Source organism: Sphaerisporangium album, from assembly GCF_003323745.1.
GTDB classification, from domain to species: Bacteria; Actinomycetota; Actinomycetes; order Streptosporangiales; family Streptosporangiaceae; genus Sphaerisporangium; species Sphaerisporangium album.
This window is the reverse complement of record NZ_QOIL01000026.1, coordinates 1-57,671: the sequence shown is the minus strand read 5'-3', so window position 1 is coordinate 57,671 and position 57,671 is coordinate 1. Positions and strand designations below refer to the sequence as shown.

Sequence of the window (57,671 nt, the reverse complement as noted above, 5' to 3'; positions counted from 1 at the left end):
GGCGACCGTCATCGCGACCACCTGGCCGGGGGTCGCGCCGGCGAGACGCAGCGCCGCGAGGCGCTGGTCCCGGCGGGCGACCGTCAGCCGTGCCGCCGCGCCCCCGAAAACGAGCAGCGGCACGATCATGAGGACGCCGGCGAGGGCCGCGAGCACGCGGTATCCGACGGCCATGTTGTCCTGGGCGCCCGCGAAGCCCGAGACCTTCGTCGCCGAGACGCCGAGCCGGTGGTCACCGCGCCACGTCGCGGTCATCACCGCGTCGCCGGGCGCGTGGCCGGCGACGGCGACCAGCTCGCCCGGGTGGACGAGGGCGTCGTCGCCGACGGTCCCCACCACCTTCCCGGGGAAGCGGCGCGCGGCCGAGGGGTCGCGGGCCAGCGCGGGCGACAGGACGAACTCCCCCGGGCCGGGCAGGGGGGACACTCCGCGCGGCGGCCGGACGCCGAGGCCGAGCACGGCCACGTGCACCACGGTGATCACGCGGTCGCCGGCGAACTCGACGCGCACCGCCTCCAGCGCGCGCGGGGTGCCCGTGGCGGTGACCGGGTTGCGCCACGCCGCGCGCTCGGCCCGTCCGGCGAAGGCGACGTTGACGGCCACGGCGAACAGCAGCAGCGCGGTGGAGACGGCGACGGCCACGACCGTCAGCGAGGACCCGAGCAGCCCTCGGCTCCCGCCGCCCCTGATCAGACGCCAGGTCAGGTCCAGAAGGCGTGTCACGACCGCACCGCCCCTCGTGCGCGCGTCCTCGTCGTACGGCTCATCGGTCGCGCACCTCCCCCCGCGCGGGGCGGAAGGGGAGGATCGCGCCGTCGCGGACCTCGGCGACGCGGTCGCACCAGGCGGCCACGCCCGGGTCGTGGGTGACGACGACCAGGCAGGCGTCGTTGTGCTTGGTGGCCTCTACCAGCAGGCGCATGGTGTCGTGGCCGGTGGCCTGGTCGAGCGCGCCGGTGGGCTCGTCGGCGAAGACGACGGCGGGACGCGTGACGAGCGCCCGCGCGATGGCGACCCGCTGGGCCTGCCCGCCGGACAGCTCGCCCGGGCGGCGTCCTTCGAGGCCGGCGAGGCCGAGCGGGCCGAACCACGACCGGGCCTGCTGGACGGCGCGCGTCCGGGAGACGTCGCCGAGCATGAGCGGCAGCGCGACGTTCTCGTCCGCGGGCAGCTCGGGCAGGAGCTGGCCGAACTGGAAGACGAACCCGAACCGGGTGCGGCGCAGCGCGCTGCGTCCCCGCTCGCCGAGGGTGTCGATGCGCCCGCCGAGCAGGTGGACCTCGCCGGAGTCGGGCCTGGTGATGCCGGCGAGGCAGTGGAGCAGCGTCGACTTCCCTGAGCCGCTGGGGCCCATGATGGCGACGGCCTCGCCGCGCCCGATCGCGATGTCGACCCCGGCGAGGGCGACGGTGGGCCCGAAGCTCTTCCTGAGGGCGCGGCCTTCCAGGACGGCGTGCCCGGACGTGTGCGGCATGGCGGGCAGTGCCGGCATGACGGACGTGGGGGGCGGCGTGGGCGTGGTGGACATGGCGTCGAGCATCGCGCGGAGGCCGTGTCCGGTGGATCGGCCGCCCGTCCGATTCAGGGCCGCGCCGGATCGGCCGAATGGCCGATCCCGGACATCAGGGCACGTCGCCATGCGAAGGCCGCATGACCACCCGGGAGGGCAGGGCATACGGTCAGGCGGAACCCCACGACATGCCCGGAGCTTCCGGACCGCTCGGGCCCGGCATTTGCGGCGATGTCACCCTCTGCGGACTGGCAGAATCGGGCCCGTGAGGGTACTCGTCGCGGACGACCAGGAGCTCGTGCGCACCGGTTTCCAGATGATCCTCGACGCGCAGCCGGACATCGAGGTCGTCGCGGCGGTCCCGGACGGGGCCGCGGCGGTGGAGCAGGCCCGGCGGCTGCGGCCCGACGTGTGCCTGCTGGACATCCGGATGCCCCGCCTCGACGGCCTGGAGGTCACGAAGATCCTCGCCGGGCCTGGCGTGCCCGACCCGATGCGCGTGGTGATCGTCACGACCTTCGACCTGGACGAGTACGTGTACGGCGCGCTGCGCGCCGGCGCCTGCGGCTTCCTGTTGAAGGACAGCGGGCCGACGCTGCTGATCGAGGCCGTCCGCGCCGCCGCCAACGGGGACGCGCTGGTCTCGCCGTCGGTGACCGTCCGCCTGTTGCGACACCTCGCCCGGCCGGCGGCCGTCCAGGGCAGGCCGCCCCGCGACCCGCTGACCGAGCGGGAGTTCGACGTCGTCCGGCTGGTCGCCCGGGGGCGGACGAACCAGGAGGTCGCGGCGGAGCTGTTCGTCTCCCTGTCCACGGTGAAGACGCACCTGGGCAGCATCCAGGCGAAGCTGGGCGCCCGTAACCGCGTCGAGATCGCCGCCTGGGCCTGGGAGTCCGGCGTCGTCCGCTAGGAACACCGCCGCGGAGACACGGCGGGATCATCGCCGGCGTGGCGGCGTGATGACGGTGCCCGTGACCATCACTCCAGGTCGCCGCCACCGGACCCGAGCGAACCTCAGATCATCTCGCGCGTGTCACGGATCTCCCCCTCGGCTCGCCGATTAGCGCGGGGATCTCGTGGATAGGAGTGAGTCAGGCGTCGCGCTACGTCGCAGAGCGAACACGACTAATGGCGCATGCCGGGGGGAGACAACATGCGCTATGCCAGATCCTCAGTGAGCAGGGCGGCGGTCGGCGTCTACCTGGCGCTCGCGGCCCAGATCGCCACCCTGACATGCCTGGTCGTCTTCGAGGAGGCCCGGGGCAGGACGCTCGCGCGGCAGATGGCGTTGCTGGGCAACGATCCGCACGCCCCGGGCGCCGAGGCCGTCTCCGGCGCGGTGACGTGGTTCGCCGTGCTGATCCTGCTGGTGGCCGCGACGACGGTCGCGGCGGGATGCTCGTACTTCGCCTGGCTGCGGCAGGCCGGCGCCACGCCGGGGATGATCGGCATCGCCTGGTTCGTGCCCGTGCTGAACCTGGCGGCCCCCGCGCTGCTTCTGCACGCCCTGCGGGAGGACGCGGGGCTGCGCGAGGGCCGGCGCAAGACGTGGCGCGTGCTGGTCGCGGGCTGGTGGGCGAGCTGGCTGGGCTTCGTGTTCCTCATTCTCGCCCGGCTGCCCATGACGCACTCGCCCCAGGGCAAGGACCTCACCGGGCTCGGCGTGGCGGAGCTCGCGGTAGCGGTGCTGGCCGCCGTGCTGTGCGCGGCGACGGTGCGGGAGCTCACCGAGGCGCGCATGAGCGCGCGTCCCTCGGGCATCGCGCCCCGCCTGAAGCTGCTGCCCGCCCTGCGGTCGCTGCCCCGGCACACCTACCCCGCCCAGGACTGACGCTCGGCGCCCCCGGCGCGGAACCGACGGCGGAGGCCGTGCCGCTTCAACGTCCCCGGCGCGGAACCCGACGACGGGAGCCGTGCCGCTTCAGCGTCCCCGGCGCTGAGCCGACGGCGGAGGGCCCGAGCTGCCCGGGCTCGCGTGCCACAGCTTGCGCGGCGCGGTCCGCACGCCCGCCGGGGGCCCGATGTCGGCGTACGGCGAGAGCCGGTAGCCGTTGCCGTACTCGACGCTCCGCCCTCCGACGCCGCCCCGGTCGCGGGGGGCGGCGTCCAGCACCGCCCGCACCGCCCCGATGCCCTCGGTGCGCCAGATCTCGTCGAGCTCGACGAGGTTCCAGCAGTCCAGGGCGCGCAGGGACACGGCCCGCGCGCCGACCCGCCGGACGACGCCCCGGGCGACCAGCAGCCACGACCCGAACAGCGTGGCGGCGCAGTGTCCCTGCACCGACTCGAAGAACGTGAGGTCGATCGGGCCGGTCGCGTCGTCCAGGGTGGTGAAGACGACCCGCTGCCCCGAGCGCACCGCCGGGGTCTGGGTGGCGACCTTCACCCCGGCGACCAGGATCTCGGCGCCGTTGCGCATCGTGAGCAGCTCGCCGGCCCTGACGACGCCGATCGCGGCGAGCAGGTCCTCGTGGAAGGCGATCACGTGGTGGCTGACGTCCATGCCGAGGATCTCCAGCTCGGCCTGCACGGCCTCCGCCTCGGTCATCTCCGGCAGCTCGCCGGGCCGGATGTGCTCGGTGAAGCCCATCGGGATCTGCACGGCCGGGCCTGCCGGAGGGTCGGGCGAGGTTCCGGCCCAGCCACGCTCGGTCTCGCCGCGCCGCGCCGTACGCCGGGCGCCGGGCCTGGTCCGCACGCCCGTGGCGGAGGCCCGTTCCAGGACGCCGACCTGGGCGAGCAGGTCGCGCCTGGTCAGCTCGCCCGGACGCCAGCGCGGGCCGCCCGGGTGCAGGCCGTGCAGCGCGTCCACGCCGCCGACCTGGACGACGCGCTCGGCGACGGGCCGCGACGGGCGGGCGCGTTCCCAGAAGTCGGCCAGCGAGGTGTAGGGCTGCCCGGCGACCATGCGCTCGACCTCGGCCTCGCTGATCCCCTTGACCGACGAGAACGGCACCCGCAGGCCGTACCCCTCACCGACGCGCCGGGGAGGGTCCTGTTCGGGCGGGACGCCGGGCGGCGGCGGGGGCGGCGGGCAGCGTTCGACGAGCCACTGCCGGCCGGAGGCGTTGACGTCCAGCGGCAGGACGGCGACCCCGCACTGGCGGGCCTCGTCCAGGATGACCCGATTGGGGTACATGCCCGGCTCGTGGGTGAGCACCCCGGCGAAGAACGCGGCCGCGTGGTGGCGCTTCAGCCACGCCGACTGGTAGGTGGGCAGCGCGAACGCCGCCGCGTGCGCCTTGCAGAACCCGAACGAGCCGAACGCGTCGAGCACCTGCCAGGCGCGGTCGGTGGTCTCGCGGTCGAAGTCGGGGAGCACCTCGGCCTCCCACCACGCGCGGGCCTCATCGCGGCCCTCGGACGTGGAGAGCTTGCGGCGGATCGTCTCGGCCTCCGACAGGCCGCAGCCGGTCATGGCGTCGACGACCCTCAGGACCTGCTCGTGGAAGATCACGACGCCGTGGGTCTCCCGCAGGGCGGGCCTGAGCGCCGGGTGCGGGTAGTGCGGCTCGCGCCAGCCGTGCCGGGCCTCCAGGTAGGGGGTGACCATGTCGGAGTTGACCGGTCCCGGGCGGAACAGCGAGATGTCGACGATGAGGTCGTGCATCGTGCGCGGCTCCAGCTTGGCCACCAGCTCGCGCTGACCGGGCGACTCGATCTGGAAGCAGCCGAGCGTGTGCCCGGTGCGGATCAGGTCGTAGGTCGCGCCGTCGTCGTGGGGAACGCCTCGGTCGAGGTCGACGTCCTCGCCGTCCACCCTCTTGATCTCACCGAGGGCGTAGGCCATGGCCGACTGCATGCGCACGCCGAGCACGTCGAGCTTCAGCAGCCCGGCCTCTTCGACATCGTCCTTGTCGAACTGGCTCATCGGGAACTCCAGCAGGCTGCGCTCGACGGGGGTGCGGTCGCGCAGCCCGGAGTTGCCGACGAGCACGCCGCACGGGTGCAGGGCGATGTGGCGCGGCAGCCCGTCCAGCTTCTCGGCGAGCTCGAACATCGTGCGCAGGGCGTGGCCGCCGAGGCCGCTGTCGCGCAGCTCGGGCAGGTCGGTCAGGGCGGCGCGGATCTGCCTGGCCCGGATGTGCGGGAACGCCTTGGCGATGACGTCGATCTCGTGGGGCGGCAGGCCCATGGCGGCGCCGACGTCGCGGATCGCGCTGCGGGCGCGGTAGGTCTCCATCATGGAGACGCAGGCCACGCGGCCCTCGCCGTACCGCTGGAGGATCGCGCGGTAGCAGTCGAGGCGGCGCGCGGACTCGACGTCCACGTCGATGTCGGGCAGGCCCTCGCGGCCCTCGGACAGGAAGCGCTCCATCAGCAGGCCGTGGTCGAGGGGGTTCACCTCGCCGATGCGGACGAGGTAGTTGACCAGGCTGCCTGCGCCCGAGCCGCGGATCGCGCAGCGCACGCCCATTCCGCGGATCATGTCCGTAATATCGGAGACGACGATGAAATATCCGGACAACCGCTTCCGCTCGATGATCCGCAGCTCGTCCTCCAGCCGCTCCCGCGCCTCGCTGGACCGTTCCAGCCCCCGGGCCACCAGGCCGTCCTCACACCGGCCGCGCAGCAGGGGGACCGGATCGCCGTCGACCTCCGGCAGGTGAAGGCGCTCGCGCCCGCCGCGCAGCGCGAGAACCTCCAGCGGGTCGAGCACGCACCGCTCGGCGGCCTCCCGTGTCCGGGCGAGCAGCCGCGTCGCCCGCCCCCGGTCGCCCCCGCAGACGCGCAGGGCCACGTGCCACATCTCCTTGCCGCTCTTGAGATAGGCATGCGAGGCGGAGTGCTCCAGGTGGCGCGGGTGCAGGGGGACGAGCTTGCGCGCGGCGTCCAGCACGTCGCCGACCCGGTAGTCCCCCGGCTCCAGGTGGCGCACGGCGTTGGTCAGCACGGACGGCACGCCCGCCGACTCGGCCAGGGCGAGCATGCGCGCGGCCGTGCTCGCGTCCCGGTGGCCGAACTGGTCGACGACCTCGACCACGACGTCGGGCACGGCGGCCCGCCAGGCGGCGAGCAGCGCGCGGGCGCGCTCGTCGCGGCGCGCGGCCACCGCCCGGCCGACGTCGGAGCGGGGGCCGAGCATGACCAGCAGCTCACCCGCGTGCAGGCCGACCAGCTCACGGGTCACCCGGGGCTCGCCCCGCTCCCCCGCGTGGTGGGCGGCGGTGGTGAGCCGGCACAGGTGCGCCCACCCGCCGGACCTGGCCAGGACGGTGACCCGGTCGCCGTCCTCGCCGTGCCGTCCGCCGCCGGGCTCGCCGAGGGCGAAATCGACGCCGGCGACGGGCCCGACCCCGGCCTCGGCGCATGCCTGGACGTGCTTGACCGCGCCGTACATGCCGTCGCGGTCGGTCAGCGCGAGGACGTCCATCTCCTGCGCCGCCGCGCGCGCGGCCAGGTCCCGGGGGAACGCCGACCCGTACCGCAGGGAGTAGGCGGAGGCGACGTGGAGGTGGGGGAACATCAGTCCCACGCCCTGAGCATCAGCCAGCCGCCGCTGGCGGTGTCGAAGCGCAGCTCGTAGGTGCCGACGTCCTTGCCGGGGCTCGCCTCCACCCGCCAGAACCGGCGCTCGCCGGGGTCGGCCTCGGAGATCTTCCACCACTCACGGGAGGTCACCCAGTGGTCGAGGGCGCGGCGGACGACGTAGAGCCGGTCGCGCCAGACGAAGCGGGCGGGCTCGCCGTCGCGCGTCCACACCTCGATGGGATCGCCGTAGATTCTGCTCAATGGCGCTTCTTCTCCCTGGGCCTGGTGGAACTTGGAGCACCCGGGGGAAGGCGGGCGGTGCTACTTCGAACATACGTTCCCAGAGCCCAGAGGGCAAATCATCCCAGGCCGGAGCTCGCCATCGCCAGGCGACGATGATCGTGAAAGTATGCGAACGAGTAAGTCACCAGCCGTTCACATAACGACACCCGGTCGCAGCGAAGTAGACGCGAGCCGTTGACCCGGCTCTCCTATCTTCATCCCACAACCTCCGAAAGTGGGAGCAAGAGTGCATTCATCACGAGCGCGTATCGCCGGCCTGGCCGCCGTCCTTACCGTCGGCACTTCCTTCGCCGCCGCCTGCGGCTCCGCCCCGACCACGGGCGCCCAGGCCGGCGCGTCCAGCGCCAACGCCGCCGCCACCGCCACCTCCGCGGCCGACCTCGGCGGCCTCGACAAGCTCGTCGAGGCGGCGAAGAAGGAAGGCCAGCTCAACGTCATCGCCCTCCCCCCGGACTGGGCGAACTACGGGGAGATCATCAAGGCCTTCGGCGACAAGTACGGCATCAAGGTCAACAGCGAGAACCCCGACGGTTCCAGCGCGGACGAGATCAACGCCGTCAAGACCCGCAAGGGCCAGGACCGCGCCCCCGACGTGCTGGACCTCGGCACCGCCTTCGCGCTCAGCGGCACCAAGGAAGGCCTGTTCGCGCCGTACAAGGTGCAGACGTTCGACAAGATCCCCGAGGGCCAGAAGGACGCCGCGGGGAACTGGTTCAACGACTACGGAGGCTACGTCTCCATCGGCTGCGACGCCAAGCGCATCAAGACCTGCCCGCAGACCTTCGCCGACCTGCTCAAGCCCGAGTACAAGGGCAAGGTCGCGCTGAACGGCAACCCGACCAAGGCGGGCTCGGCGTTCGCCGGCGTGTACGCCGCCGCGCTCGCCAACGGCGGCTCCTTCGACGACATCCAGCCCGGCCTGGACTTCTTCAAGAAGCTCAAGGAGGCCGGCAACTACAACCCCGTCGAGTCGACCCCGGCGACCGTGCAGAACGGCGAGACCCCGATCAGCATCGACTGGGACTACCTCAACGCCGGCTACACCGACCAGTTCACCGCCAAGGGCGTCGACTGGAAGGTCACCATCCCCACCGACGGCAAGTACGCCAACTTCTACGCCCAGGCGATCAACAAGTGGGCCCCCCACCCGGCCGCCGCGCGCCTGTGGCAAGAGTTCCTCTACAGCCCCGAGGGCCAGAACCTCTTCCTGAAGGGGTACGCGCGCGCCGTCCTGCTGCCCGCGATGCAGGCCGACGGGACCGCCGACGCGGCGCTGGTCGAGAAGCTCCCCAAGGTCGAGGGCACTCCCCAGTTCCCGACCGACGAGCAGGTCACCAAGGCCAAGGAGGTCCTGGCCTCCGGCTGGGGCGCCGCGGTCTCCGGCTGACGGCCCGATCGCTTCCTCACATGGTTGAGATCTCACATGGTTGAGACGACCTCGACGGCTCCCGCCCCCCTCCCCCTGAACAAACGGGGCAGGGGCGGCGGCAGGGCCACGACCCGCTCCGCCGGCTGGACCGCGGCCCTGCCGCTGCTGGTGTTCATCGGCCTGGCCTTCGGCATCCCGGCGGTCGCCCTGCTCGGCGGCGCGTTCACCGCGAACGGCACGCTCAGCACGGCCAACCTCACCGAATCACTCCAGGGCGCCTACCTGACGGCGATGCTCAGCAGCGTCAAGCTGTCCGCGCTCGTCGCCGTGGTGGGAGCCGTGCTCGGCACCTTCCTCGCCCAGGCCGTGGTCACCTCCCGGTTCCGCGCCCTGCGCGAGGCCGTGCTGACGGCCTCGGGCGTGCTCGCCAACTTCGGCGGCGTCCCGCTGGCCTTCGCCTGGATCGCCACGCTCGGCAACTCCGGCGTGCTCACCACGCGGCTCGGCCTCGGCGACCTGGGCTGGAACCTGTACAGCTTCTGGGGACTCGTCCTGGTGTACCTCTACTTCTCGATCCCGCTGATGGTGCTGGTCATCGTCCCCGCCCTGGACGGGCTGCGGCCGCAGTGGCGCGAGGCGGCGCAGAACAACGGCGCCACCACGTGGCAGTTCTGGCGCTACGTCGGGATCCCGGTGCTCACCCCCACCCTGCTCGGCGGGGTGGTCCTGCTGTTCGGCGGCGCCTTCGCCGCGTACGCGACCGCCGCGGCCATGGTCGGCACGGTCGTCCCGCTGGTGACGCTGCAGATCGCCGACGCGCTGGCCGGCAACGTGCTGATCGGCCACGAGAACGTGGCCCTGGCCCTCAGCCTGGACATGGTCGTGGTCGCCGGGGTCGTCATGGCGGTCTACCTGCCGCTTCAGCGCAGGAGCGCGCGATGGCTGCGCTGACCCCGGCCGCCCTGCCCGACGTTGAGCCGCCCGCCCGGAGCGGCGGACGTGGCCGGCGCGGGGGCATCTGGCGGGGCGTCGTCCTCGTCGTGGCCGCGCTGTACTTCGTGACGCCGCTGCTCGCCTCGTTCGTGTTCACCGTGAACGACCCCATGACGGGCTTCACCCTCGACGCCTACGGGGAGATCTTCACTGCCGAGGGGTTCGCGCAGAGCCTGCTGCTCTCGCTCGGGCTCGCGGTGGCGACGATCGTCCTCGTGCTGGTGCTCACGCTGCCCGCCATGCTGGCCGTGCGGCTCAGCGCGCCCCGGCTGCGGCCGGTGCTCGAAGTGCTGTGCACGCTGCCGCTGGTCGTCCCGCCGATCACGTTCGTCGCCGGGATCAGCACGGTGCTGCGCTGGGGGCCCGACTACCTGGCCGCCACGCCGTTCTACCAGACGATCATCTCCATCCAGAACCCCGCGTTCCCGGTCGTACTGGTCATCGCCTACGCCGTGCTGGCGCTGCCGTTCGTCTACCGGGCGCTGGACGCCGGGCTCGGCGCGATGGACGTCCGCACGCTGGTCGAGGCCGCCCGCAACTGCGGCGCGTCCTGGCCGGTCGTGCTGCTGCGGGTCATCGTCCCCAACCTCAAGTCCGGCCTCGCCAGCGCGTCCTTCCTCACCCTCGCCCTCGTGCTGGGCGAGTACACGATCGCGCGGCTGCTGGGCTTCCAGCCGTTCTCGGTGTGGATCGTCACGATCTCCGGCGCGAACGCCCCGCTGTCGGTCGCGGTGTCCATCTTCAGCCTGCTGCTCACGTGGCTGCTGCTGCTCGTCCTCTCAACCGCGGGAACCAGAAGGAGTCGATCGTGAACGGGGCTCAGGTGGAGTTCCGGGGGCTGCGCCGTACCTTCGGCACCACCGTCGCCCTCGACGGCCTGGACCTGACGGTCGCGCCGGGCGAGCTGATCGCCCTGCTCGGGCCGTCGGGCTGCGGCAAGACGACCGCGCTGCGCTGCGTCGCGGGCTTCGAGACCCCCGACCAGGGGGCGGTGCTCCTCGACGGCGAGGACATCACGCGCGTCCCGGCCAACCGCCGCGACGCCGGGATGGTCTTCCAGTCCTACAGCCTGTTCCCCAACCTCAACGCCCGTGACAACGTGGCGTTCGGGATGCGGGTGCGCAAGGTGCCCACGGCCAGGCGGCACGCCCGCGCGGCCGAGCTGCTGGAACTGGTCGGCCTGCCCTCGCACGGCGACCGCTACCCGCACCAGCTCTCGGGTGGCCAGCAGCAGCGCGTCGCGCTCGCCCGCGCGCTCGCGCTGGAGCCCCGGGTGCTGCTGCTGGACGAGCCGCTGTCCGCGCTGGACGCCAAGGTGCGGGTCACGCTGCGCGAGGAGATCCGGCGGCTGCAGCTCTCCCTCGGCATCACCACGATCTTCGTCACCCACGACCAGGAGGAGGCCCTCTCGGTCGCCGACCACGTCGCGGTGCTGCGGGAGGGTCGGCTGGAGCAGTCCGGGCCCCCGGCGGAGATCTACGACCGCCCGGCGACGCCGTTCGTGGCCGAGTTCGTGGGCACCATGAACCACCTGCCCGGACGGCTCTCCGGCGACCTGGTGGAGGTGGCCGGGCAGCGGCTGCCCGTGCACGGCGACCGTCCCGGCACCCCCGAGGTCGACGTCCTGGTGCGCCCCGAGACCGTGCTGGTCACCCCCGGCGAGGACGGGGACGCGCTGATCGTCACCTCCTCCTTCCGCGGGGCGTCGGTACGGCTGCTGCTGCGCCTCGGTGACGGCACGGAGATCGTCGCGGACCTGCCCGGGCACGACGCCGCGCGGTTCGCGCTGGGCGGGCGGGCGAACGTGCGCCTCGTCGAACGGCCGGTCCTGGTGGCCGCGCGCACGCCCGCCGCGGCGGCGGAGGCCGTGTCGGCGTGAACGGCGAGCGCCGTATCGGCAGGAACGGCGACGGCTGTATCGGCATAAATCAGCACATGATCGGCGTGATGCGGATCCCGGCCGGCGCCGCCGGGCGCGCTCCCGCCGACCGGATGCGGCCGCCGCCGCCTCCTGGAGCACGTTGCCGAAAGACGAAGCGCGCTCGCACCCAGTCACTGGCGGGGGTCGGCGACCCCGTTGTTCTCGATCGCGAACATCAGCGCCTGTTCGCCGATCTCGCGGGCGTCCCACAGGTCGATCGCCAGATCGTTCATGCCGCCCCGGCGAGCCGCGAGCCACAGTTCCTCTGCCAGGCTGTCGACGCGGTTCAGGTCTCCCTCCCGTACGGCTTGCACGATCAGGTCGGCGGCTCAGCGAGTTCGCCTACCACACCTCGGACGTCAAGGCCGCGTTCGATCCGGCCGCGACGCTGAACCCGGAGGCCATCGACCTGCTGCTCGACGGCCTCGACCGCCTGGTGGGCTTCCTCGGCAAGGCGGACGGGCTCGGCGGGCGCGAGGCCACCGTGGAGGTGCGCACGACCGACCCGGAGCGGTCCTTCGGGCTGGAGATCCGCGACGCGGTACGCCTCACGGGCGTCCCCGGCGCGCCGGACGCGGTCCTCACCGCTCCGGCCGAGTGGTGGCTGCGCCTGGTCTCCGGCCGCCACGCCCCTGAGCACACCCCGGAGGGGGTGCGGCTGACCGGGGATGCGCTCACCCTGGACGACCTGCGCGCGGTCTTCCCCGGCTTCTGACATCGTGCGGCAGACCGTCGCCGCCGGCTCCCTCGGACACCCGTTTTGGAGTCGTTTGTAACATTCGAGGGTCTCGGCCCACTTCCTCGTGTCGGAAAGAAACACCCGGGACGAAGGGGGCCGGCGGTGACGGACGCTTCTCAGCGGTTCACCACCATGTATGACGAGTGCCGCCAGCGCGTATGGGCCTACGTGGTCAGCCAGGCCGGCAGGCAGGTCGCGGACGAGGTGGTGAGCGAGACGTTCGCGATCGCCTGGCGGCGGTTCGGCGACGTGCCGGATCCCGCCCTGCCGTGGCTGCTGGTCGTCGCCCGCAATGTGCTGCGCGACAACATCCGCGCCGAGATCAGGCGCGAGTCGCTCGCCGACGAGCTACGGGCGTGGACCGAGGAGGACCACGCCGAGCAGGTCGCCGAGCGGCTGGTCGTCCTCAAGGCGCTGGCCTCGCTGGCGCCGGCCGAGCGGGAGCTGCTGATCCTCGTGGCCTGGCAGGGGCTGTCCCCGCGCGACGCGGCCCGCGTCGTCGGATGCTCTCCCGCGGCCTTCCGCGTACGGCTGCACCGTGCCCGCAAGCGGCTGGCCGGGGCGATGAAGTCGGCGTCGGCCGTGCGGTCCCCGTCCCGGGTGCGCAGTCTCAGTGAGGAGTGGTCATGAACCCGATGGATCAGCTCCGGGCCGCGCGCCCGTCCCACCTCGACGCGCCGGTGAGCGAGCGCACCCGGGCCGCCGAGCTCGCCCGCGCCATGGCGGGGCCCCAGGCGCCGGCCAGGCGCTCCCGGAAGATCGCCAGGCCGGTGTGGGGCCTCGGATTGGCGGGCGCGGCGGCCGCCACCGCCGTCGCCGTCACGGTCACCGCCACGGGGGGCACCTCCGACGTCCCCGCGATCGGCACGGCGACCGTGGCGGAGGGGACGAACGCGCCGTCCACGTCCCCGAGCGTCCGCCTGTCGGCCCGGCAGGTGCTGCTCGTCGCGGCCGAGTCGTCGCTGAGGGCCCCCGCGACGAGAGGGGCGTACTGGTACGTCGAAGGACAGATCGGCGTCGCGCAGGAGGCCGGCAAGGCGGTGCGGTACATGGTGAACTCCACCACCCGCAGCCGTCTGTGGGTGGCCCGCTCGCCGGACAAGGAGAGCTGGTTCGTCAACCAGAACCTCGGCACCAGGCCCGCCCCGGGCGCGGAGGACGCCTGGAGGCGGGACGGCTCGCCCGCCAAGTGGGTGGTGGACGTGCCGGCCCCGAAGGGCAAGGCCGCGGGCGGGCTCGTCCTGGAGGCCAAGGCGGGCAAGCCCTTCGGCAACGCCATCAACGTGGGCGACAAGGTGTTCGAGCTGGCCGGGCGCAACGTGTCGGTGGCCGACCTCCAGGCGCTGCCCACCGGCGAGGGCGCGCTGAAGAAGTACCTGCTGAAGGGGTACGCGGGGCACGGCACCGAGTCGGACGAGGCGCAGGACGCGACGTCCTGGCTGTACCAGGTGACGTCCGGGCTGCTGCGGGACATGCCCGTCGAACCCGCCGTCCGCGCCGCGGCCTACCGGGTGCTCGCCGGCCTGGACGGGGTGCGCTCGCTCGGCGCGGTCACCGACGCGCTCGGCCGCCAGGGGCAGGGCATCGCGCGCCCCGAGAGCTGGGCGGGCGGCGGCTTCGAGCGGCAGCTCATCATCGACCCCGAGACGGGCGTCCTGCTCACCGACCAGATCGTGGCCGTGCACCCGACCGGGGCGTACGCCTGGGCGAAGCCCGGCACCGCGACCTGGTGGGCGGCCACGACCACGGCCACGTGGACGGACCGGCCGCCCGTCAAGCCCTGAGCGTCCTGGTCGTCCGCCCGCCGATGCCTCTTCTCAAGGTCCACGCGCACTGAGCGGGCGTACAAAACGACCCACGTCGACACGTGCGTCGGCGAGATCCTGGAGAGCCGCGAGAAGTGGGCGAGGTCCGGGACGTCCGCGAGAAGCGGACGAGACCCGGGACGTCCGAGAGAAGTGAGCGGCCCGCGTGCGCGCCCTGTCCAATTTCCGCGGGACAGGGCACGCACCGGTTTTCCGCCTCGTCAGCGCAGAGCGGCGTAGAACTCGCGCAGGTCCTCGGCGAGGACGTCCGGGACGATGTGGGCGGCGTAGTGGCCGCCGCGTAACCGCACGGTGTACGTGAACAGGGAGATGACGCCCAGGTAACCCGCAAGAGCAGGATCAGCGACCGGCGGGCATGCCGAAGGCGGAGGCGAGTGCCGCGTCCAGGAGCTGGCGGCAGCCGTCGATGCCGACGAAGCCGCGGGCGTAGGGCGGCATGTGCGGGGCCAGTGCGGCCTGCCACACCGGGTGCGGCTGGGCCAGCAGCAGCCTGGCCGCGCGGTCCCGCGGTGCCATCACCGCGTGCATCGGCCCGGCCGCGCGCCGGGCGGCGATCAGCACCGTCCGCAGGCGCGCGCCGGACGCCGCGACCGTGCGCGCGACGTCCATCACCCCGTCGGCGGCGGCCTGAACGGCGCCGGCGTCGGGCGCCAGGTCCGCGCCGCCGGACAGGACCGCGGCGTAGGCGGCCTTCAGCAGCCTGGGCGCGTCGATGCCCAAGGACGCCTGGATCTGCTGGAAGCAGGCGCACAGGTACCGGCCGCGGCCCTCGGGGTCGGCGGCCTGCCGCAACTCGCGGGCGTCGTGGTCCGCGGCGGGAACGGATCGGCGGGATACTGCGCACCAGCGGCTCCAGCGCCAGGCTGTCGTGGACGTTGGCGGCGCTGATCGCGACAGAGATGGGCAGACCGGTCCGCTCGGTAATGAGGTGGATCTTCGACCCCTTCTTGCCTCGATCGACAGGATTCGGACCTGTCAGCTCCCCCCCTTGGTCGCCCGCACGCTCACGGAGTCGATCGCGCACCGCGACCAGTCCAGCTCACCTCGGGCGCCGAGTTCGTCCAGCAGAATCCGGTACAGCTTGGCCCACACACGCGCGGCGCTCCACTCGCCGAAGCGGCGGTGCACCGTCTGCCAGGAGGCGCCGAACACCGGCGGCAACTGCCGCCACGCACAACCGGTAGTGGCGACGTACACGATCGCCGCCAAGATCGCCCGATCGTCGACCCGCCGTCGCCCGCCACCCTGCGGCCGCGTCGGCGCCGGTGGAACCACCCGCTGGAACAAGTCCCACAAGTCATCAGGCACCAGCCGCTGAAGGAACGCATCCCCGATCGATCTAACGATCAATTCCCAAATGAGTCACGCTCTAAGAACCTTGGCTACGACCCACGATCAACGCGGGCCAGCTCAGGCAGGCGCATACTGCCCGGGGGCAGGACGGTACCTCAGCTTCCACCGCGACAGCAGGGACATGCAGAGACTGGGGCGTACGAACGGAGGCGAGGACCCGAAATTTGGTCGGGAAGGTTCTCCAGCATCACGGCTGATCAGCCGCCGCGTAGACCGCGTGGCTCCGCGCGGAGGATCTCGACGGCGGTTTGAGCGCAGCTTCCGCAGATCCAGACGCCGGGGCGGCGACGAGGGGGCCGAGGTTTTGCGACCGCAGAAAGAGCAGGCCCGGTCGTTTCCTTTTGAACTTGCCGATGCGGCGCTGCCGACGCTGGACCGGGGCGACCCACTCCTGGAGTTCCTTCTTGAACCGGGCGGTATCGACACCCAGGTCGTTGAGGACGCGGCGGGCCGAGGAGCCGGGATCCAGGGCCAGGCAGAACAGCAGGTGCTCAGAACGGAACTGGGACTGACCACGGCGCGCGGCCAGGCGCCGTGCCCCGGTGACGGCTTCATCGGCTTCTCCGTCACCCACGACACGGCGTGGCCTACCGTTGCCGCCGGCGATCATCGCGGCCTCGAACAGCCGGGCGTTGGCCTCGCGGACCTTGTCACGACTGACGCCGAGCCGGTCCAGGATGCTGTTGGCGGCACCGACATGCAGGAGCCCGAACAGCAGGTGCTGCGTCGGATTCCGCATCTGCCGATGAGCGGATGCTTCTCTACATCATGAACCGAAGCTTGGCGGCCGATCGTTGAGGATCCGCTGGAACAGACAGGAGTCCTGCCATCTACCGTTGATGTGCAGGTACTTGGGCGCCGTCCCCCACTGTTCGAATCCGTTCTTAACCAGCACGCGCTGCGAGGCGACGTTCGACGGGCTCGTACTTGCTTGGATCCGGTGCAGACCGAGTTCCTGGTCAGCAATCTGGCAAAGCGCTGCAACAGCCGCGCTTGCCAGGCCACGTCCGACCTCGGCGGGTTCCACCCAGTACCCCAGATTTGCACTACAAGAAGGACCGAGCACGATCGTGTTGAGCGTTGCGCACCCCAGCACACGACCGTCTCGCAGCATCGCGCAGGCCAGTAGCCTGCCCTCCTTCATTTGCTGCACCATCTCGTCGAGCCCATTCTGCTGACCGGCAAGCGTCCAGAACGAGTCAGGTCGCACCGGGTCGAAGGGACGCAGATGCTCACGACTGCGGATGTACGCGTCGAGCAGTGCACGTGCGTCGCCGACGTCCAGTGGGCGCAGTAGGACACCCCCCGGAAGCGAGGCGGAACCGATCATCGTGACAGCGTAGTACGGCACCAACAGCGGGCAACATCCGCTCATGCCGCGAGGTGGGCGTTGTTCTGTAGAAGGATGCTTCGGCTGTCCGGCGGCCGTTGCAGCCATCAGAGCTTCTTGCTCGGTGGCACGACGCCGGAACTCCGGTGGGTGGGCTGACGGCATGCGATCTTCCCTCCCTGACTTGTCTGGCTCATCTCACCGTGCATGGCCGTCGAACGGGGGAAGCTCACAAGGAGCTGCAACGGGATCGGCTCTACCTGCTCCACGAGCTTGAGCGGTACGTCGCCACTGCACAGCCCGAGGCTTTCTGCCGGACGGGTGCCCTACCCTGTCAGCAACCTCCCGCCCTCCATAGCAAATCTATCCACCACCAAGAAAGCCTTGCCGAGCTCGTTGAGCGTCAGCTCAAGCCGGTAGAAGTCAACCTCACCAGCGCCGTTGCGGTACGGACGGATACCTCGTGCAACCAGACTCCGTCTCCACTCCTCGAACGACTCCGTAAAAAACTGGTCTCCCTCGTCCCAAAGAGAGCACTCAGCTTCGTATTGGTCATACTCCGCCTCGTCGTACGTCGCCTCGTGCACGTGGGCGTCAGCCCACGCGAACAGCTTCGGCACCGCCGATGCGTAGTCCGCCGGCCCAGGCAAGAAGTGCCAGGTGACGAGTGCCTCAGGCTCGTTACCGTCCTCGTTGTCCACCCCGATCGAGACCGTGCCTCGTCCCGAGGTCTTGTTAATCCACTCCTCGAAGTCGACAACCAGACGCGTGCCAGAGGCCAGCAGCTCCATCCATGGCTGCGCGAGCCGCAGCTCGCGCAGGCGCAGGTCGTACGGATCGCCCTCGGCAGCCTTCCGCAGGGGCTCCCGGGCGCTCGCATCCAGCACCTGTGCCTTGGGCACCATGAGCTTCCAGCCGCCGGTTGACGTCTTGACCAGCGTCTCCCGGTTGACCAGCTGCCAGTGGCAGCGCTTCGTCTCCGGGTGGTACAGCACAACAACCACCGGCAGTGAGTGGTTCGTCCAGTACTGCACATGCGCTTTGTTCGGCCGGAACCACCAGCCACCTGGCCCGGCCTCCTTGAACCAGCTCATGCCGCTCTTGATCTGTAGTGCCAGCAGTCGCCCACGAACGGCCTCGCCGTCCACCACCTCGGCCTGCGCGTCGATGCCGTAATCCTCGGTCGGCTGGTTGCGAAACAGCCAGCCGAGCTCATCCTCGATGGCCTGCTGGGTGTGGGTGACACCCTCGCTGGCGATCTTCGCGGAGGGGTTGCGTCGCATCACGGGGACATCTTCTCGCTTCTTCGGCTTGTGGTGGCCAGGAGTCTTCCCATCTAGTTCGCTGACCTGGCACGTCGCCCTACAGCTGGCCTCCTGGACGTCGCGCGCCTGCTCGAACGACGCCCGACTCGGCCTCACCAACGCCGACTACACCCTTCTGGACGGCTGGCTGCACCAGATCCGCAAGACCGTCTGAAGACGCCCTCATCGGCCGCGATTCGCGCGCATCCCTCCGTCCTGCGGTGACCGAACGTAGTTAGATCAAGCAGGGGTCCTGGTGGACGATGGCAGTCCTCGATCCGGCCGACGTCGATCCTCGCCATGTGGATCTTTGTATGTCAGGCGGCCAGCAGTCCGCGCACGATCATCCGCGGCATGGCCCGCCACAACGCTCTGCCGAGGGAGTGCCCGGGGCGCGGCAGGGTGATCAGCCAGCGGTCCAGGCTCAGCACCAGAGCGCCCCACACGCCTCCGAGGATCACAGCCACCAGCAAGGGCACCGACACCGCCGTGGCCAGTATGGATGTCATGCTGATGCCCGCGACCAGGCCCGTGAACAACACGGCGGCCCCCAGGCCTTCGTAGCGGACACGGTCTGGCGGGGCTGCGGGCCAGCGCGCCGGGGTGAGCTGCGGACAGCCAGATCAGCCGTGAACGGGACGACGCCCGCCAGCGTGCCAGCGCCGCGGCCCACCGTCGGCGGGTCCACCGGGATAGATGGTGGACGACCCGCGGCCCCCTGGCAGACCCGCGTCCGGGATGCCCTCCTTCCTCAGCGACGATGACGCCGCCCCAGGCGATCGGCTCGACCATCGCTCGATCGGCCCGGTCCGTCGGATCGGCTCGGGCCTGTTCGAACGAGCTCGAATGAGCGGTTCGTTGCCGCTGGAGGCGCCGCGTGTGACCCTCGAAGAAGCCGGGAGCCGCTCGTCCTCAGCGCCCCCGCGTGCACCTTCGGAATCATTGGCGTGAGACGAGGCGCATCAGCGTTTCACAGGCCTCCCGTGCCCCCACGGGAGGCCTGCTCCCGATGAGGAAACACAGCTCCTCGATCAGACGTGACACCGCGCGCCACTCGCCTTGCCTCGCTGTGATTACGGCGTAATCGCTTACTGGTCTGGGATAGTTGCTCCGTCCGAAGTACCAGCGGCAACGCTGGGAAGCACACGGATGTAGGAGAGCCACGCATGGCGAAAGTCCATGTTGTCTTAATCAGAAGGGCGGCGTCGGGAAGTCCACCACCACCGTCAACCTCGCCGCAGTCACTGCTGACGGCCGCTCACCCGTCGCCGATCTCGATAGGCTGACCCCCGCTAACAGGCACATAGCGGTAAGGCAGCGGCGTGAACTACCTAAGTCCAGATGAGCCCACTCAGATAGGTCGCTACCGTCTGGTCGGCCGGCTGGGCCGCGGCGGCATGGGCACCGTCTACCTGGGCGAGGACGAGTCCGGGCAGCGCGTCGCCGTCAAGGTGATCAACGGCGAGTACAGCCAGCACGAGCAGTTCCGCGTCCGGTTCCGCCGCGAGGCCGAGTCGGCGCGCCGGGTCCGCCGCTTCTGCACGGCGGCGGTCCTGGACGCCGACCTCGACGGCGACCTGCTGTACGTCGTCACCGAGTACGTCGAGGGCCCCAATCTGGACCACGCCGTGCGCTCCTCCGGACCGCTGCGCGGGTCCAGCCTCGACGCGCTGGCGGTCGGCGTCGCCACCGCGCTCACCGCCATCCACAGCGCGGGCATCGTCCACCGCGACCTCAAGCCGTCCAACGTGCTGCTCTCGCCGGTCGGGCCGCGCGTCATCGACTTCGGCATCGCCCGCGCCCTCGACACCCTCGGCGGCGTCACCGGCACCGGCGAGCTGATGGGAACGCCCCGGTACATGGCCCCCGAGGTGCTGCGCGGCGAACCGGCCTCACCGGCGTGCGACGTCTTCTCCTGGGGCTGCCTGGTCGCCTTCGCCGCCAGCGGCCGCGCGCCCTTCGGCGGCGAGTCGCTGCCGTCCATCGTCTACCAGGTGCTCAACACCGAGCCCTCCCTGGAAGGCATGGAGCCGTCGCTGCACCGGCTCGTGTCCGCCACCCTGGACAAGGACCCGTCCCGCAGGCCCACGGCCCAGCAGATCCTCGACCAGATGGTCGGCCGCACGACCCCCGAACACGCCGAACATTCGGTCGTCCAGGCCTGGCGGCAGTCACCCCCGCCCGGGACGACGTCCCCGGTGACGTCCCGCGCGCCCGGTACGCCGGCAACGGCCGGTGTCCCCTCCTCCACGATCCACGGATCGCCGGCCACCCCGTACTCCCTCACCTCGCAAGGACCGCCTCCCACCGCACAGGGGCACCAGGCGGGCGGTACCGCGACGTGGCACGGCACCCCGCCTCCCACCGTCTCCCGCCACTCCACCGCCGCGCTCACCTCGCCGGGAGGCGGGGCCGGCGCGGGACATTCCCCACCCGGCGGGACGGTCTCCGGCGGCGCGTCCGCCGACCCCGCGGCGCGGCGCAAGCGGACCATCGGGATCGCCGTCGCCGCCGTCGTGGTGATCGCCGGCCTGGGACTCGGGCTCCGCGCGCTCCTCTCCCCCTCTGGGCCGCCCTCCGAGCTGAACTACTACCTCTTCCGTGAAGACTTCAGCCAGAGCGGCACCGGCTGGGACGGAAGCGACTACACCGGCGACGACTCCGGCTGGTACGGGTACGCCCCGAACGGCTTCTACGCGATCGACCTCACCGGCGACCACACCGAGCGCATCGAGAACGCGCCCATCCCCTTCGTCCCCCGGCAACCCGCCACGCCCGACCCGTCGGCCTCGCCGACCCCCACCACGCCCGAACGGCTGCTGATCACGGTCACGGCGACCGTCCGGCAGTCGGACGGCACCGGGGAGTACGGCCTGTTCTGCCGCAGCGACACCGAGAGCTCCCCCAACAGGTACGAGTTCCTGGTCACCGCGACGGGCGAGGCCCGCGTCCGGCGCGTCACCAAGGGCGTCGGCGGCAACCTCACCCAGCCCGTGGCGGTCGCCGACCTCAAGAAGAACACCCCGGCCAAGCTCCAGGCCGAATGCTCCACCACCCCCGGCGGCGTCCAGCTCACCATGTGGGTCGACGGTGAACAGGTCCAGTCCTACCTGGACCCGAACGGCCTCCCCAACGGCGACATCGGCCTCCTCACCCGCGTCCCCGAGAAAACCGACTCGACCCTCAACACCTCCTACGACGACTTCACCGTCCAGGGCCCCGCCTCGCCATCCACCACCCACTGACCCACCGAACGCTCAGTGTTCCGCCATTGATGGCTGAGGACTGTGAGCCCCACCCGTGCCACTCCGTCGTGGTAACTCACCGTGAACCCACCCACAAAGCCAACGACCGTCTGCGACGGCATGGCACGCCCATCCGGGGCGTTTGACGAAGACGGGCCGGAGGGAGGCCTGTCGAGGTTTCCTCAGGCGAGCCCGGCGGCCTCAGGACGATCGAACTCACCATTCCTGACCCCGTCGAGAAAACAGTCCCACTCGAAGGCGGTGTATCGGATGACCTGGTCGTTCGGCGTGCGGCTGTGGCGTATCGCGACACCGCCGTCGCTCAGGTGCGCGACCTCGACACAGCCATTGCCGGAGGTACTGGCTGTGGCTTTGAACCACTGAAGACCATTCGATTCCGCAGCACTCATGATCGCATCTCCTCGGCGGCAGCCCGAATGACGCGCAACGACTCATCTGGGTCGAGGGCCATGGCTTGCAGCCGACCGAACATCTTCCTGAATCGTGAAATCTGCTCCGGCCGCTGCATGTACAAGTTTCCACCCAAAGAGTCCACGTATGCCACTGGCTTGTCAGCAGCATTCCGAGGCTCGATCACGGTGAACATGCCATGCTGAGGCCCATAGGCGCCCTTGCTGAGCGGAATGACCTGCACGAACACATTCGGCGACCGCTCACAAACTTCCGCCAGATGACGCAGTTGTGATCGCATCACCGCAGGACCACCGATGGGTCGCCGCATCGCGGCCTCATCCATGATCGTGACCAGTTCGAGCCGAGGATCGTTCGTCAGCAACTTCTGGCGCTGCATACGCAACTCGACCCGCTGCTCGATCGTCTCCGGCGGATCCATCGGTGCCCATGCCTGGATCACCGCACGGGCGTAATCCTCCGTCTGCAGCAGTCCCTCGATCAGCGTCAACGTGAACGTCAGCAGCCGCCCAGCACCCGCCTCCATGCCAACGTACGTCGAGAGACCGGACGGAAGAGCAGACTCGTAGTCCGTCCACCACGCCGCCGGAGCAGCCGTCTTCGCATCGCGCGCCATCCGCAGCAGCGCGTCACGCTGGGCACCGTCCGCGACCCGATACAAGTCCAGCAGCGCACGGACATCTTGGAGCCGCACGGCGCCCTTACCGTTCTCCAACCTGCTCAGCTTCGAGACGGAGATGTCCTGGTCATCCGCCGCAAGGGCCTTGCTCGCCGCATCGAGGCTCAAACCGATCCTGTCCCGCAACTCTCGCAGCTCGGCGCCCAGCCTCATCCGCAAGATGGTGGGATTGTCACTCATCGCGCCTCCTCTCAACGGGGAACATCTTGCAGCCGACCCCGATGCTTCATCACAGATCGCGCGACATCGCCTGGAGTACCAGCCCACCAAAGAGTCTTGCTATCTCATTTTGAGATTGCAGAATGGCAGCGTCGTCACAGACGGCAATCGACAGGAACCGACTGTCACCGCGCAGACGTCGGCATCACCCCGAGGAGCGCCGATGAAGCCGAGACGAACGCCGAGATCTCACTACGAACAGGAAGAGCAGATAAGTGCCGACCCGCTCCGTTCGGCACAACGCACCGGACCGACTCGCCGGCGTATCTCCCATGGCTGAGATGGAAACCGTCAGCCTCACCATCCCGGCCCGGCCGGAAGGCGTGCACCAGGCACGCGACGCCGTACGCAAGCTCATCACGAGCTGGGGTCCGGAGCACCTCATCGACGATTTGATCCTCTGCCTCAGCGAGGCGGTGAGCAACGCGATCACTCACGCCGCCCATGGCTCAATGCTGCCGGTGCGCGTATCCCGTACCGACACGTGCATCCGCATCGAGATCGAAGACGGTGACAGACATCCGCCAGTGCTGGCTCTACCTGCCGAGCTCGTGCTGTCCGGCCGCGACCTCCCGGACCGGCTGCTCGAAGAGCACGGACGCGGCCTCTTCCTCATCGATGCGCTAGCCACCCGATGGGGCGTACAACCATGCCCTACCGGCAAGATCGTCTGGCTCGAACGCGACCTCACCAAGCCCCTCGTTCAGTAACGTCGTTGATCCTCCGCCGTCCGTACTCACCCTGGGTACGTGGCGGCGGAGCCCCGAAAAGGGACGGGATCACCGACTCGCATCGACCGCCACGCAACGGCACCATGGAGCAGATCGGAGTGACCGAACTCCGGTCCGGGCTCAGTCCGCGACAGCCGTCATGACCACGTGCTCCGCTCGTTCCACGATCGACTGCAGGCGGTCCGCGTGCGCGCCTCGCCAGTACACCTGACCACAGGCGTGGCAGCGGGCGAAGGTGTCGTAGCTGCGCCGTGTTCCTGGGAGCAGCCCGGTCTCGACCTCTTCCTTACCCGCGGGGGCCAGGAGACCGTTGCACGCCGTGCACCTGGTCCACGGCGCGAGCGGGGGCGCGAAGCGGCCGAGGACGTCGTCGAACTGCTCCTCGGGCCTGGCTCCCCTGACGTACGCCCCGAGCCACAGCATCCGGCGGCGCAGCAGGCCGCGATCCTGGGTCAGCAGAACGCGCCGCTCGGCGTTGGCGCGCTCGATCAGCGTGTCGTCGTCCAGATCGTTCTCGTAGGCGGTGTCCACCCCGACCAGCCGAAGCCGCCGGGCCAGCGTCCCCAAGTGCACGTCCAGGAGAAAGAGCGGGACCGGGACCGGCTGCGGGCGCGACATCTCGCGGACGTCCACCACCTCACCGTCCCGGGGGTGGTACGCGGGCGTGACGACCCTGCCGTCGGCCAGAAGCGAGCCGACCTCCGGCAACGGGACGCCGGCCGACTCCACGACGTGCCCCAGGGACGAGGCGCCGTCGTAGGGAAGCCGCAGCTCGTCACGGCGATCCCGCGGCGCCAGGAACAACCACAACCCGGGCTCGACCCGCAAGCACAGTTCCGCCCCCATCCATCCAGCATGCCCCACAACCGGGCTCACCGACCACAAAGCCCCCTGAAGGGGCGTGCCGCATTGTCCTGGGACGGCGTGGGGCTTTGTGAGTGGGCTCACGGTGAGCGACCCATGACGGACCGGCCGGGTGCTCACCGACCCCAGCCACCGATGGATGAGGCCCTCATCTCCATTGATCGGCATTGAGGCGCGATTGGTCACCACCGCCGCGCGTCTCTCGAACGGTGGCCAGGAGGTGCGTCGCCTCCCCTATCTAGGACGAGCGGCGGACCACCAGTTCGGTGGGGAGGATCACTGAAGAGGCCGGGCCGGCGTCTATCTGGCGTAGCAGCAGGCGGACGGCGGCCACGGCCTGGTCGGAGGCGGGGGCGTGGACGGTCGTGAGCGGGGGCATGGCGTAGCGGGCGGCCTCGATGTCGCCGAAACCGACCACGGCGACGTCGTCGGGGACCCGGCGGCCGGACTCGTGCAGGACGGTCAGGGCGCCCATGGCCATCAGGTCGCCCGCGGCGAAGACCGCGTCCAGGGCCGGGTCGTCCTCCAGGAGCTGGCGCATCGCCTCCATGCCGGACACGCGGCTGTAGTCGCCCACGGCGAGGATCGAGCGGCGGTCGTCGCGGCGCAGCGCGTCGCGGTACCCCTGCAGGCGGTCCTGCGCGGCGACGCTGTCGACGGGCCCGCAGATCATGGCGATCCGGCGCCGTCCCCGCGCGAGCAGGTGATCGACGGCCGCCGCCGCGCCGCCGGCGTTGTCGGCGTCGACGTACGAGAGCGCGCCGCCCGCCGGCTTGGCGTACGGCAGGGCGGCCGAGCCCGCGGCGTAGGGCAGCGCGGCCGATCCGGCGGGCCGTCCGAGCGACACGACCGGGGTGTCGGTGCGGGACAGCACGCCCGGCAGGTGGTCGGCGGCGCGGTTGGACACGAGCACGACGCCGTCCACGTGACCCGCCGACACGTACTGCTCGACCCGCCGGCGTCCCGCCGGCGACCCGGCCAGCATGAGGGTGACCTGCTTGCCGGCCTCCTCCAGGGCATGGGCGGCCGCGCGGACGACGGAGGAGAACAGCGGGTCCTCGCCGGTGGCCTGGGTGCCGGGGACGACCAGCGCGATCGTGTCGGTGCGCCGGGTCACCAGGCTGCGTGCCGCCGAGTTGGGCACGTAGCCGAGCTCGTCCACGGCGTGCATGACGGTCTCGCGGACCTCGCCGCTGACCGTCCCCTGCCCGTTGATCACGCGCGAGACCGTCGACCGGGACACCCCGGCGCGGGCGGCGACCTCCTCCAGGGTGGGCCGGCGGGCGCGATCCTTGCGCAGGCCGTTGCGCTGGACGAGCTCGCGGAACCACAGCGCGCTGTCCTTGAGCAGGCGGCGCTGGGTGCCGAAGTCGACGTGGACGATGCCGAAGCGCTTGTTGTACCCCTCGGCCCACTCGAAGTTGTCCAGCAGTGACCAGACGAGGTACCCGCGCAGGTCGGCGCCGGCCTCGATGGCGGAGTGCGCGGCCCGCAGGTGGCCTTCGAGGAACGCGGTGCGGTCGGCGTCGTGGACGCGGTCGCCCGACACCGTGTCGTCGAACGCCGCGCCGTTCTCGGTGACCACGAGGCCGACCTCGGGGTAGTCGCGCGACAGGCGGACGAGCAGCTCGGACAGGCCGGTCGGGACGATGGGCCAGCCCATCGCGGTGGTGGGGGCGTAGGCGCCGGGGAACTCGATGTCCTCGGTGCCCGGGTACGCCGGGTTTGCGGGCAGGCCGGGGCCGGACCTCACCACGCACGGGGTGTAGTAGTTGATGCCGAGCAGCTCGATCGGCTGGTGGATCGCGGCGAGGTCGCCGTCGTGGATGTGGTCGAGCCCGGCGATCCGGTCGACGATCTTCAGCACCTGCTCCGGGTAGGCGCCGCGCAGCGCCGGGTCGAGGAACTGCCGGTTGATCAGGCAGTCGACGCGGTCCACCGCCTCGGCGTCCGCCGGGGACAGCGCGAGGCCGGGGTCGTTCACCTGGGCGGGCGTCACCACGGGGGCGAGGTTGAGGGTGAGGGCGATCTCGCGGGCTCCCCCGGCGCGCAGCGCCTGGACGCCGAGGCCGTGCGCGAGGAGCAGGTGGTGGGAGGCGCGGAAGGCGTCCACGGACGAGGTCAGGCCCGGGGCGTGCACGCCCATCCCGTACCCGAGGAACGCCGACACCCAGGGCTCGTTGACGGTCATCCACGTGTTCACGCGGTCGCCGAGCCGGTCGTGGACGGCCGTGGCGTACTCGGCGAACCGGTAGGCGGTGTCGCGGGCGGTCCAGCCGCCGCGGTCCTCCAGCGCCTGGGGCAGGTCCCAGTGGTAGAGCGTCGCGTACGGCGCGATGCCCGCCGCGAGCAGCTCGTCGACCAGCCGCTCGTAGAAGTCGAGGCCGGCGGGGTTGACCGGGCCGGAGCCGTCCGGCTGGACGCGGGGCCAGGCCACCGAGAACCGGTAGGCGGCGAGGCCGAGCGCCTTCATCAGGCGGACGTCCTCGGCGTACCGGTGGTAGTGGTCGCACGCCGTGTCGCCGGTGTGGCCGCCGGCGATGGCGCCGGGCCTGCGGCAGAAGGTGTCCCAGATCGACTCGCCGCGCCCGTCCTCGCGGGCGGCGCCCTCCACCTGGTAGGCGGCGGTGGCGGAGCCCCAGACGAAGCCGGCGGGGAAGGCCAGCGTCTGCCCCCGGTTCGCGATGGTGGTCGCGGTCATTGCATGACGCTCCCGTCTGTCCCCTCGTGGTGACGCAGTGGTGAATCAGTGGTGAATCAGTGGTGAAACCGCGGTGCGGGTGGCCGTACCAGCACCGATTCGAACACTTAATCACGGATCCGGCTATGTCCGTGCAGTGGACATGACGCTAGGAACCAGCGAATTTTTCGGCGAACGAGGTGCGCCGGGGGAACAAGGAGTGGGCGGCCGGAGGTTGGGGACGATCAAGAGGCCGTCCGCGTCGAAGGAGCCGCCGTCATGCATGCCATCGTCGTCACGACCCCAGGAGGATCCGACGCCCTCGTCTACACCGAGGTGCCGGACCCGGTCCCGGGCCCCGGTGAGGTGCTGGTCGACGTGGCCGCGATCGGTGTGAACTACACCGACGTCTACCACCGCGAGGGCCGCTACCCGCTCCAGGCGCCGTTCGTCGTCGGCTCGGAGGGCGCGGGCACGGTCTCGGCCGTCGGCCCGGACGTCACCGGCGTGGCGGTGGGCGACCGCGTGGGCTGGGTGGGCGTCATCGGGTCGTACGCGGAGAAGGCGGTCATCCCTGCCGCCAAGGCGATCCCGCTTCCCGACGACCTGTCGTTCGAGTCGGCCGCCGCCGTCCTGCTCCAGGGCCTGACCGCCCACTACCTCACCCATTCGGTGCACGCCGTCCAGCCGGGAGACGACGTGCTCGTCCACGCGGCCGCGGGCGGCATGGGGCTGCTGCTCACGCAGATGACGAAGCTGCGCGGCGGCCGCGTCATCGGCACGACCTCCACCGACGAGAAGCGGAAGCTCGCCCGCGAGGCGGGGGCCGACGACGTCATTCCCTACGAGGGCTTCGCCGACGCGGTGCGCGAGCTGACCGGCGGGCGCGGCGTGCGCGTCGTCTACGACGGCGTCGGCGCCGCGACCTTCGACGGCAGCCTGGCCTCGCTCGGGCTGCGCGGCATGATGGCGCTCTACGGGGCGGCGAGCGGGCCGGTGCCGCCGTTCGACCCGCAGCGGCTGAACCAGGGCGGGTCGCTGTTCCTGACCAGGCCCACGCTCGCGCACTACACCGCGACGCGGGAGGAACTGCTCGCCCGGGCCGAGGACGTCCTCGGGTGGGTCGAGTCGGGCGCGCTCAACGTGCACATCTCGCGCCGGTACCCGCTGGCCGAGGCCAGGCAGGCGCACGACGACCTCGAAGGCCGCCGGACGACGGGCAAGCTGCTGCTGATCCCGTAGCGGCTCGGGTGCGCGGCGGGCGGCAGCCCGTGATCGTGGGAAGGTGGGCTCAGCCCCGGAGTCATGGCCGGGGTGAGCCTCGGCCGGGGTCGTGGCGGGTGAGCCTCAGCTTGGGGTCGTGGTGGCGGGTGAGCCTCAGCCCGGGGTGGTGGCGAGGCCGAAGAACAGGACCCCCAGGTAGACGCCCACCGCGATCGCGATCACATGCAGCGCGATCGCCCAGGCCCGCAGCGCGTTGCCGTTCCTCATGGTGCCCTCTTCTCGTCGGGGCCGGGGCGTCGTGCCGGCGGGGTCATCGGGAGCCGTTCAGCAGGCGTGCCTTGGCGGCGGCGTACTCGTCGTCGTCCAGGTGCCCGGACCGGTGCAGGACGGCCAGCCGTTCCAGCTGGCCGACGAGATCGCCGGGGACCGCGTCGGACGGCGCGTCCTGGCGGCTCGGGCCGGCGAATCGCGACGAGGGGCGGAGGCGTGCGTCCTGAGGCGGGGAGGTGGGACGGTCCTGCGGAGGATAGGTCGGACGGTCCTGCGGAGGGTCGTCCAGGTCGACGGCGTGGCGCGGCATGTCGTTCTGGCCGGGGAGCACCACCGACGTCGTCCAGCGGACGTTGCCCCCGCTCGGCCCCGAGGCCGCCGGGCCGGGGGCGGGCTCCGGTCCGAGGAAGACCCCGCGCGACGCCTTCGGGTGGAACAGCACGATGAGCGGTAGTCCCCCCGTGATCGCGAAGACGACGGCGCAGATCATGAAACCGAGCTCGGCACTGGGCGTGGCCATGGCGGCCTCCCAGAACGCCCATCCGAGGCTGAGGAACACGGCGGGCCAGGCGAGCAGGGCCAGCCTCGGCCCGACGGGAAGCAGGCTGACGAGATACACGCCGAGCGCGGCAATGCCGCCCAGGATGGACACCGGCATGATCCACCCGACCCCCTGCGGGCACGGCACGCCCACTTCCGGGCCGCAGCCCCCGCCGATGCTCATGAGGACGCGGGCGTCGAGATAGAGCATGGTCAGGCAGCAGGCGAGCCCGCCCAGCCCGACAAAGGTCCCGATCGACCTCAAAATCAGCCCACGGGTGGTGATCACGCTCCGTATGGTAGGCCACACCACGATTTCCAGACAGACCGCAGAAGCGGGATATCGAGCTGGCATATCGGGCGGCTCAGTCCCGCGCCGGCCAGTCCAGGAGGCGGGCGCCGAGGACGGCCGTCTCCAGGGTGAAGCGCTGGGTCGGGTCGTCCGGGGAGAAGCCGGTGAGGCGGCGGATGCGCTCCAGCCGATAGGTCACCGCGCGGGTGCTGATGCCCAGCTTGCGGGCGGCCGCCGTCTGGTTGCCCTGCGCCCCGAACACCGCCTCCAGGGTCTCCAGCAGCGATTCGGGGCCGCCGCGCGCCTCCCGCAGCGGGTCGAGCACGCTCGTGACGAGATCCTCGATCGCGGCGCGGTCGCGCAGCAGCACCGGGAAGACCAGCAGGTCGGCGGCCCTGAGCACCTGGGGGCGCAGGCCGAGCCGTTCCCCCAGGCTGATCGCGTCGCTCGCCTCGCGAAACGACGTCACCACGCCTCCGGGTCCGCGGTGCGGACGGCCGACGCCCACGCGCCAGCCCTGGCCGAGGCTCCCCCGCACGTGGTGGGTGAACTCGCCGGTCGCGGCGGTGAGCGTGGCGGGCGCGACGCACACGAGCAGGCCGTCGCGGGCGGCCACGAGGATGTTGTGCGAGCCGAACCGGGTCACCAGCGCCTCCTCGACGCGCCGGATCAGCGGGTCGCCGTCGGCGACGGGCGCGACGTCCTTCGCCACCGCGACGACGTACCCCTCGGCCAGCCGCAGGCCGAAGTGCTCGGCGCGCTCGGCCAGCCGGTCGGCCCGCCCCTGTAACAGATCGCCGATGAACTCGCGCCGCGCCTCGTCCTCGCGCCGGATGGCCTGGTGCTGCGCCTCCTCGTACCCGTCGAAGTACGCCGCCAGCGCCCGGCGCACGGCGGCGAGCACCTGGGCCTCGGCGGGCGGCGCGTCCAGCTCGCGGGCGAGCAGGCAGGCGTCGGCGAGCGCGCGCACCGGGACGCCCCGTTCGGCCGCCGCCGCGCCCAGCGCGCGCAGGCCGTCGACGGCGTCCCTGCCCGGCAGACGGCCGGTCGAGACGGCGGCCGTGAGGACCGGAAGGTACCCGCCGAGCAGGTCGGCGGGCACCCCGGTGGCCTCGCTCACGTGAGCGAGAACGTCCATCACACCCCTACGTCACGCCGGTCGAACGAAAGGACAGCGGTCAGCGCGAGCACGGCCGTGGCGGCGAGCAGCACGAGGCAGTCGCCCACCTGGAAGCCGTTGACCAGCGGATTTCCCTCCATGTAGTAGTGGAACGGCGACAGGTGGCTGAGCCACTTCATCGCCTCGACGTCCGCGGCGAGCGCGTGCACGACGTACCCCGCGACCGCGTACGCGCCCGCGACCGCCATCGCGAGCGCCCTGCGACCGGTCGCCGCTCCGACGGCCAGCGTGAGCGTACCGAAGAAGAGGACGAGCAGGTAGAGGCCGGTGTGCGCCGCCAGCATCCGCCCGAAGGGCACGTTCAGGTCCACCATGGCGCCGAGGACGGCGATCACCGCGAGCGAGAGCACGGCGACGGCGAGCAGGCCGGCGGCAAGCGCGGCGAAGCGCTCCAGCACGAGCCGCTTGCGGTCCAGGGGGAGGGTGAGGGTCAGCTCCAGCGTCCTCGCCTCCTCCGGCCCGGCGAGGGCCTTCGTGCCGAGGATCACCGCGCACATCGTGAACAGCAGCGGGACGAAGAGCTGGTAGATGACCGCCTGCAGGAAACCGACACCGGTGGTGAAGTTCTCCAGGCCGCCCATGAGCTTGCGCACGCCTTCGGGGTACTTCGCCTGCGCGGCCTGGCTGTAGAAGTCCGGATTCGCGGCCATCTGAGGGAAGAACGACGTGTACAGCCCGGCGAACGCGCAGATGCCGATCGTCCAGCCGATGATCGCGCGCCGGTAGTCGCGCAGCGTCTTACGCACCAGCACGGGCATGCTGCACGTCCTCGCTGTAGTAGGTGAGGAAGATCTCTTCGAGGTCGGGCTCGGCCGAGACCATGTGGACGACGGTGAACCGCGCCGCCGCCTTGACCAGCGCGTCGGGACGGCCGTCGATGGTGCAGCTCACGCTCGCGCCCTCGACCTTGAGGTCCCGCACGCCGGGCAGGTCGCGGAACGCCTCCTCGGGCACGGGCGCGTCGAAGTGGAACTCGACCCGCCGCACGGCCTTCTCCCGCAGCGCGACGACGTCCTCCACCGCGACCAGCCGCCCGCTCCGGACGATGCCCACCCGGTCGGAGACGTGCTCGACCTCCGCGAGCACGTGCGACGACATGAGCACCGTGCCGCCCGCCGCGCGGGCCTCGCGGACCATCGCCAGGAACTCCTGCTGGACGAGCGGGTCCAGGCCGCTGGTCGGCTCGTCGAGGATGAGCAGCTCGGGCTCGTGCATGAACGCCTGGATCAGGCCGACCTTCTGCTTGTTGCCCTTCGAGAGCTTGCCCATCGTGACCGACAGGTCGGCCTCCAGCCGCTCGGCGAGCCCCTCGACGCGGCCCGCCGCGACGCCGCCCCGCACGCCCGCCAGGAACCGCAGGTACTCGCCGGCCTTCTCGCGTCCCTCCAGGGCCAGCTCGCCGGGGAGGTAGCCGATCCTTCGGCGGATCGACGCGTCGCGCGGGTCGGAGCCCAGCACGCGAACGGTGCCCCGGGTGGGGCGGATCACGTCCAGGAGCATCCTGAGCGTGGTCGTCTTGCCCGCGCCGTTCGGGCCGAGGTACCCGAACACCTCGCCGGGACGGATCTGGAGCGTGAGATCCTCCAAGCCCCGGCGCTTACCGTAGAACTTCGTCAGCCCTTCGGTCTCCACCACTGCTGTCATGCGTCGAAGCGTGACGGGCGGGGGCGCGTCCCCGACAGGATCACACCTGGACAGTTGGGGCACATTTCTTTTCCCGGATCCGGCAACGCGCGCGGACGGGTGCTTCTGAGGGCTGGGGCGGCCCTCAGCGGGGGGCGGTCGAGCAGGCGCCGGTGCTGCCGGGCAGCCGGTGCCGGTTGCGCGCGACGACCCGGTACACGGCCTCGGCGATCAAGTCGACCGGGGGCACGAGCATGAGGCGGCCGAGGACGCGCCAGCCGATCCGGGGTTGCACGGCCAGCAGCACGGCGACGGCGCGGGCGCCCGAGGCGCGCAGCCCGTCCGGGCCGAGCAACTGGACCGACTCGGTCACCTGCTCAAGGGTGAGGCCGTGCTCGGCCAGGTCCAGATCCTGCCAGCGGCGCGCCGGGGGCATCGCGGGCAGATGCGCGCGGCCGAACTCCACGCATCGGTGGCAGAACCCGCAGTCCCCGTCATAGACCAGCACGGGACGATTCTCCCATACCCCCTGGCGCCCGTCCCGGCGACCGGCACCCACGAGCACGGCCCGGAAGCTCCTGGCCGCCGTCAAGCCACGCCCACATTGTCACGCCAGACCGCGTCACACCGGACCGCGTCACACCGGACCGCGTCACACCGGACCGCGTCACGGCGCGGCGCCGGGAGGGAGGGCGGGAAGGCCGGGCGGCGCGCCGTCCTCGATCAGCGACAGCAGCGCGCCTGTGTCCACGTGCCGCTCGATCATGTCGCCGAGCGCGTCGAGGTGCTCCTCCCTCAGCGCCGCGAACGAGACGCCGGACGCCGGGACGAAGTCGCGGCCTGCCACGGCGGCGACATCGGCGAGGAAGGCACGGCGGAAGCCGTCGTTCTCCAGCGCCCCGTGCCAGGTGGTGCCCCACACCGCGCCCACCCGGCACCCGTCCAGGAAGGGCTCCACCTGGGCCACCGCAGCCGCCGGGCCCGCCTGGTCCGCCGGCTGCGACGTCTGGTGCCCGTCGACCGTCACCAGCCCGTGGTGGATCTCGTACGCGTCGACGCGGTGCCCGTACGCCTCGCCGACCGGCCGCGCGAGCGTCTTCTCGCGCGCGAACTCGACGGTCGCCGGAAGCAGCCCGAGCCCGTCCACCGTCCCGGCGCCGGACTCGACGTCGTCGCGGATCGACCGCGCGAGCATCTGGTAGCCGCCGCAGATGCCGAGGATCGGGCCGCGCCGTTCCAGCAGCGCGGCGGCGAGGCCCGTACGGCGAAGCCATTCGAGGTCGGAGACGGTGGCCCGCGAGCCGGGCAGCACCACCAGGTCCGCCTCGCGGAGCTCCCCGGCTCCGGCGGCCGAGGAGACGAAACGGACCACGACCCCGGGCTCGGCGGCCAGCGCGTCCACGTCGGTGAAGTTGGAAATCCTCGGGTACCGCACCACCGCGACGCGCAGGCTCTGCCCCGTGCCCGCGTTCTCCGGCAGCGCGCCGCGCCGGGAGTCGAGGGCGAGCGAGTCCTCCAGGTCCATCCAGAGCCCGTCCAGCCACGGCAGCACGCCGTACACCGGACGTCCGGTGAGCTTGTGCAGCGTCTCCAAGCCGGGGTCGAGCAGCTCACGCGCGCCCCGGAACTTGTTGATCAGGAAGCCGCTGATGAGCGCCTGATCTTCCGCCTCCAGCAACGCCAGCGTGCCGTACAGCGAGGCGAACACCCCGCCGCGGTCGATGTCCCCCACGACGACCACCGGCATTCCCGCCGCTCGGGCCAGGCCCATGTTGGCGATGTCCCCCCGGCGCAGGTTGATCTCCGCCGGGCTGCCCGCGCCCTCGCACACCACCACGTCGTACGACGCCCGCAGCCTCTCCAGGGACTTCAGCGCGACCGCTCTGAGACTGTCCTTGTACGCGCCGTACTCCATGGCGTCCACCTCGGCGAGCGGCCTGCCGAGCACGACGACCTGGCTTCGCCGGTCGCTGCCCGGCTTCAGCAGGATCGGGTTCATGTCCGCGACCGGTTCCACCCCCGCCGCCTGCGCCTGGGCGACCTGCGCGCGTCCGATCTCGGCTCCGTCGGCGGTCACGTACGAGTTCAGCGACATGTTCTGGGCCTTGAACGGCGCCACCCGCACGCCCCGACGCGCCAGCCAGCGGCAGATCCCCGCCGTGACAACGCTCTTCCCCGCGTCCGAGGTGGTCCCCGCCACGAGCAACATCCCTGTAGCCACCACCCAAAGATGCCAGACCTACCGGAACCCCCCAATCCCCCACGTGGCCACATCGCGGCGGCACGAACAGCCATTGCCGGTACGACTCGGTGAGGCACGGGCGCGGCTGCTCGGATCGGGGCCCACTTGGGCAGCGCCTCCTACCGGACAGTGTCGGCTACCGGGCAGCGCCGACTACCGGACAGTGGCAACTACCGCACAGTGCCAGCCTTCGGACAGCTCCTACTACCGCGCCGTGCCTACCACCGGGCAGTGCCTGCTATCGGATAGTGCCTACTACCGGCGCCGCCGCCTGTGTACTGCCCAGGCAGTGGCGGCGGCGAGCGTTGCGGCGGTGAGGTTCACGGCGCGCGCCAAGCGTACGGATCGCGAAATATCCGTCACCGCGGGTGGGTCTCCCTCGCCCATCTCCGGCCGGTGCTCGATCCTGCCGCCGTAGTCGTTACGGCCCCCCAGCCGCACGCCGAGCGCCCCCGCGAACGCCGCCTCGCATCGGCCGGAGTTGGGACTCGGATGCCGGTGACCGTCCCTGCGCAGCATGGCCGCCGCCTGCCGGGACGACCCGCCGACGAGAGGGGCGACCAGCGACGCCAGGACGCCGGTGATCCGCGCGGGAACGAAGTTCGCCACGTCGTCCAGCCGCGCGGCGGCCCAGCCGAACCTCTCGTACCGCGCCGACCGGTGACCGACCATCGCGTCCAGCGTGTTCACCGCCCGGTACGCCAGCAGCCCCGGCACTCCGGCCACCGCGCCCCAGACCAGCGGCGCGACCACGGCGTCCGAGGTGTTCTCCGCGATCGACTCCACCGTCGCCCGTGCCAGTTCCCCCGAGGACAAAGCCGACGGATCCCGCCCGCACAGATGCGGCAGCCGCGCCCGCGCCGCCGTCACATCCCCACGTTCGAGCGCGGCGGACATGTACGCCCCCTCGCGGCCCAGGCTCGTCCCGCCCAGCACCGCCCAGGTCGCGGCGGCAGTGACGGCCGTACGAGCCGCGGGGCTGCGCCGGGTGAGCCGCTCGGCCACCACACCCAAGGCCGCCGCCGAACCGACGCACGCGGCGACGTACGCGACGCCTCGCGCGCGCGACCGCCCGTACAGACGGCGCTCGACCAGCCCGGCCGCACGGCCGAACAGCGCCACCGGATGCACCGGGTTCCGCGGATCGGCGAAGATCGCATCCAGGACGACCCCAGCGGCGAGCCCAAGAGCCCGGGCCCGCCCCACCGCTCCCGTCCCCACGGTTCCCACCGGAATCCCGCGTGCCGCCATCTCCCGCCCCGCACGCGTGGCCGTCCCGCTCCCGTACCGCGGCCTCGTACCCGCCCGCTTCACTCGACCTCACCCCCGGTTTCCGGACGTTCCCCACGCATGATGCACCACGACTCCGGCTCCACGACGCACCGAATTCGAGATTGTCCAGGAGTGCCGGCGAATCGGCTAATGCAGGTGGGAGTCCAGTTCGTCCCAGTTGTCGTCGAGCCAGGCGGCGGCTCTGCGGATGCGCTCTCCCGCGCCGTTCTCCCACATGCGCGCCCAGCCTCCGCCGTCCTCCAATGCCCGCGTGCGCATCACAACGTACGAGCGGTCGAAGCGCAGCCTGGTCAGGTCGAGCAGCCGGCGACGCTCGCGCGCGGACAGGTCATAGGCGTCGCAGAAGAGCCGGATCCGCGCGCCGACGTCGCACATCCGCTGCGCGGGCTCCCGGTCGACGGGGTCGGCGATCGGTGCCCAGTGACGCAGGGTGGTGACGATGTCGAACAGGCGGGTCGTCGGGCGGGCCATGTCGAAGTCGATGAGCGCCCACGGCACGTTGTCGCGAAAAATCACGTTTTCCGGGGTGATGTCGCAATGACCGACCAGCTCGGGCTCGGCGTCGTCCCACGAGCCTCCCTCCCAGACGGCGTCAGGAGGCGGGACGAACCCGGCGGCCGCGTCATGAAAGCGCCGGACCAGCCGGGCCAGCGCGGCCAGCGTCTCGTCCGTCATCACGTGCGGGGCCAGTGGAAACATCGCCGCCCGGCCGGGGACGTACGACAGCATCTCCCTGCCACGGTCGTCCACTCCGAGCGCCCTCGGCGCGCCGTCGAAGCCCACCGACTCCAGGTGACGCAGCAGCGCGTGAACGGAGGGACTGTACGGGCGCATCGGGCGGCGCACCGTGTCGCCGACGCGGACGACTCCCTCCGTCACATCACCGCCATCCAGCGATATTTCAGGAAAGGCCGCGCTGACGAACATGACGTAACAGTTTAGTCCCGCCCCCGGCACGCCCGGGAGGCTTCCCCGAAACCCCCGCACTTTCCGGAAGACCTTCGCCCCCCTCGCCCGCCTCTTCCAGCACGACACCGACACGATGCGACCGACCGCCCCTTCGACACCAGCGCACCGCGACCGACCGACCATCACACTGGTGCGGACCTCGGCCGCGCTCCAGCGCGACGCGACCGACCGGCCCATCGACACCAACACACCACGACCGACCAGCCATCGCGCTCGCATTAGCGGCACCAACGCACCACGACCAATCGACCATCGCACTCGCGTGGACCCGGCACCCGCTCAAGCGCCACGCGACCGACCGACCCATCGACACCAGCGCACCGCGACCGACCGACCGTCGCACTCGCGTGGACCCGGCACCCGCTCCAGCGCGACGCGACCGACCGGCCATTCAACGCCAACGCACCGCGACCGACCGACCATGGCGCTCGCGTTAGACCTTGAACCCGCTCCATGACGACGCCGACACGATGCGACCGACCGACCGTTCGACGCCAATGCACCGTGACCGACCGACCGACGCGCCTTCCAGGGCATCCCGGCGCGGGGTCCTCAGAGACGGCCCCCGGACCAACGCCCTGACCGCGTCTGGCATGATTCGATCATGCGTATCGGCACTCTCGGCGCGGCACGCATCACCCCCACCGCGCTCGTCAAGCCCGCCCGGTCCATCCCCGGCGTGGACGTCGTGGCCGTCGCCGCGCGTGACCGCTCCCGCGCGGAACGGTTCGCCGCCAAGCACCGCATCCCCGTGGTCCACCGGTCGTACGAGGCCCTCATCTCCGACCCGTCCATCGACGCGATCTACAACCCGCTGCCGAACGCCCTGCACGCCGCGTGGACGCTGCGCGCCATCGACGCGGGCAAGCACGTCCTGTGCGAGAAGCCCTTCACCTCCAACGCCGACGAGGCGACGAGCGTGGCGGAGGCCGCACGGCGCTCCGGCCTCGTCGTGATGGAGGCGTTCCACTACCGCTACCACCCGCTGATGGAACGCGCGCTGGAGATCGTGCACACCGAGCTCGGCGAGGTGCGGCACGTCGAGACCTGGATGTGCTTCCCACTCCCCCGCTTCTCCGACATCCGGTACTCGCTGGAGCTCGGCGGCGGGGCGCTCATGGACGCGGGCTGCTACGCCGTCCACTGCCTGCGCACCCTCGGGCCGGGCGAACCCTCCGTCGTCTCCGCCGCCGCCCTGCTGCGATCCCCCGGCGTCGACCGCGCCATGGCCGCCGACCTGCGCTTCCCGACGGGCGCCACGGGCCGTATCAACGCCTCGATGTGGTCGGGCGGGCACCTGCTCAAGATCGCCGCGCGCGTGGAGGGCGAGTACGGCACGCTGCACATCACCAACTTCGCCGCCCCGCAGTACTTCCACCGCCTCACCACGACGGTCGACGGCGTCCGCCGCCGGGAGCGCGTCCCCGGCGAGGCCACGTACACCTACCAACTACGCGCCTTCCGCACGGCGGTGCACGACGGCACAACCCCTCTGACCCCACCCGAAGACGCCATCGCGAACATGTCGGTAATCGACGCCATCTACCAGAAGGCCGGCCTCCCCCTCCGCGGCGAACTCTGACCGTCCGGCCACACAAGGCATGGTCAGACGCCCCGGCCGGAGAATGCCGAACCGAGTTCCGGCGCGGGTGCCGATTGACTCGACATAGCGGAATCGAGGGGATTCGGCGCCAAGGCCGGGCGGTGCGACGACCGGGACGGCGCAGCCGACCTAGATCCGCCGCGCGGCCGGCCCCATGCCATGTCGAACGCATCGTGCGCGCGGACCCGTCGCCGGAGGTCGCGCGTTCCTTATTTCACTGCCATGGGGCGGTATTGCGGTCGATGTACACGTCGCGCCCTTGATCTTGGCGCAACTACGGACAGTTACGCTCCACTGCGAGACGTGACGGCATATCTGCATGCTGCCCTATTTGGGGCACGCGTTCGGACTCCGCATCGTCTCTTACATCCGCATGAACATTGGATCGCAAGATGCGCAAACGACTCTTTGTGGTCGCTTCGGCTATCGGCCTCGGTCTCGTCGCGGCGACCGCTCTGCCTGCGGCTGCCGTGGACACCACCGTCACATTCTCGATCACGACCGCCGGCCTCACGATCAGCGCGCCGGGGTCGGCGAGCCTCGGCTCGGTGGCATCCGGCACCGCCAGCATCTCCGGGCAGATCGGCCCCGTCACGGTGACCGACCTGCGCGGCACCCTGAACGGTTCCTGGACCGCGACCGTCACCGGCACAGACTTCACCACCGGCGGAGGCACCGGGCCCGAAACCATCCCGAACATCAATGTCAGCTATTCCCCCGGGCCGGCCACTGCCACGACGGGCACGGGCACCTTCACACCCGGTCCCGGCGGCATCATCAATGTGCCGCGCGTCGCGTTCACCGGTACCGCGCTCGTAGGCAACAACTCCGCCACCTGGAATCCGACGCTCACCGTGACGATTCCGCCGGCGACCGTCGCAGGAACATACAGCGGCACCGTCACCCATTCGGTCGCCTGACCGGAGCCGACGACAATCGTGCTTCTTCGTCACATCGTTGCGGGACTGCTGGCGGCCGGGGTTCTCGCCCCGGCTGCCGGCACGCTCGGCAGGCCCGCGTCGGCGGCGGCCCCGTCGCCCGGGGGCGGCATCGGGTTCCGCCTGCTCGAGGCGCCGGTCGCAGAGCGAGCCAACTCGCGAGCCTGGTACTACATCATCGATCACCTCGCGCCGGGTGCCGACATCCACCGGCGGGTGGAGGTCTCGAACACGACCGGCTCGCCCCAGCAGCTTTCGCTCTACGCGGCCGCCGCGGAGATCCGTGATCACAAATTCCAGTTCGCCCCCGGTCGCACTCCCAATGAGCTGTCCACCTGGACCACCACGAGCCGGCATGAGGTGACCCTGGCCCCACATGCCCGCTCGACGGTCACCGCGAAGATCGACGTACCGGCCGACGCCGCGCCCGGAGAGCGCTATGCCGTGATCTGGGCCGAGACGGCCAAGGCCGCGCCGCCTGGTGGAGGCGTCGCGGTGATCAACCGCGTCGGTATCCGGATCTACCTGTCCGTCGGCCCCGGCAACCCGCCGGCGTCGGCCTTCACCATCGACTCGCTGACGGCCCAACGGTCGCCGGACGGCCGGCAGGTCGTCCTCGCGCGGGTGCACAACACCGGAGGCCGCGCACTCGACCTGAGCGGCGACCTGAAACTGTCCAACGGCCCCGGACAGCTGACCGCCGGTCCGTTCAAGGTCAAAACGGGCACGACGCTCGCTCCCGGCGAATGGGGATCGGTGACCGTGGTCCTCACCGAGCAGGTGCCCGATGGTCCGTGGCGTGCCCGTATGCGTCTGGAGAGCGGGTTGACCAGACACGCCGCCGAGGCAACGATCCGGTTCCCCGCCGCCCCAGGGACGGCGCAAGCAAGCAAGACGGAGACGGACCCGAGCTACTACCTCATAGCGGCGCTGGCCGGCGTCATCCTGTTCGCACTCGTGGCGATCACGTTCCTGCTGAACCAGCGAAAGCGCCGCGCGCGCCCGGAACGCAACAATGCGTGAGACGTCCGCGGCTCGGCCGGGAGCGTCGCCGGCCACACACCTTCAGCATGTCCAGGCCGCTGCGAAAGATCAGAAGGTCCGCGGGCAATCTGATCAAGGTTCGTCAACGGCGCGACCCCAGCCAGGCAGGTACTCCAGCTCCCATCGCCTGTGCCTGGCCCGCGCTGAGCTCCTACGTTCCGACTCTGTGGATGTTCTCAAGCGACGCACGCACAGGCCCTGCTCGTCACCACGTCCCGGCCCAGGTCCCGGCTACCCCGCAGTACCCCTCACCCTCGCCACCCTGGTCCGCGCTCTTGCTCACCCTTCACCACGCCACCGCCGCAGCCCCCGACCGACCAGCCACTCGACACCCTCGGCTCCGCCAGCCGCCCCACAGGCCCTAAACTCCGATGTGACCGCACATGACCAGCGGACGCACCGCCCGACCGGTACGCGGACACCCCCAGGATCATGCACAATTATCCGAGAGCGCCCTTAGCTCAGCTGGACAGAGCACCGGACTTCTAATCCGACGGTCGCAGGTTCGAATCCTGCAGGGCGCGCTCCCCAGACCAGCTCAGATGCGCTCTGAGCTGGGCTTTTCCTTGATCGGGCTCTCGCCGAGGATGCAGCCGAAGGCCACCGAACGCAGCCCGATGCGGCCACTCCCGGAATATATTCGGAATGATCTTGTCCACGTTTCCGCAGGTCGCGACGCGGATTCCGCCGGCTTCCGGAACGATTCCGAGCCCTCCGGAGTACGCCGAAGGGTCCGGGCCTGAACCGGGACCCCTGACTGTGTCGTTGTCCTACTCCCCCTCAACGTGAGCCTTGATCCAGTCCCACCCGTCCTGCCATGAACTGAGAGCTTGAAGGTGTTGACCATTACGGGCGTCGAAGACGTGGTACTGGAACTTCCCGTTGCTCCCAGTTCGGATGAGGTCATACGCCTCATCGTTCGAGCGGTACCAGACGCACTCACCGTCGAGGGGACGCGAGAGAGAGGCGTAGGCGTACTGGTGAGTGATCGACATGTGCCGGAGCGTACGAGCTGAGGAGATCACAAGCAATAGCGCTTCGCTTTCTCATTCGCCAAGCGCTTGCGTGATCCGCTGGTTGGCCACCTCGCGTTGGCAGTCGATGCACTTGGCGTAGACCCCAAGCATGACGTCTACACCGTGGCTGGCTGCGGTTCTCCGAGCGGTTCGGTTGACAGCGCCTATGCTCAAACATCCCTTCTCTGTCCGTCTGTGGTGTATATACCGTTTTCGTGTATCCATGATCAAGTTCCGCTTGTTTGTCAATGATCTGACTTGTCCACAAGAGGACAGGCATTTCCGCAAACCTCCGCTTGCCTCATGGCGTCCTTCTCCAACAAAGATCGGGCGCGCAAGGGCGGAATCGGACGTTGGCGACAAGTATTAAAAAAGTTCTTGAAGAGCTAGATATCTCCTCCACCAGTTGGCGGGACAAGGGGGATAAGTTCGAGCGGCTGATCGCCGCCTACCTGCGTACGGATCCCTCATGGTCCAGCCGGTTCAGCAAGGTCTGGCTCTGGAACGACTGGCCTGGACGGGCCGGAAAGCCCGACACGGGCATCGATCTCGTCGCCCAGGAACGCGAGACGGGCGCCTTGGCGGCCATCCAGTGCAAGTTCTACGGCCCCAGCCACACCCTCCAGAAAAGCGACATTGATTCGTTCTTCACCGCATCTGGCAAGAATGGCTTCTCTTCACGCCTGATTGTGTCCACAACAGATAAATGGAGCAAATATGCGGAAGATGCCCTAAGAGGCCAACAGATCCCCGTCACCCGCCTGCGGGTGCAGGATCTGGATGAGTCGAGCGTCGACTGGTCGCAATTCAGCCTCGACGCCCCCGAGGTGATGAAGCGCAAGGACAAGAAGGACCTGCGCCCCCACCAAACCCTCGCACTGAACGCGGTGCGCGAAGGCTTCCTGTCTCACGCCAGGGGCAAGCTCATCATGGCGTGCGGTACGGGCAAGACACTCACCGCGCTCCGCATCGCCGAGGACCTCGTCCCAACGGGCGGCAGCGTTCTCGTACTGGTCCCCTCCATCTCCCTGCTCTCCCAGACGCTGAAGGAATGGACCACAGACGCCAAGGTGCCGTTACGGCCGTACGGCGTGTGCTCGGACACCAAGGCGGGCAGCCGGAGCGACAACGAGGACATCTCTCCCTACGACCTCGTCTTCCCCGCCACGACCGACGCCGCCAAGCTGTACACCCAGATCGTCGGCGGGGGCCCCCGCGGAAAGATCACGGTCATTTTCTCCACCTACCAGTCGTTGCCGGTGGTCGCCGAGGCCCAGCGCAAGGGCCTCCCCGAGTTCGACCTGGTCATCTGCGACGAGGCCCACCGCACCACCGGTGTCACCCTGGCCGGCCAGAGCGAGTCGAACTTCGTCAAGGTCCACGACCAGCAGTACGTGAAGTCCGCCAGGCGCCTGTACATGACCGCCACCCCGCGCCTGTACGACGACAACAGTAAATCCCAGGCGGAAGACGGCTCCGCGGTGCTCGCGTCCATGGACGACGAGTCCCTCTACGGGCCGGAGTTCCACCGCCTGGGCTTCGGTAAGGCGGTGGATCAGGGGCTGCTCACTGACTACAAGGTCCTAATCCTTACCATCGACGAGGGCGTGGTCGCCAAGACTCTCCAGGAGGGCTTTGCCGGCGGCGGGTCCGAACTGGCCCTCGATGACGCGGCGAAGATCATCGGCTGTTGGAACGCGATGGCCAAACGGACCGGGACCTTCGCCGATGGTTCCGGATTTGCCGAGGGCGAGGAGCCGATGAAGCGCGCCGTGGCCTTCGCCCGCTCCATCAACGATTCAAAGCAGATCGCGGACCGGTTCAACGACATCGTCGACGCCTACGAGGACGCGGATGATGACGTTCTTCGGTGCGAGGTCGAGCACGTCGACGGCACGTTCAACGCCCTGGAACGCAACAGGAGGCTGGACTGGCTGAAGCAGGGCCCAGGCCCGGCCAAAGCGCGAATCCTGTCCAACGTCCGGTGCCTGTCCGAAGGCGTCGACGTCCCGAACCTGGACGCCGTCCTCTTCCTGCACCCCCGCAACTCCGTGGTCGACGTCGTCCAGTCCGTCGGCCGCGTGATGCGCCTGGCACCCGGCAAGAAGTACGGCTACATCATCCTGCCCGTCGCCATCCCCGCCGGGATGTCACCGGAGAAGGCGCTCGCCGACAACAAGCGCTTCAAGACGGTCTGGGAGGTCCTCCAGGCCCTGCGCGCCCACGATGACCGCTTCAACGCGACGGTCAACCAGATCGACCTGAACAAGAACAAGCCCGACAACAAGATCGGCATCGGCAGCATCGGCCCCAACGACGAATCGGTCGGGGGCGCGGACGGCTCCGGCACCGCCGAGAGCGACGCGGCCGCCAAGGACAGGGAAGCCCAGAACGCCCAGCACATCCAGGATGCGCTGTTCTCCATCGGCGACTGGCGGAACGCGATCTACGCCCGCATCGTCGACAAGGTCGGCGAGCGCCACTACTGGGAGAAATGGGCCAAAGACGTTGCCCAGATCGCCAACCGCCACGTCACCCGCATCAAGGCCGCCCTGACGATCCCCGAAAAGAGAGTCGCATTCGAGGAGTTCGTCGGCGAACTGCGCTCGAACATCAACCCCGGCGTCGGCGAAGCCGAGGCCGTCGACATGCTCGCCCAGCACATCATCACCAAGCCGGTCTTCGACGCCCTGTTCAAGGACTACGGCTTCGCCGAGCACAACCCCGTCTCCAAAGCCATGCAGCGAATGCTAGACATCCTCGACGACCAGGGCCTGGACGCTGAGACCAAGACCCTGGACGGCTTCTACGACTCGGTGCGAGTACGCGCCGAGGGCATCGACAACCATGAGGGCCGGCAGCGCGTCATCATCGAGCTGTACGACAAGTTCTTCAAGACCGCCCTGCCAAAGACCGCCGACGCGCTCGGCATCGTCTACACGCCCGTCGAGGTCGTCGACTTCATCATCCGCTCCACCGAACAGGCCCTCGCCAAACACTTCGGGCGCTCCCTGTCCGACCAGGGCGTTCAGATCATCGACCCCTTCGTCGGCACCGGCACCTTCCCGGTACGCCTGATTCAGTCCGGCCTGATCAAGCCGAAGGACCTGCAGCGCAAATACGCGAGCGAGCTGCACGCCAACGAGATCGTGCTCCTCGCGTACTACATCGCCGCCATCAACATTGAGGCCGCCTTCCACGACCTCGCCGATGGCGAGTACCAGCCCTTCGAAGGCATCGTCCTCACCGACACCTTCCAACTCGCCGAGGGCGCCGACGGCGTTGCCAAGCTCGACGGGATGGAGGTCTTGGAGGGCAACAGCGAACGCGCAAAGAAGCAACGGACGCAGGACATCACCGTAGTCGTCGGCAACCCGCCGTACTCGGTGGGACAGGACAGCCAGAACGACGACAACCAGAACCTCAAGTACGAGGTGCTGGACGAACGGATCAAGAACACATACGCGGCGCTTTCCACGGCCACGAACAAAAACTCTCTGTACGACTCCTACATCCGGGCCATCCGCTGGGCCTCCGACCGGATCAAGGACGAGGGCGTCATCGCGTATGTCTCCAACGGCGGCTACATCGACGGCAACACCGCGGACGGACTACGCAAGTCCCTGGTCAACGAGTTCGACGCGATCTACTGCTACAACCTGCGAGGCAACCAGCGAACGGCCGGTGAGCAGTCCCGCAAGGAGGGCGGAAAGATCTTCGGCTCCGGCAGCCGGAACACCGTCGCCATCCTGATCCTCGTCAAGGGTGGCAAGGACTCCGGTACCGGCACCGGGTGCGCGCTGCACTACCGGGACATCGGCGACTACCTCAGCCGCGAAGACAAGCTTCGTATCATCGGCTCGCAGGGCCTAGACATAGTGGACTGGCAGCAGATCACGCCGAACGAAGACGGGGACTGGATTAACCAGCGGGACGGGCGGTTCACAGGGTTCCGTGCTCTCGGAGACAAGACAGCCAAGGGCCAGAATGCTGCCGTCTTTGAGGTCTATTCCCCCGGGCTCCAGACCAACCGGGATGCCTGGGTCTACAGCTACTCCAAGCAGCGACTCAGGGAGAATGTCGGGTCGATGATCCGCGTCTATGACGAGCAGGTCAGTGGCTTCAATGAGCACTGCAAGGCAGCAGGCGTCGTCAGCCCCAAGGCCACCGACGCCGAGGTGTACATCGACCGCGATCCCCAGCGGATCAGCTGGTCGTCCAGCTTGGTCTCCAAGCTGACGCAGGGTAAGAAGATCACGTACGACGCGGATCGTGTGGTCAACAGTGCGTATCGGCCCTTTAACCGACAGGCGATTTACTTCGATCGGGACCTCAACCATAGACCGGGGAAGCTGCCGCAGATGTTCCCGACGCCGGAGTCGGAGAACTTCGGTTTTTACATCACAGGTATGGGTTCAGACAAACCTTTCTCAGCCCATGCTGTCGACCATCTCCCCGATCTGGCGTACTGGGGTTCCAGTAACGGCCAGTTCTTTCCGCGCTACACCTACCGTGAGCTCGGCAAGGGCGACGATCTCTTCGCCGCCTCTGAGAAGGAGGGCGGTTACGAGCGCGTCGACAACATCACCGATGCCGCACTCGCCGACTACCGCAAGACCTACGCCGACTCCGCCATCATGAAGGACGAAATCTTCTACTACACGTACGGACTGCTCCACTCTCCTGACTACCGTGACCGCTTCGCCGCGGACCTCAAGAAGTCCCTTCCCCGTATCCCCAAGGTGGGCGACTTCCGGGGCTACGCCGAGGCTGGTCGGAAGCTCTCCGACCTGCACATCCGCTACGAGCAGGCCGAGCCGTACAAAGGCATCGTGGAGAAGGTCTCCGGCAACGCGACCGGTACCTCGCCCCGCGAGCTGTACCGCATCGGGAAGATGAAGATCCCCAAGGTGAAGGGGGAGTCGGACCGCTCAACCATCATTTACAACAACCGGGTCACCCTCACCAACATCCCCGAAGAGGCGTACCGCTACCAACTCGGCGCCCGGTCCGCGATCGAGTGGATCATCGACCGATATCAGGTCAAGGTTGACCAGGCATCCGGTATCACTAACGACCCCAACGAGTGGTCCGACGATCCGCGGTACATCATCGACCTCCTCAAGCGGGTCGTGACAGTTAGCCTAGAGACGATGAAGATCGTGGACCAGCTTCCACCGCTGGAGATCCTGGAGTAGGCGTTCACCACAGGTGAACCCCGCCGGTCCTCACCCACAACCGGTCTTGGGACCAACGTATGGACCCACATGTCAAGCATGTCCCGGGACACGACAGCGTCCGAGCGGCGTTGTCGAGTCCCACGAGATGCTTGGCGGTTTGTCCCACCACATGCTTGACAGGTGGCCTAGAAAACATAGGTGACCTTCCTGGGCTGGGCCGGTAAGTGTCAAGTCAAGTGGGACATGGTGCTGCTGAGGCGTTAGGCGGCGTCTCCTCGTCTGAGCTGCTGGTCAAGGGGTCGTCGCTGGGCTCGTTGATCCATGCCTCGGTGGGGAGCCTGGGCAGCGACGGCCTCCCGGTGAACCTCTGCGGGTTGGCCGCAAAATATGTTTCCGGGCTATGCTGGAACCGGACAGATACAGCAAGGCCCCTCGGCGAGTGTTATGCGCCGGGGGCCTTGTCGTTACCGGTTACTGGACTTCGCCGGCCTTGATGCCGCCGATGAATGCGGCCCAGCCGGCCTGGGTGAAGCCCAGGGCGGGGCCAAGGTTCTTGCTGTCGCGCACGGCTACACCGGCCGCCGACCACGCCACCTCGACGCAGTTGTTGCTGGTGCCCTGGCTGCGCGTGCTCTTGCGCCATTGGGCGCCGGACAGATCCATGGTCGATAGATCCATTGATGCCTCACAGCTTGTCGATCAAATCGGACAGATACGCGATCGACGCGTCCACGCTTAGCGCCGAAGCGCATACGTGCTGGAACAACAGGTTATAGCTTTTGAGTTGCTCCGCCTCCTCCAGGTAGATACCGTCTGTCGGGGTCTCGATGTAGACCACGCTGCGGTCCATGGCATGCGGGAAATCCAGGATCACGAAAGGCCCGCCCAGCCCGGCGTGAGGACCGGCGGAAAAGGGCAGCACTTGCAGCTTCACATGCTGCAGGGGGCTGGTGTCCACCAATTTTCGTAGCTGCTCCTCGCGTACCTCGCTGCTGCCCACGGGGCGTAGTAACGCTGCCTCGTCGATCACGGCCCAGAACTGCGGAGGATTCTTCTCCCGAAGTAGCAGTTGCTGTCGCTCCATGCGCACGGCCACGCGGCGCTCGAGTTCGCGCAGTTCGCGTACTCCGGCGGCGCGGATCACCTCCGCCGCATACGCGGGCGTCTGGAGCAAGCCCGGGATGATGGATGTCTCCCAGTTCCTGAGGGACGACGCCGCGGCTTCCAGGCCCACGTACTCGCCCGACAGGATGTCGCTGAAGGATGACCACCATCCGCGTTGTTTGGCCTCGCGGGCAAGGGCCACCAGTTCGTTGATACGCGTCTCACTGCTCACGCCGTACGCCTCACAGAGCTTTCGGACGTGATGCACATCCGGCCGCTGAGTGCGCCCATTCTCCAGGCGGCTGATCTTCGACGTGGAGCACTCCAGAACGTCGGCCGCGTCCTGGATGTCCATCTTCGCTGCCTTGCGGAGCTGGCGAAGCTCGAGACCGAGACGGCGTAGCCGCACGGTCGGACTGTGATCAATGTCCGTCATCACATCACTCCAATCGACGTATACAGCCTCACCGCCGGTCAGCCTGCGCAAGCCAGGATGAATGCCGCACGTTTTGAATTAGAACTTGCATGTTAGAACTTGCATGAGCACTATGGCTACGGACAGTCCCCAAGCAACCACACACGGAGGCCATGTGACTCTCGAAACCCCAGAATTCCTGGGTTGGAAGCGCGCATGGCACACAGAAGCAGGCCAATGGTGGACGGCGCGAACCGACAGCCTGAGCTGTGCCCAGCGAGATGCAGGTTGCGCGGTGACAGTGAGCGCCGACGACCTCGGAACGCTAACCATGCTCTCCAACTTTCACGACGAGCTCGTAGCTGTCGCCGAACCCAGCACCAGCACGTAACAACCCTCGTTCCCGGCGGGAAGGTGCTCACCGCCGACGAACCCTCCGCGCGCTGTTCGGGCACCCCGACATCCCCCACGGCCTGGCCCTGGGGACCGCTCTCGGAGACGACATGAACGCAACTTCCTGGGCCCTGCCCGCCGACCGCGCCGTGGTGGGAGAGGCCCGGGCCATGGTGCGCAAGACCTTGACCGACTGGGGCCTGCCCCACCTGGTCGACGACGCCGAGCTCGTCATCTCGGAGCTGGTCACGAACGCCCTGGTCCACGGAGCCGCGCCTGTGGTCATGGCCCTGCACGACGCCGGACCCGCCCTCATCGGCGCCATCACCGACCACAGCACCACCCCGCTGGCCGCGCGCGACCCCCACCTGGAGGACACCGGCGGGCGCGGCCTGGCCATCGTGCGCGCCCTGGCGGCCAGTTGGGGGGTGTGGCCCTACCCCACCGGCAAGACCATCTGGTTCATCCTGCTCCGCGACGGCACCCCGACGTGATCGAGACGACCTCAGGCCACGCCGACCACGGACCGCACGTGCTCAGCGCCGAGCGGACCGCACGGCGGATCACCTGGCTCCAGCCACAGTCCCAGGAGGAGAGGCGCCGGACCGTGCAGTGGACCTGCGCCTGCCGGGCCACGGTCTACTACCTGATCGCCGGGGGCGGCCAGATGCACATCGCCCGCGTCGACCGGAGCGGCCGGCACGTGACCCACCGGATGAGCCACCGCGACGCCCAGGTCCTGTGGAACGACGTGCTGTTCGGCCGCGCCGTCTGAGGCCCGGGCCCGGCCAGGTGCAGCAACACCGGCCGAGCCCTTGATCAACCCCCTGACACACCCCATAACCGACGCCCACCAGGAGGAAGACCCAATGGGAAACAGTACGACCCTGGCGCCCACGGGCAAGGCGAGATGCGCGCCCTGGTGCACCGACCACCACGACGGCGAGGGCATCCCCGGGGCCGCCTACTGCTCCACCACCACGCCGGTCGGCCCCGGCGCGGTGTGCATGTCCAACGACTCCGGCTCACCGGTCATCGAGCTGCACGACATCGGCGTGGTCCTGTCGCCGGCCCACGCCGAACGTCGCGGCGGTGGTCGCGACCGGTCGCGACCCGATGAGCAGAACAAACGCCGGGCCATCCGCTTCTGGATCACCAGAGCGAAGAAGTGTCAGCCGATGTCCAAGCACGAACTGGCCGAGCTGACCGGATTCTCCGACACCTGGGCGCTGGGATGCATCCAGGACGCCCGCGCGCAGCTGATCGACAGGGGCTGGGAGTTCGACGACAAAGGCGTCCCGACACCTCCGCGATCGGTCGCCGATCCGGTCGCGACCGGGGGTGGTGGGTGATGGCGCACCGTCCTCCCGAGCAGCGCCCTTCCCTGGGCCGCCACCTCAGCGTGGGATCCACCCTCGGCGCGCTGCCCGGGTGCGGCCTGGCCGCCGCGGTCGCCCTCGCCGACGCCGGACCCGACCTGATCGTCGGCGTCTGGGCAGCCGCCGTCGCGCTCGGCACCATTGCGGGCGCCGGCGTCTGGGTCCGGGCCCGCACCCGCTATCGAACGGAGGACCGATGAGCGATCTCAAACTCGCCTGGGGCGGTGTTGTGCCTGCTCGCCGAAGCGGCCGATGAGTTGATCTCCGCCGAGCGAAGCGAGCACCCGCCGTCTTCGTGGAAGGTGATTACGGCATGCTCGATCTTGGTTACGCTTGCTCGTCATGGCTGGGCTGAGCGAGGTGGAACTGGAGGCGCTGGTCGAGCGGGCCATCCTCGACGCCTATGACGAGAATGAGCAGGTCTCCGGCTTTCACGTCATGCTGGAGGAGCACTTGGCCGTGCCGTTCGAGGCGACGGTGCTCGGCGTCGAGGTGACGGTCAAGAAGGTCGATTTGCTCGCGGGAAGCGGGATCGTCGCGATCTGCACCCGCGGGCCTCACCGGCAGGCGATCGGCATCCTGGACCTTCCGCTGCCCACACCACCACCCAAAGGCTCTGAATGGATTGACGCCTACCGGCACTGGGGGCCGTGACCAATGAGTGAGTACCAGTACTACGAGTTCCTCGCGGTCGACCGTCCGCTGGACGCCCGTCAGCAGGCCGAGGTCCGGGCGCTGTCCACCCGTGCCCGGATCACCTCCACCAGCTTCACCAACGAGTACCACTGGGGTGATTTCCGCGGCGACCCGAACCGGATGATGGAGCGCTACTACGACGCCCACCTGTACCTGGCCAACTGGGGCACCCATCGGGTGATGCTCCGGCTGCCCCGAACGCTCCTCGACCTGGACATCGCCGAGCGGTACCGCGTAGGAGACCAGGTGACGGCTTGGACCTCCGGCGAACACCTCATCCTTGACCTGACCAGCGAGGACGAGGAGGGCGAGTGGGTAGAGGATGCCGAGGACGCACTGTCGGCCGTCGTCGGCGTCCGCGCCGAACTCGCCGCAGGGGATCTGCGGCCGCTCTACCTGGCCTGGCTGTCGGCCTACCGCGTGTGGGAACGCGACGAGGACGCCTTTGACGACGAGGAAGAGGACACGCTGGAACCGGCGGTGCCGCCGGGGCTCGGCACGCTGAGCGCGCCGCAGCGGGCCCTGGCCGACTTCCTGCGCCTCGACCCCGATCTGCTCGCGGTCGCGGCCGAGGGGAGTCCACTCCAGGCCATCGTCCGGGACGATGCCCGAGAGCTGGCCGTATGGCTCACGAAACTGTCCCAGGACGAGAAGGACGAGTCGCTGATGCGGGTCGTCGTCAAGGACCAGGCGGCCCAGGTACGGATGGAACTGATGCGCCGGTTCCGCAGCGAACCCAAAGTCGACGGTGGTGAAGTTTTCAGGCGTACCGTGGCCGAACTGCTGGACGCCGCGGCGGAACGCCGTCAGGAACGTGAACGCCGCTCGGCGGCCGAGCGTGCCCAGGAAGAGGCTAACCGCGAGCGGGAGCGGGCCCTGCCCCGTGAGAAGAGGCTGGACGCGCTCACCGGCGACGAGGACGCGGCCTGGTCGAGGGTGGGCGCGATGATCGCAAACAAGAGGCCGGGCGAGTACGACGCGGCCGTCGAACTGCTCACGGATCTGCGGGCGGTGGCTCAGCGGGCCGACCGTTTGGACGGGTTCGCACGGCGCTTCGCAGCCCTACGCCAGGAGCACCTGCGCAAGCCCTCCCTCATCGACCGTTTCAACCGCGCTGGACTCGACGCCCCATCTACCGGCTGACGTTCCGCCCGGCAACCGGCGAGGGCAGGCACATGCTCAAGGTACCGGCCGCTCATGGATGTGAACGGCCGGACCGGGGCCAGTGGAGTTGGTCGCGTAGGCGGGCGCATTCCCCGGCGAAGCGGGTGGCGCGGCCGCTCTCGGCGAAGGCTGACACGGCTGGGATTTCGCCGCGGGCGTTCACCCAGGCTGCCACGTCGGCGGCGAGTGCCACCGCCTCGGAGTGGGTGACGTTCGGCCGTTCGCCCTCGGCGGGTAGCAGGGCCGGCAGCATGCTTCGGAGGATCTCCCAGACCTGCCTGTGTCCGCCACGGTGGGCGGCCTCGGTAAGGGAAGCGAGGGCCGGACGGGTCTCGAACCGGGATCGGCGGATCAGGAGCGCGACCTGGTGGCCTACCGCCTCGGTGGGCAAATCTCCGCTGGCCGCCATTCGCAGCAGTAGAGGCACCGCTTCCGGATGCCGTTCGGCCAGGAAGTAGGCGAGGATGAGCGCGGTCGCGTCCCCCAGCGGGCCGTCCGCCTCGGACAGGGCCGCGAGATACTGCGGGTGGACCCCCGGCTGGTTCCACTGGTAGAGCAGGTGGGGCAGGTAGTTGACGGAGACGACCTCGCGGTGTGACGGCAGGACCGCCGGCCACCAGCTCATGGCGTCCCCGTGCCCCTCCCCGCGCCACTTCGATGGCGCGTGCAGCAGCTCGTCGATGAGATCGTGTCCGGTCGGCTCCGATCGCAGCACCGGCACGAGACGGACCTGGCCGACGTGTCGCGGTGCGCGTTCGTCGAAGAGGTACTCACTGGCGTCCTCGACGTAGCCCCACTTCAGGCCTGCCTCGGGGTCGGGCAGGCCGCCACCGGCCAGCCAGGCGGCGGCCGCCGACGCCGCCCGTGAGCCTATACGCGTGGCGCGTTCGGCGGCGTCGGGACGGGTCCCTCTCGGCAGCCGCAGCAGCGCCTGCTGCAGGTCGGCGGACAGCGGTTCGGCGCCCGCGGCCGCGCACGTCTCCAGCCGGTCGACCAGCACGTCAGGGTCCAGGTGGCCGGTCATCACCGTGGGCGTCGCCAGGAGGACGGGGGGCAGCGTGCCCTCCCGCAGTGCCAGGTAGAGCTCGCTGAGCCGGTGCAGCAGGAACGTGTGCGGCGGCGAGACGTACCGGGGCTCGGGCAAGCGGTTCCGGCGGCGGAACTCAGCGGCGGGATCGGGCTCTTCGGGCTCTTCGGGCTCGTCGAACAGTGGCCTGTATCCCGTGTAGCCGATCCCCACGCGGAACTCCGGTTCGCCGGGGGCGGTCGGGGGCACGGGCAGCCCGTCGCGCATCGCCGCCACCCGCTCGGCGGAGACTCCGATCTCCGCCATCTGGCGGAAGATCTCCTGTCGGACATGCTCGGGCAGGTAGCCGAACGCCCGCCCGGGCTCGGAATCGTCTTCCGGCTCTTCCCCCTGATCGTCTTCCAGCTCTTCAGCCGTCGCGGCGGTGACGTGCACAGAGAAGCTCGCTCCCGCCCAGGGATCGACCGGCTCCGGATCGGGCACGCCAGGATCGGTGCCGGGGGCGATGATCTCCTTCGCCAGGGCGGCGATCCAGGCATGGGGGTCGACCCAGCGCTCGGTCTCGTAGAGATAGGGAGAGGAGTCGCGGAAAGCGGGTGTCACCGTCTCCCGCAAAGCCTCACGGTCGCTCCACGCCTGCCGGACGAATCCGGCGAGCCACCGCTCGCACCCCACCCAGCCGCGGTGATCCGACTTGCCGAGGTTCAGGGGGTGTGCGGGGAACGGGCCGGGCTCCGCGGGTTCGGGCAACGCCACGGGAGTGAACGGCTCCGGCGCCTCTTCGGCCGCCACCTCGCCCCCGAACGCGGCGGCCACCTGCGCGCCGAGATCGGCGGGCAGCATGGGAACGGCGTCGGCGATCAGTGCGGAACGCGCGCCGAACGCGGTGGCGTGTTCGACAGCGAGCTTGGCCGCGCGCCGTTGAACCTCGTAGGACGTGTGCGCGAACGCGGTGACCAGCGCGGGTGCCAGCTCGCCCGCGCCCGCGGGCGCCCGCCGCACCTCCTCGTCCAGCCAGCTCAGGCCCGCCCGGGCCGGCTTGGCTTCGGCGCGGAAGGTCAGCGCGCCGATCGCCTCGACGACGTCGGCGGCATCGTGAGGGCCGGTACGGCGCACCTGGGCGAGCGCCAGCTCCGCGACCGGGCCGGGGGCGGCGGGGAGCAGCCGCAGATAGTCACGCGCCCGCGCCGCCGCCTCCTGTCGTGTGGGATCGACCAGGTCGTGCAACCGTACGAAGAAGCGCAGGTCGATGGCGTCGCCTCCGCGCAGGAAGCGGCCCACGCAGCCGTCGAGGAGTTCCTCGCGCGACACCCGGCCGGCCGCGAGGAGCCGCCGGAACAGTGCGAGCCAGGGCGTGGGCGCGGGGGTCAGCCGTTCGTCGCGCAGGGCGCGGCCCGCTCCCTCCGCCTCGAAGATCCGGGGAAGCATCGGCCCGAGCAGCGGGTCGTCGTCCACCACCTGGGTGGAGAGCCAGGCGACCACGAGCGGGTCGTGCTTGGGCGGCTCGCAACCGGAGGCCCGCAACAGGGCGAGTACCAGGGGGGCGATGCGGTCGCCCGCCGTACGGATCTTCTGGGAAAGCCGGAACGCCACGTCGGCCTGCCAGTCGGCAGGGCGGACGGCCAGCACGCGAACGAGATCGGCCGGGTGCGGGGTCGTCCTGCGCCGCGGGTTGAACTCGCGGCGGGTCAGCCAGGCGACGGCGGCGGCCGGGCTCGACAAGGTGCCCGCTCCCGCGATCCGCAGCGGTTCCGCGAACGCGGCGAGCGCGTCGCCCACCTGCCACCGGACATCCCTCTCGATCTCCGCCCACTCCCAGTCGGGCCGGGCGCCCTCCTCCTCGCCGAGGCCGTCGTCACCGGCCGTCCACCCCTCACGGGCCATCTGGGCGGCCATGTCGCGCATCTCCTTGAGGAACCCCGGCAGGCGTTCTGCCACCTCGCGGCGCTCGGACTCGGTCAACGCGACCACGCGGTCGGCCAGCGCTCGGCTCCCGCGCTCGGTGATGAGGTCGCGCACCTCCTGCCAGACGCTCACCGGGCCACGTCCGCGACGGCACGGGCGGCGATCCTGGCGGCCAGCACGTGTTTGCACGGCCCGCGCGAGCCACGGTGGTCCCACCACCACTGGCAGGTGCACGACCCATCGGCCATGCCGACCTCGCGCACACCGCCGCCGGTACGCACGCGGGCGTAGTCGCCGGCGAGCTCTACGGCACCCGTCTCGACCAGCGACCTCGCGGCGGACAGCCGAGGGTTGAGGTTGCGCACATGCTCCCTGTCGTAGGGCAGCTCGCGGTGGAAGTGCGCGGCTTCGGCCAGGTCGTAGCCGACACGGCCGGCCACCCCGAGCTGGGTGAGCGCGGCACGGACCCGCGCGATGGACAGACCGGCGCGATCGGCCAGGAGACCCATCTCCACCTCGGGCTCGAAGTTGAGCAGCATGCCCACCACGTCGGCGTCGGCCCCGGCCTCCTCGGTCGCGAGATCGGCCAGCACCGCGCCCTCCCCGGAGAAGCCACGCCAGCGCTCCGGCGACAGGGCCAGCGTGTAGCGCATCCCCGGCAGTTCGAGCTCCCACGCACTCGACACCGCCCCGCCGGGCTCGGCCGGGCCGTACACCTTGAGGCTCTTGGCGAAGCGGAGCAAGGGGAGGAGCGTCGCCAGGCGTCCCACGCCGGACAGGCACACGGATCCCGCGGTGGGCCGGTCACCGATACGCAGATCACGGCCTGCGGGAGAGACCCAGAGGTCGGCCGTCGCTCGCTTGGGCAGCGCACGCAGGAACCGCACGGCACTCATGCCGGGCAACTCGGCCCTCAGGTCCATGCCCGCCGCGATCACCTGTACCTCGGCGAAGCCCCGTAGCCACCGCTCCGGCAGCGGCACCTTCTTCTCCACGACCGCGCCATCGAGGGTCGTCACCGTCAACTCGTCGGCGCCGACGCCGAGGTGCAGCGGGTCGCGTGCCCCCACCCTGGCCAGCGCCTCACGCAGCGGCCCGTTGACGTCGACGTTGGTCGTCCCCCTGTCGAACACCTCGCCGTCCAGCGCGCCGCCGAGCAGGTCGAGCCGGGCGTAGACACCGCCGCAGGCGGAGAACGACTCGAACCGTAGCCGGTCACCGCCGCACGTCACGACCGGGTCGCGCGTCCACCCTGGACGCGGTTTGTGGTAACGGGTGAGGGCCACGTCCGCAACGCCCAGCAGGGCCGCGGCAGCGGGCGCCGCCTGCGTCACCAGCCCGCTGAAGAACCTGGGCGCGAGAGCGGGTCCGCTGAGGGCCCTGCCGCCGGACGTCGACAACCCCAGACGTCCGTTCACCAAGGTAGAAGGCGAGGCGTAGCTGTACGCCTGCGTCGCAGTTGTCATGCCCGGGAGACTAGGGATCACCACCGACAAAAGCCGTCCTGGCGTCATGCCCGCCGGAGCGAAGGACGGGAACCGCCGTGGACCGGCCCTCCGCGGAAGCGGCGCGGCTCTGGAGTGTCAGCGCCGCTTTCCTGAGGCGCAGGCGGGGCGGGAGGCCGTCGTCGCGCCTTCCGCCCCGCCTGACCTGCTGCATCGGCCGGCCATCGATGATCAGCCGGCACTCTCACCGATCTTCAACGACCAGCCGCCGTACGGGCCGCGCTCTCAACCGCAGTGCTCGAAGGGGCTGGTGTACGAGCTGGTGCCGACCGAGCCGCCCCACCTGACGCATTGGCCGGACGCGGCGCGCCTGACCGGCCCCGCGTAGTAGCCGTAGCTGCCCGAGTCGGTCGTTCTGCTCTCGCCCTGCGGCTCCAGGAAGGCCGACACCGGCGACGGTGACCCGAGGTTGGTCGTTTTCATCGTCACGACGCAGTTGTAGCCGTTGCCCGAGTTGTAGAGCAGGTAGGTCCGGCCACCGGTGAGGGCGGCCGAGTCGATGACCGTGTAACCGCCGCCGCAGGCCTCCTCAGGGGTGTAGGGGTTGCCGCCGCAGGTGTTGGTGCTGGTGATGGCCTTCTTCTCGCCCAGGGAGACGGTCACGCCGTCCACGGTGGGGCTGGTGTCGACGGCGCCCGTGGAGGTCCGCTGTTCGTAGTGCAGGTGGGGAGCGGTGGAGCCGCCCGTTGAGCCGACGGTCCCGATCGTGGTGCCCTGACTGACGCTCATGGAGCCGCCGGCCGCCCTCACCATGGTGGCGAGGTGGGCATAGCGGGTACTGGTGCCGTCGCTGTGACGGACCTCTACCCACTTGCCGTAGCTCGTGCTACCCGCGTCGTTGAAGTACGCGGTGCCCGAAGCCGTGGCCCGGACGGTTTCACCGTTGATGTCATCGCCGCCGTAGTTCTGCCAGTCGATGGCGCCTGAAGGGCTGTGGCCGGGGCTCCAGTTGTTGGCGTAGAAGGACTTGCCGCAGTTGAACGGGCTCTTGTGCGACACGGCCAGGACGCTGATGCCCTGCGCCGAAGCCGCCTGTGGAAGCAGCACTGCCGTGAGAGTGACCAACAGGCCAAGGGTCGCGAAGCTGAGGGTCATCGGCCAGGTCGGCCTGCCGGGTGTGGGCATTCTCACCTCTCTGAACAGGTGCGTATGGGGGGATACGGTTAGGCGCCCGGTTCCTTCTGATGTCGCGACGAGCCTCGTGGCGGCGGAACCACGTATGCGCATGGTGATCAACTTCGGTGGAATGGGCGGGCCGCCGTGAGGGGAACGTTTCGGCATCTCGCCGCCTATGGGGATTGACGGCTTGATCGTGAACATACGTCTGAAAGTTCTCTTCATCAAGGCCCGTTGATGTGAAATATTGCGGCTCTTCGCGCTCGACGTCGAGATCGAACCGGCCGGTCAGCGATGATCGAGAGCGCGGCCGGGAGAATGGCCCGGCCCATGCTGGAACGTCGGGCGCCCGACGCACGTGAGTGTTGCAGTGCAGGTCGGGAGGCGGATGAGGACGGTGGTTGGCGGTGCACTTTCAATTCGACGGGGTGGCCTACCGCTTCGCCGAGGCGTGCCTGAGAGCGGTCACGTGGAACTCTTGATCAGCGGACAGAAAAGTCGAGGCTGACGGACAGCGGTTCCTGGTCGGCGGCCATCAAAAGTCCTGGTCAATGGCCAGGTTGATCTCCTGATCCTGTCCGTG

Annotated in this window: 50 protein-coding genes, 1 tRNA gene and 3 pseudogenes (1 of these 54 running past the window's edge); 25 read left to right on the top strand and 29 right to left on the bottom strand. The window is 69.8% G+C overall.

Annotation, left to right across the window (positions count from 1 at the left end; genetic code table 11):
* Positions 1–723: the 5' end (the start) of an ABC transporter permease gene (locus tag DQ384_RS34195; RefSeq protein ID WP_245966974.1), read on the bottom strand. 972 nt of this gene lie to the left of the window's left edge; 723 of the gene's 1,695 nt are visible here — the first part of the coding sequence; it begins with the start codon at positions 721–723; its stop codon lies off the left edge, out of view.
* Positions 724–763: 40 nt separating this feature from the next.
* Complete coding sequence (locus tag DQ384_RS34190; protein ID WP_114033092.1) at positions 764–1,474, bottom strand: ABC transporter ATP-binding protein; 711 nt, start codon at positions 1,472–1,474, stop codon at positions 764–766.
* 301 nt (positions 1,475–1,775) lie between these two features.
* Here DQ384_RS34190 and DQ384_RS34185 point away from each other — a divergent pair, with 301 nt between their 5' ends.
* Both DQ384_RS34185 and DQ384_RS34180 read left to right on the top strand, forming a co-directional pair.
* Positions 1,776–2,420: a response regulator gene (locus tag DQ384_RS34185; protein ID WP_281274158.1), complete on the top strand. Its 645-nt coding sequence runs from the start codon at positions 1,776–1,778 to the stop codon at positions 2,418–2,420.
* A gap of 243 nt (positions 2,421–2,663) precedes the next feature.
* A complete protein-coding gene (locus DQ384_RS34180) occupies positions 2,664–3,341 on the top strand; it encodes a DUF4328 domain-containing protein (protein WP_181871567.1) in 678 nt (225 codons plus the stop codon).
* A 90-nt stretch (positions 3,342–3,431) separates the two neighbouring features.
* Here DQ384_RS34180 and DQ384_RS34175 read toward each other — a convergent pair whose 3' ends face one another.
* Together DQ384_RS34175 and DQ384_RS34170 are read right to left on the bottom strand one after the other, a co-directional pair.
* Positions 3,432–6,977 (bottom strand): DNA polymerase III subunit alpha, encoded by a 3,546-nt coding sequence (locus tag DQ384_RS34175; protein ID WP_114033091.1) that lies wholly within the window; start codon positions 6,975–6,977, stop codon positions 3,432–3,434.
* Positions 6,977–7,243: a DUF6504 family protein gene (locus DQ384_RS34170; protein WP_114033008.1), complete on the bottom strand. Its 267-nt coding sequence runs from the start codon at positions 7,241–7,243 to the stop codon at positions 6,977–6,979. Before DQ384_RS34170 ends, DQ384_RS34175 begins: the two co-directional genes overlap by 1 nt.
* A gap of 268 nt (positions 7,244–7,511) precedes the next feature.
* Between DQ384_RS34170 and DQ384_RS34165 the strand changes: the two genes are divergently transcribed.
* From DQ384_RS34165 to DQ384_RS34150, 4 genes are read left to right on the top strand one after another with little or no spacing between them, the layout of a single operon-like run.
* Positions 7,512–8,672, top strand: a complete 1,161-nt coding sequence (locus tag DQ384_RS34165; RefSeq protein ID WP_114033007.1) for an ABC transporter substrate-binding protein — start codon at positions 7,512–7,514, stop codon at positions 8,670–8,672.
* A 36-nt stretch (positions 8,673–8,708) separates the two neighbouring features.
* Entirely contained in the window at positions 8,709–9,605 is an 897-nt protein-coding gene (locus DQ384_RS34160) for an ABC transporter permease (protein WP_114033006.1), read from the top strand.
* Positions 9,593–10,459 (top strand): ABC transporter permease, encoded by an 867-nt coding sequence (locus DQ384_RS34155; protein WP_114033005.1) that lies wholly within the window; start codon positions 9,593–9,595, stop codon positions 10,457–10,459. Before DQ384_RS34160 ends, DQ384_RS34155 begins: the two co-directional genes overlap by 13 nt.
* The gene (locus tag DQ384_RS34150) at positions 10,456–11,526 is read left to right on the top strand and encodes an ABC transporter ATP-binding protein (protein WP_245966972.1); all 1,071 of its coding nucleotides are present in this window, start codon (positions 10,456–10,458) and stop codon (positions 11,524–11,526) included. Before DQ384_RS34155 ends, DQ384_RS34150 begins: the two co-directional genes overlap by 4 nt.
* 173 nt (positions 11,527–11,699) lie before the next feature.
* Here the strand turns inward: DQ384_RS34150 and DQ384_RS40625 are convergent, their stop codons facing one another.
* Entirely contained in the window at positions 11,700–11,882 is a 183-nt protein-coding gene (locus DQ384_RS40625) for a hypothetical protein (protein WP_147268987.1), read from the bottom strand.
* A gap of 122 nt (positions 11,883–12,004) precedes the next feature.
* Here DQ384_RS40625 and DQ384_RS34145 point away from each other — a divergent pair, with 122 nt between their 5' ends.
* The 3 genes from DQ384_RS34145 to DQ384_RS34135 all read left to right on the top strand — a co-directional run bounded on the left by DQ384_RS34145 (position 12,005) and on the right by DQ384_RS34135 (position 14,091).
* Positions 12,005–12,283, top strand: a complete 279-nt coding sequence (locus DQ384_RS34145; RefSeq protein ID WP_114033004.1) for a hypothetical protein — start codon at positions 12,005–12,007, stop codon at positions 12,281–12,283.
* A gap of 126 nt (positions 12,284–12,409) precedes the next feature.
* Positions 12,410–12,937: an RNA polymerase sigma factor gene (locus DQ384_RS34140; RefSeq protein WP_245966971.1), complete on the top strand. Its 528-nt coding sequence runs from the start codon at positions 12,410–12,412 to the stop codon at positions 12,935–12,937.
* Positions 12,934–14,091 carry a CU044_5270 family protein gene (locus DQ384_RS34135; RefSeq protein WP_114033003.1) on the top strand — a complete coding sequence of 386 codons (1,158 nt, stop codon included), beginning with the start codon at positions 12,934–12,936 and terminating at the stop codon, positions 14,089–14,091. Before DQ384_RS34140 ends, DQ384_RS34135 begins: the two co-directional genes overlap by 4 nt.
* Before the next feature lie 381 nt (positions 14,092–14,472).
* Here DQ384_RS34135 and DQ384_RS34130 read toward each other — a convergent pair whose 3' ends face one another.
* The 5 genes and pseudogenes from DQ384_RS34130 to DQ384_RS34110 form a co-directional block, all read right to left on the bottom strand.
* Positions 14,473–14,925, bottom strand: a complete 453-nt coding sequence (locus tag DQ384_RS34130; protein WP_114033002.1) for a hypothetical protein — start codon at positions 14,923–14,925, stop codon at positions 14,473–14,475.
* 1 nt (position 14,926) lies between these two features.
* Positions 14,927–15,468, bottom strand: a pseudogene (locus DQ384_RS34125) (IS5 family transposase); the annotation flags it as partial.
* A 205-nt stretch (positions 15,469–15,673) separates the two neighbouring features.
* Positions 15,674–16,225 (bottom strand): Clp protease N-terminal domain-containing protein, encoded by a 552-nt coding sequence (locus DQ384_RS34120; protein ID WP_114033088.1) that lies wholly within the window; start codon positions 16,223–16,225, stop codon positions 15,674–15,676.
* Positions 16,226–16,252: 27 nt separating this feature from the next.
* Entirely contained in the window at positions 16,253–16,816 is a 564-nt protein-coding gene (locus tag DQ384_RS34115) for a GNAT family N-acetyltransferase (RefSeq protein ID WP_114033087.1), read from the bottom strand.
* Positions 16,817–17,142: 326 nt separating this feature from the next.
* Positions 17,143–18,099: a DUF4365 domain-containing protein gene (locus DQ384_RS34110; protein WP_114033086.1), complete on the bottom strand. Its 957-nt coding sequence runs from the start codon at positions 18,097–18,099 to the stop codon at positions 17,143–17,145.
* 28 nt (positions 18,100–18,127) lie between these two features.
* Here DQ384_RS34110 and DQ384_RS41725 point away from each other — a divergent pair, with 28 nt between their 5' ends.
* Entirely contained in the window at positions 18,128–18,295 is a 168-nt protein-coding gene (locus DQ384_RS41725) for a hypothetical protein (protein ID WP_181871566.1), read from the top strand.
* A 142-nt stretch (positions 18,296–18,437) separates the two neighbouring features.
* On the opposite strand, the pseudogene DQ384_RS34105 reads toward DQ384_RS41725, so the two are convergent.
* Positions 18,438–18,686 (bottom strand): annotated as a pseudogene (locus tag DQ384_RS34105) (DUF4407 domain-containing protein); the annotation flags it as partial.
* Positions 18,687–19,309: 623 nt separating this feature from the next.
* On the opposite strand from DQ384_RS34105, the pseudogene DQ384_RS44315 reads away from it, so the two are divergent.
* Together DQ384_RS44315 and DQ384_RS34095 are read left to right on the top strand one after the other, a co-directional pair.
* Positions 19,310–19,399 (top strand): annotated as a pseudogene (locus DQ384_RS44315) (ParA family protein); the annotation flags it as partial.
* A gap of 43 nt (positions 19,400–19,442) precedes the next feature.
* A complete protein-coding gene (locus DQ384_RS34095) occupies positions 19,443–21,365 on the top strand; it encodes a serine/threonine protein kinase (protein WP_245966969.1) in 1,923 nt (640 codons plus the stop codon).
* A gap of 182 nt (positions 21,366–21,547) precedes the next feature.
* Here DQ384_RS34095 and DQ384_RS34090 read toward each other — a convergent pair whose 3' ends face one another.
* Positions 21,548–21,775 carry a DUF397 domain-containing protein gene (locus tag DQ384_RS34090; RefSeq protein WP_114032998.1) on the bottom strand — a complete coding sequence of 76 codons (228 nt, stop codon included), beginning with the start codon at positions 21,773–21,775 and terminating at the stop codon, positions 21,548–21,550.
* Positions 21,772–22,656, bottom strand: a complete 885-nt coding sequence (locus DQ384_RS34085; RefSeq protein ID WP_114032997.1) for a helix-turn-helix domain-containing protein — start codon at positions 22,654–22,656, stop codon at positions 21,772–21,774. Before DQ384_RS34085 ends, DQ384_RS34090 begins: the two co-directional genes overlap by 4 nt.
* A 320-nt stretch (positions 22,657–22,976) precedes the next feature.
* Between DQ384_RS34085 and DQ384_RS34080 the strand changes: the two genes are divergently transcribed.
* Positions 22,977–23,405 (top strand): ATP-binding protein, encoded by a 429-nt coding sequence (locus tag DQ384_RS34080; RefSeq protein ID WP_181871565.1) that lies wholly within the window; start codon positions 22,977–22,979, stop codon positions 23,403–23,405.
* Between the two features lie 141 nt (positions 23,406–23,546).
* Here the strand turns inward: DQ384_RS34080 and DQ384_RS34075 are convergent, their stop codons facing one another.
* On the bottom strand, positions 23,547–24,272 hold the full coding sequence (locus DQ384_RS34075; protein WP_114032995.1) for a Mut7-C RNAse domain-containing protein: 726 nt from the start codon (positions 24,270–24,272) through the stop codon (positions 23,547–23,549).
* 256 nt (positions 24,273–24,528) lie between these two features.
* Entirely contained in the window at positions 24,529–26,991 is a 2,463-nt protein-coding gene (locus DQ384_RS44020; protein WP_114032994.1) for a GH1 family beta-glucosidase, read from the bottom strand.
* Positions 26,992–27,249: 258 nt separating this feature from the next.
* Here DQ384_RS44020 and DQ384_RS34065 point away from each other — a divergent pair, with 258 nt between their 5' ends.
* Positions 27,250–28,212: a quinone oxidoreductase family protein gene (locus tag DQ384_RS34065; protein ID WP_114032993.1), complete on the top strand. Its 963-nt coding sequence runs from the start codon at positions 27,250–27,252 to the stop codon at positions 28,210–28,212.
* A gap of 292 nt (positions 28,213–28,504) precedes the next feature.
* Here DQ384_RS34065 and DQ384_RS34060 read toward each other — a convergent pair whose 3' ends face one another.
* From DQ384_RS34060 to DQ384_RS34025, 8 genes are all read right to left on the bottom strand, one after another.
* Positions 28,505–29,293 carry an SHOCT domain-containing protein gene (locus DQ384_RS34060; RefSeq protein WP_114032992.1) on the bottom strand — a complete coding sequence of 263 codons (789 nt, stop codon included), beginning with the start codon at positions 29,291–29,293 and terminating at the stop codon, positions 28,505–28,507.
* 76 nt (positions 29,294–29,369) lie between these two features.
* Positions 29,370–30,434, bottom strand: a complete 1,065-nt coding sequence (locus DQ384_RS34055; protein ID WP_114032991.1) for a PucR family transcriptional regulator — start codon at positions 30,432–30,434, stop codon at positions 29,370–29,372.
* Positions 30,434–31,234 (bottom strand): ABC transporter permease subunit, encoded by an 801-nt coding sequence (locus DQ384_RS34050; RefSeq protein WP_114032990.1) that lies wholly within the window; start codon positions 31,232–31,234, stop codon positions 30,434–30,436. Before DQ384_RS34050 ends, DQ384_RS34055 begins: the two co-directional genes overlap by 1 nt.
* Complete coding sequence (locus DQ384_RS34045) at positions 31,215–32,120, bottom strand: ABC transporter ATP-binding protein (protein WP_114032989.1); 906 nt, start codon at positions 32,118–32,120, stop codon at positions 31,215–31,217. Before DQ384_RS34045 ends, DQ384_RS34050 begins: the two co-directional genes overlap by 20 nt.
* A gap of 124 nt (positions 32,121–32,244) precedes the next feature.
* Positions 32,245–32,607, bottom strand: coding sequence for a thiol-disulfide oxidoreductase DCC family protein (locus DQ384_RS34040; RefSeq protein WP_220183288.1), 363 nt, complete (start codon positions 32,605–32,607; stop codon positions 32,245–32,247).
* Between the two features lie 159 nt (positions 32,608–32,766).
* Complete coding sequence (locus DQ384_RS34035) at positions 32,767–34,308, bottom strand: cobyric acid synthase (RefSeq protein WP_114032988.1); 1,542 nt, start codon at positions 34,306–34,308, stop codon at positions 32,767–32,769.
* Between the two features lie 288 nt (positions 34,309–34,596).
* Positions 34,597–35,592: a cobalamin biosynthesis protein gene (locus DQ384_RS34030; RefSeq protein ID WP_114032987.1), complete on the bottom strand. Its 996-nt coding sequence runs from the start codon at positions 35,590–35,592 to the stop codon at positions 34,597–34,599.
* A gap of 168 nt (positions 35,593–35,760) precedes the next feature.
* Positions 35,761–36,513 carry a phosphotransferase enzyme family protein gene (locus tag DQ384_RS34025; protein WP_245966968.1) on the bottom strand — a complete coding sequence of 251 codons (753 nt, stop codon included), beginning with the start codon at positions 36,511–36,513 and terminating at the stop codon, positions 35,761–35,763.
* A gap of 694 nt (positions 36,514–37,207) precedes the next feature.
* Here DQ384_RS34025 and DQ384_RS34020 point away from each other — a divergent pair.
* The 4 genes from DQ384_RS34020 to DQ384_RS34005 all read left to right on the top strand — a co-directional run bounded on the left by DQ384_RS34020 (position 37,208) and on the right by DQ384_RS34005 (position 40,712).
* The gene (locus tag DQ384_RS34020) at positions 37,208–38,185 is read left to right on the top strand and encodes a Gfo/Idh/MocA family protein (RefSeq protein WP_114032985.1); all 978 of its coding nucleotides are present in this window, start codon (positions 37,208–37,210) and stop codon (positions 38,183–38,185) included.
* A 413-nt stretch (positions 38,186–38,598) separates the two neighbouring features.
* Complete coding sequence (locus DQ384_RS34015; RefSeq protein WP_114032984.1) at positions 38,599–39,126, top strand: hypothetical protein; 528 nt, start codon at positions 38,599–38,601, stop codon at positions 39,124–39,126.
* A gap of 18 nt (positions 39,127–39,144) precedes the next feature.
* Positions 39,145–40,167 (top strand): DUF916 domain-containing protein, encoded by a 1,023-nt coding sequence (locus DQ384_RS34010; RefSeq protein ID WP_220183287.1) that lies wholly within the window; start codon positions 39,145–39,147, stop codon positions 40,165–40,167.
* A gap of 471 nt (positions 40,168–40,638) precedes the next feature.
* Positions 40,639–40,712: transfer RNA gene (locus tag DQ384_RS34005), tRNA-Arg, on the top strand.
* A gap of 246 nt (positions 40,713–40,958) precedes the next feature.
* Here DQ384_RS34005 and DQ384_RS34000 read toward each other — a convergent pair.
* Positions 40,959–41,183, bottom strand: a complete 225-nt coding sequence (locus tag DQ384_RS34000; protein WP_147268986.1) for a hypothetical protein — start codon at positions 41,181–41,183, stop codon at positions 40,959–40,961.
* 374 nt (positions 41,184–41,557) lie between these two features.
* Here DQ384_RS34000 and DQ384_RS33990 point away from each other — a divergent pair, with 374 nt between their 5' ends.
* On the top strand, positions 41,558–46,402 hold the full coding sequence (locus tag DQ384_RS33990) for a DEAD/DEAH box helicase (protein ID WP_114032982.1): 4,845 nt from the start codon (positions 41,558–41,560) through the stop codon (positions 46,400–46,402).
* Between the two features lie 453 nt (positions 46,403–46,855).
* Here DQ384_RS33990 and DQ384_RS33985 read toward each other — a convergent pair whose 3' ends face one another.
* Both DQ384_RS33985 and DQ384_RS33980 read right to left on the bottom strand, forming a co-directional pair.
* Positions 46,856–47,047 carry a DUF397 domain-containing protein gene (locus DQ384_RS33985; protein WP_114032981.1) on the bottom strand — a complete coding sequence of 64 codons (192 nt, stop codon included), beginning with the start codon at positions 47,045–47,047 and terminating at the stop codon, positions 46,856–46,858.
* Positions 47,048–47,069: 22 nt separating this feature from the next.
* The gene (locus DQ384_RS33980) at positions 47,070–47,924 is read right to left on the bottom strand and encodes a helix-turn-helix domain-containing protein (RefSeq protein WP_114033083.1); all 855 of its coding nucleotides are present in this window, start codon (positions 47,922–47,924) and stop codon (positions 47,070–47,072) included.
* Positions 47,925–48,406: 482 nt separating this feature from the next.
* Here DQ384_RS33980 and DQ384_RS33970 point away from each other — a divergent pair, with 482 nt between their 5' ends.
* The 6 genes from DQ384_RS33970 (at position 48,407) to DQ384_RS33945 (ending at position 51,514) form a co-directional block, all read left to right on the top strand.
* A complete protein-coding gene (locus DQ384_RS33970; RefSeq protein ID WP_114032980.1) occupies positions 48,407–48,790 on the top strand; it encodes an ATP-binding protein in 384 nt (127 codons plus the stop codon).
* Entirely contained in the window at positions 48,787–49,071 is a 285-nt protein-coding gene (locus DQ384_RS33965; protein ID WP_114032979.1) for a hypothetical protein, read from the top strand. The genes DQ384_RS33970 and DQ384_RS33965 overlap by 4 nt, the downstream gene beginning before the upstream one ends.
* Positions 49,072–49,165: 94 nt before the next feature.
* Complete coding sequence (locus DQ384_RS33960; protein ID WP_114032978.1) at positions 49,166–49,648, top strand: hypothetical protein; 483 nt, start codon at positions 49,166–49,168, stop codon at positions 49,646–49,648.
* Positions 49,648–49,875 (top strand): hypothetical protein, encoded by a 228-nt coding sequence (locus DQ384_RS33955; RefSeq protein ID WP_114032977.1) that lies wholly within the window; start codon positions 49,648–49,650, stop codon positions 49,873–49,875. The genes DQ384_RS33960 and DQ384_RS33955 overlap by 1 nt, the downstream gene beginning before the upstream one ends.
* A gap of 142 nt (positions 49,876–50,017) precedes the next feature.
* Positions 50,018–50,329, top strand: a complete 312-nt coding sequence (locus DQ384_RS33950; RefSeq protein WP_114033082.1) for a calcium-binding protein — start codon at positions 50,018–50,020, stop codon at positions 50,327–50,329.
* 3 nt (positions 50,330–50,332) lie between these two features.
* Positions 50,333–51,514 (top strand): hypothetical protein, encoded by a 1,182-nt coding sequence (locus tag DQ384_RS33945; protein ID WP_114032976.1) that lies wholly within the window; start codon positions 50,333–50,335, stop codon positions 51,512–51,514.
* Positions 51,515–51,566: 52 nt separating this feature from the next.
* Here the strand turns inward: DQ384_RS33945 and DQ384_RS33940 are convergent, their stop codons facing one another.
* The 3 genes from DQ384_RS33940 to DQ384_RS33930 form a co-directional block, all read right to left on the bottom strand.
* A complete protein-coding gene (locus tag DQ384_RS33940) occupies positions 51,567–54,599 on the bottom strand; it encodes a DUF7824 domain-containing protein (RefSeq protein ID WP_114032975.1) in 3,033 nt (1,010 codons plus the stop codon).
* A complete protein-coding gene (locus DQ384_RS33935) occupies positions 54,596–55,933 on the bottom strand; it encodes an SWIM zinc finger family protein (protein WP_114032974.1) in 1,338 nt (445 codons plus the stop codon). Before DQ384_RS33935 ends, DQ384_RS33940 begins: the two co-directional genes overlap by 4 nt.
* A 264-nt stretch (positions 55,934–56,197) precedes the next feature.
* Positions 56,198–57,019, bottom strand: coding sequence for a M23 family metallopeptidase (locus DQ384_RS33930; RefSeq protein WP_245966967.1), 822 nt, complete (start codon positions 57,017–57,019; stop codon positions 56,198–56,200).
* Between the last annotated feature and the right edge of the window lie 652 nt (positions 57,020–57,671).

Coding starts and splice junctions, on each gene's coding strand:
- DQ384_RS34190 (WP_114033092.1), bottom strand. CDS start 1,474: ATGCCGCACACGTCCGGGCACGCCGTCCTGGAAGGCCGCGCCCTCAGG.
- DQ384_RS34180 (WP_181871567.1), top strand. CDS start 2,664: ATGCGCTATGCCAGATCCTCAGTGAGCAGGGCGGCGGTCGGCGTCTAC.
- DQ384_RS34175 (WP_114033091.1), bottom strand. CDS start 6,977: ATGTTCCCCCACCTCCACGTCGCCTCCGCCTACTCCCTGCGGTACGGG.
- DQ384_RS34160 (WP_114033006.1), top strand. CDS start 8,709: ATGGTTGAGACGACCTCGACGGCTCCCGCCCCCCTCCCCCTGAACAAA.
- DQ384_RS34155 (WP_114033005.1), top strand. CDS start 9,593: ATGGCTGCGCTGACCCCGGCCGCCCTGCCCGACGTTGAGCCGCCCGCC.
- DQ384_RS34135 (WP_114033003.1), top strand. CDS start 12,934: ATGAACCCGATGGATCAGCTCCGGGCCGCGCGCCCGTCCCACCTCGAC.
- DQ384_RS34120 (WP_114033088.1), bottom strand. CDS start 16,225: ATGCGGAATCCGACGCAGCACCTGCTGTTCGGGCTCCTGCATGTCGGT.
- DQ384_RS34115 (WP_114033087.1), bottom strand. CDS start 16,816: ATGATCGGTTCCGCCTCGCTTCCGGGGGGTGTCCTACTGCGCCCACTG.
- DQ384_RS34110 (WP_114033086.1), bottom strand. CDS start 18,099: ATGCGACGCAACCCCTCCGCGAAGATCGCCAGCGAGGGTGTCACCCAC.
- DQ384_RS34090 (WP_114032998.1), bottom strand. CDS start 21,775: ATGAGTGCTGCGGAATCGAATGGTCTTCAGTGGTTCAAAGCCACAGCC.
- DQ384_RS34085 (WP_114032997.1), bottom strand. CDS start 22,656: ATGAGTGACAATCCCACCATCTTGCGGATGAGGCTGGGCGCCGAGCTG.
- DQ384_RS34080 (WP_181871565.1), top strand. CDS start 22,977: ATGGAAACCGTCAGCCTCACCATCCCGGCCCGGCCGGAAGGCGTGCAC.
- DQ384_RS34075 (WP_114032995.1), bottom strand. CDS start 24,272: ATGGGGGCGGAACTGTGCTTGCGGGTCGAGCCCGGGTTGTGGTTGTTC.
- DQ384_RS44020 (WP_114032994.1), bottom strand. CDS start 26,991: ATGACCGCGACCACCATCGCGAACCGGGGGCAGACGCTGGCCTTCCCC.
- DQ384_RS34065 (WP_114032993.1), top strand. CDS start 27,250: ATGCATGCCATCGTCGTCACGACCCCAGGAGGATCCGACGCCCTCGTC.
- DQ384_RS34055 (WP_114032991.1), bottom strand. CDS start 30,434: ATGGACGTTCTCGCTCACGTGAGCGAGGCCACCGGGGTGCCCGCCGAC.
- DQ384_RS34050 (WP_114032990.1), bottom strand. CDS start 31,234: ATGCCCGTGCTGGTGCGTAAGACGCTGCGCGACTACCGGCGCGCGATC.
- DQ384_RS34045 (WP_114032989.1), bottom strand. CDS start 32,120: ATGACAGCAGTGGTGGAGACCGAAGGGCTGACGAAGTTCTACGGTAAG.
- DQ384_RS34035 (WP_114032988.1), bottom strand. CDS start 34,308: ATGTTGCTCGTGGCGGGGACCACCTCGGACGCGGGGAAGAGCGTTGTC.
- DQ384_RS34030 (WP_114032987.1), bottom strand. CDS start 35,592: ATGGCGGCACGCGGGATTCCGGTGGGAACCGTGGGGACGGGAGCGGTG.
- DQ384_RS34020 (WP_114032985.1), top strand. CDS start 37,208: ATGCGTATCGGCACTCTCGGCGCGGCACGCATCACCCCCACCGCGCTC.
- DQ384_RS34015 (WP_114032984.1), top strand. CDS start 38,599: ATGCGCAAACGACTCTTTGTGGTCGCTTCGGCTATCGGCCTCGGTCTC.
- DQ384_RS34000 (WP_147268986.1), bottom strand. CDS start 41,183: ATGTCGATCACTCACCAGTACGCCTACGCCTCTCTCTCGCGTCCCCTC.
- DQ384_RS33985 (WP_114032981.1), bottom strand. CDS start 47,047: ATGGATCTGTCCGGCGCCCAATGGCGCAAGAGCACGCGCAGCCAGGGC.
- DQ384_RS33980 (WP_114033083.1), bottom strand. CDS start 47,924: ATGACGGACATTGATCACAGTCCGACCGTGCGGCTACGCCGTCTCGGT.
- DQ384_RS33970 (WP_114032980.1), top strand. CDS start 48,407: ATGAACGCAACTTCCTGGGCCCTGCCCGCCGACCGCGCCGTGGTGGGA.
- DQ384_RS33960 (WP_114032978.1), top strand. CDS start 49,166: ATGGGAAACAGTACGACCCTGGCGCCCACGGGCAAGGCGAGATGCGCG.
- DQ384_RS33955 (WP_114032977.1), top strand. CDS start 49,648: ATGGCGCACCGTCCTCCCGAGCAGCGCCCTTCCCTGGGCCGCCACCTC.
- DQ384_RS33950 (WP_114033082.1), top strand. CDS start 50,018: ATGGCTGGGCTGAGCGAGGTGGAACTGGAGGCGCTGGTCGAGCGGGCC.
- DQ384_RS33945 (WP_114032976.1), top strand. CDS start 50,333: ATGAGTGAGTACCAGTACTACGAGTTCCTCGCGGTCGACCGTCCGCTG.
- DQ384_RS33935 (WP_114032974.1), bottom strand. CDS start 55,933: ATGACAACTGCGACGCAGGCGTACAGCTACGCCTCGCCTTCTACCTTG.